We start from the raw sequence: 57,671 nt of genomic DNA on the forward strand, positions 1-57,671 counted from the left end.
ATTTTCGCTAATCACCAAATTTTCAAGTACTTACAATTCGTCGAACTCACGTTATCTTACCTTCCTGGATGAGTTTTTTCAACTTTTCCTCACCGCCTACTATACTAGCAGAAAAATCTTTTCCGAATATTTCCGATGAAAACACACGAAGAATATTATCAAGTAATATTTCTGCCATCTCACCTCTAATAGCTTCCATACACAAAATCATTTATGCTGTTCTAGTTACTAGAAACTGCATATTCTTAACATCAGTTTTTGTTTTCCATACCATCCCTTCAGCTTTTTCTTTGTAAAGCCGGGCGTTCAATGTATTAGTTACAGACGGTTTTTGAATGATGGGAAACACTTCCACTGCACCAATATCCATATTCCGTAATACATCAATGACATTACGTCTTTCTATTTCCTTTTCCATACTGATTAGTTTTAAAATAAAAGTTCCCCCAAACCAATTCGATCGGCAGCATCACGCTTTATCCGGAGGATTTACTTAACTTTGGGGTGAACTATAAAAATTAAGTAATATGGATAAGCTATTTTATGAACTATGCTCTATAGTGATAAAGGAACTCAATACAAAAAAGACTTTAGATGAAGATGATATTGATAACATCACCTCAAATCCAGAATTAACAGAATCAATAATGAATCAATTAGTTAAGTTAGAATTTTGCACAAGAACAGGATATGGACCTATCGAAAAATGTGCAAATACAATTCCTAATATATATCATTTTGACAATCTCATTCTCCAAGAACAAGAATCAAAATACCAAAATGACATTATTAATAAAGCCAATGAATCGTCAATTGATTATAACCAAAAATCACTAATATTATCAAAGAGAGCTATTAATCTATCACTAATAGCCATTATCGTATCTATATTATCCGCAATATTATCGCTATTACATTAATAACCAAAGCTAATACGCCAATAGTTAAAGCTATGTTATTATTTCTGGTAATAATCTTATAGCAGTACTCATTATATTCACTTAATGATATCTTATTATTCCGAAAATCATCAGTAATCTTCTCGAAAGACTTTGAAAGAAATATCTTATTCATTATCTCTCTTTTTATCTCGATTAAACCCAACTTTACAATCTACATAATCCTGAAATGCTTTCTGTATCATGGCAGGAAGCTTTTCGGCTACTATTTTAGCTGATTTTATCGGCATATTCTCTACTCTCAATGAGAATGTGGCATCTTCCAAATTCTCATTCCTATCGTTTTTAATTGTTACTTGAATCATATGATTATTAATTAGTTAATAGTTTCCCCCGCCCCAAGATTATTCGCTAATAAAAAAGGGACGGGGGATTTTCTTATTTTTGAAGTGTCTAACCCAAAAAACAAGAAAATATGAATAATGAAGAAAAAGTAGTTTCATACTACAAAGAAACTTTAGAGAAAAAAATCGAATGGACTTTCAGACTCCAAAGCACTCTGTTGACTGTTGCATCCGCTACTTTTGCTGTACTTGTTTCTTTAAGCAATCTTTCAACCAACAACGCTTGCAGTCGAATTTTACTATTGGTGGTAATATGTTCAAACGCACTATCCATCCTTTTTTCGTGTATAACCATATACGAGAATCGAGCAATGAGCAACGTGATGATACGCAACGCTCAAAAACGGGTAGAAGAATATATCCTCTATAGCTTATACAATTCCAAAATGACCGTAACGCCAGCCGTACCACGCAATAAATTCTTCGCAATTTGTGAGTCAATTTCCTACATTTCATTTCTATTTTTTATTATTAGTTTAACAGCCTATGCAATTTATAAGATACACACGCAGTTGTAACGTCAATTAAACATTGAAGTGATGAACGGATTCGAACCGCTGACATCATGCAAAGCATGCGCTCTACCAACTGAACTACATCACTCTTATATGTTATTTCATTAATTATATCTATATACTTACCGAAACCCTCTGCTATTCGGTTGCAGGGCATTTTTTGAACCTCGCCTTTATCGCTAACCACGGTTCTACTCCGATGTACCAAACCACCGTCTTACTACAGCCCACTACCTACTCTCACGAGCTTCGTATTCCTGCTACGTAAGCCATATATGTTTTCACAATTTCAAAGAACTCTTCTCTGTTGTTCCCAGTCTCCTTTCAAAGGCAGGCTCAAAGACCGGACTGGGTACCGGATAACCGGCGGTTTGGTTTGACTTAGTGAGGGCTATTTAGTAGCTTCGTTTGTTATTGCACGAAGAACAACAGAAGCAGCATCCAGAGATTCTTTAACCCTTGCAAGTTTATTGGATTCACTTTGCCACCATTCTTTGTACATGTTAGTCGATTCTCTCTGTACTTTTACTTCATTCTTTAATGATTCATTCTCTACACGTAGTTCACCAACAATTTTTTCATTCTCAAAAACTTTCGCTTTTAAATCGTCTTCATTAGCGATACTTCTATCAAGATTCGTAGACAGTTTTTCTATCCTCTCGATAAGCTGTTCCTTAGAAAAATTCTGTAGTTCCATAATTGTAATATTTATAAGTTATTAATCTCCGACATAATGTGCACCATATTGAGTGCTGTTAGGGTTGTAGTAAGCAGAAGAAGGAATATTAAGATTATTGTATTCCTTACTTGGAGTAGCTTTAGCCGCTTTACTTATTGCCTCGTTTCTTTCTGATACGAATTTATCCGTTCTTACTTTAACCGCTTCCGGTGAACAATATTCTTGAAGTTTAGCGAAGCTCCATGCTGATTTTAAGCACTCTGAAAATGTTTTTCCACCCTTCTTATAATTGCGGTGTGCCGACTTCATGATTTGTGATAAATTGTAGCTCATAATTCTCTGTTTTTAAATTGTTTTATCAATCACTTTTTGTATGTTTGTATGATTGATTGATTTATAATGCAAATATATCCACAAATGAGGATATATTAAAATTTAAAACTTATTTTATATCCCTATTTGTGGATATTTAACTTTTGATTGATTATGATAAACAGAATTAAAGAAGTAATAGCCTATTCAGGACTATCAGAAAGAGCATTTGCACTAAAATGTGGACTAAAGCCTACAACTATTAATAATCAATTAATAGGAAAAAGAGAAATTAGTCTTGCGACAATAATTGCAATTTCATCCTCATTTGAGGAAATATCATCAATTTGGTTACTCCACGGAAAAGGTTCAATGCTTATACAAAAAGAAGAAACAGAGCCAGGATATGAAAAACTGAAAAGCATAGTATATACAATAGCCAATTTGCAGGATGAGATTAACGAAAAGACAGTGCTTACTCAACGACTTTTGGAAGAAAACAAAAAATTAAAGGGTGAATTAGCGATGTTAAAGAATGAACGAAATATAGGATAAAAACAAGCAAACACGATGAAAACAATTATTTTACTTGTATTAACGCTATTCACAATCAAGACATATGCACAAGAAAGTGTATTAGATTTAATCAAGATATCCAAAAGTCAAAAATTACAAGTAAACTATCCACCACAAAGTAATATAGAGAACGCTGGATTTTATTTGCAAAAATCAGCAAAACTACAATATGCAGCAATCGGAGTTAGCATTGTTTCCATAGGTACAATTGTCAGTTCAACTCTGATCAATGATAAATATGAGATAAATACACATACAGGGGTAGTAGAAAAGAAAAACAGTACGGTTAAAACAAGTTTATTAATTGTTGGAGCGACTACATTTGTAGCTGCTGTTTGTTGCGAACTTGTTTCCATCAACTATAAACTGAGAGCTGGTAGGTATTTACAAATGCGAGCAAAAGGAACAGAAGGTAGCATAGCACTAATTTTCTAAAACAATCAAATCTATGACGCAGCATACAGTAAGTAGAATAATGAGAAATACTCTTTTTATACTACCATTTTTATTAGTTCTTATATTTAGTTCATGTTCTGATGACAATATTAACTTAGCAGGAACAACATGGACTTCTGCAAAAGATTGGTACGGCAAAACTCGATTGTCTTTTGAAGAAGGAACTCCTTATTTAAGACCCTTTTTTGCCATTTCCTTTAAATTGAAATCTTTCACAATCTATAATGTTTCAGATGATAATGAAGATTTAGAATATGAATGGAAAAAAACGATATCAGGTACATACACTATAAATGACAATATCGTGAATTTAGTAATAGAGAAAGATAATCAAACAATCCCCTGCGAGATGGAAGGAGATATTATGTATTACAGTGATAGTAAAATGAAATTATACAGACAATAGAGTAATAATCAACTTAAAAATTAAAGGGTGAATTAGCTATGCAAAAGAATGAACGAAATATAGGATAATCCAATAACACATAAATGAAAAAAATACTATTACTAATTTTGGCTACAATGCCATTGATTTGCTTTGCTCAAAAAGTAGACACAAGAGTAGACGATTTTACAGGTGAGAAAGTGGTTACAACATCATGGGAAAAGATTTACTCGGGTGGTGCAACAGGTAAGAATCAAACACGAATAAGATTAAGACATGAAGGCTGTGTAGATTTGATAGAGTTTCGCGTCTTTACAGACTGTGTTACCTCGTGTAGTAAAGGGCAAGAAATGCTCCTCAAAACGAACGAGGGAATTATCAAAGTAAAAAACGTAGAATATACGCTAGCAAAACCAGGGGATTGGAATCCAAATGGTATTAATAGCAAACTAGGAATTTATATTGTATGCTTAGGGAGTGATTTAGAAAAGCTCTCAAACGAAACAGTAACCAAAATGCGGCTAACATTTAGTGATGGATATAGAGACCTTACACTAAAAGATAAAGATTCATCCAAATTAAAAGAATTGTATAACGCTTTTAGCAAAGTTAAATAATGAAAAAGATATTTTATAACAGTACTTAAAATCACACTTCCGTTTTATTGTCGGACACTTTTTAATAAACTCGGTATATAACTATGCCTCAAACAATTGCACTACAAATGATAGGGAAATCCCTATTTTCATTTTTTTTAGCAAGATATACGTCAACTACCGGTACAAAACCCGAATAAACCTGATACTCCATACCCTGTTTTATCGTATCTTTGTACATTATTTACCAGAATAAAAACAATTATGAAGTATTTTGAGTTCACGTTCCACACCGCCCCATGTACCGAAACCGTCAATGACATATTGGCCGCCGTGTTGGGTGAGGTCGGATTTGAAAGCTTTGTCGAATGCGAAAACGGACTGATTGCATATATCCAACAAGTATTATGTGACGAAAACACAATCCGGACTGCAATAAGCGAGTTCCCCTTACCCGATACTGAAATCACCTACACATATACCGAAGCCGAAGATAAAGACTGGAATGAAGAATGGGAGAAAAATTTCTTCCAGCCGATTATTATCGAAAACCGATGTGTGATTCACAGTACTTTCCACCAAAATGTTCCGGAAGCAGAATACGATATCGTTATCAATCCGCAAATGGCTTTCGGAACAGGCCATCATGAAACCACGAGCCTCATCATCGAAGAACTGCTGGACAGCGAATTAAAAGACAAATCCCTGCTTGACATGGGATGCGGAACCTCAATCCTTGCCATCCTGGCACGCATGCGCGGCGCACACCCCTGTACCGCTATTGATATTGACGAATGGTGCGTACGGAATTCAATTGAAAATATCGAATTAAACCATGTTGACAACATCAGCGTTTCGCAAGGAGACGCCTCATCCCTTCACGGAAAAGGCCCCTTCGATGTAATTATAGCTAACATCAATCGGAACATATTGCTGAATGATATGAAACAGTATGTCGCCTGTATGCATCCGGGGTCTGAACTATATATGAGCGGATTTTATGTAGATGATATTGCCGTTATCCGTAAGGAAGCCGAACAGAATGGACTGACTTTCGTGCATTACAAAGAAAAGAACCGCTGGGCAGAAGTAAAATTCATCTACCGCGCATAACCCCACGCTTTCTAACAAACACCTCCATTTTATTACAGTGTGTCAAAACCCAATTTTAGAGGAAATGAGCTTTTCATCTGAAACTTGACACCTTTCACCGGTAATAAAAGACCGTATCAACTCTATTTTTGAATAATGATACGGCTATTTTATGTTTATCAGTCAGAATCTGTAACTGTACCGAATGTCCATCTTAGTTTTGACACACTACACTTTCTAATCGGCTATTTATTGGAAAATCAATGCTTTATCAGCCGGAATAATCCGATAAAACCATCCATTACTTGATTGTCAATCCTTGAAGTTCCTCCAATGTACCGTTAAACACATTCAAATCCACATCCTCCTCAATGCCGGGAACATTTCCCACATCCGTATGTTGCCAAAAATCCCATTTTCCCCGATATTTTACGGAATCAACATAATAATGAGCAATCCAATAAGGATATGCATTGAAAACCGAATCATCCAGATAACGGGTTTTAAACTTATAGGAAGTATAAAGAATCGGCTTTACTCCATAATGAGACTCTATCCGGTCGAGCCAACGTTTAATGCCAGTCTGCAACTCCCGTTTGTCTTTCCTTCCGGTCACTTCCACATCAAGGACAGGAGGCAAGTCACCGGCATCCAGCTTTACCGTACGAATAAAAAAGTCAGCCTGTTTCAGGGCGTCCGTACCTGGAATATAAAAATGATAAGCCCCCCTGATAAATCCGTGACTACGGGCATTGGCAAAATTTACCGAAAAAGCAGTATCGTTATGGTCTCCTCCCTCCGTTGCCTTTATAAAAACAAAATGCAAAGGAATGACTGTTTCCCTACTCCGTTGAAGCCTCTGCCAATCAATTTCACCCTGATAATGAGAAATGTCAATTCCATGAATATCATACCCTGCCGGGATACAAACCCCATATTCCTTTAATCCGTGACAAGGCCGCCAACGATAAGCATAAGGACGGACAAAGAAATAATAGAAAATAACGGAAAAACAACCTGCAATCACCACTGCCAGAACATTGCGAAACCAAACAGGCATAACACAGCCTATTTTCTTTTGTGCTTTCTTGGGCACACGGGAAGACTTGGAAGAAAAAGCCGTTCCTTTTCTCCGGGGAGTAGAATTTGTTTTTTTCTTTTGAACAGCAGATAACGGATTGTTATGTAGCGGCATCACTTAAATCAGTAAACAGTGAATGATGGACAACAGACGGTAAAATAAAACGGTGAACAGCAACCATGCAGATTTTCCGCATGATATCCACCGTTCACCGTAATTGTTTATCACTTATTATTTAGCTTGTTCCAACTGTAACGTTTTAGTCGGCTGGTCACAAACTTCCGTAGGACCAAAATATTGAATCGGTCCCGGATATACATAATCCGTTTCGACAGCCCAACGTTCGCGTTGTGCGGCAAAAGCCTTGAAAGGAGCACCATCCAGTTTTACCAATGCTTTCTGGATAACCGGTTTCATTTCACCGTGACGGCGTTCCATATTCATCATCATGGTGATAGGTACGCCGCCTGCAATCCATTCGGCGGCAGGAGCAGTCGTATTACGAACAGAAGACATATAACCGGTCTTACCGTCGGCAATCAACATAGAAGCCGTATAACCCAAAGAATAACAGTAGTCAGCGTCAAAGTTTGACGGAGCAGCACAACGTCCTTCGTAACCGAAGAAATGATGCTGGGCAGCAAATTTACCAACATACTTGCCCTCTTCTTTCCAAGCAGCCAATTTGGTAGCCACCATTTCAGACAATAACTTCTCTGTTTCAATCAGAGACACCTGGACATTTCCGTGCGGGTCACGGTCCAAAGTCAACTGACGGGCAACCCCTTCCGGTAAACTTGCATAAATGGCAGAATTTTCCGGAGTCAGCTTGCTGATAATATAATCACGCTGGTGAGACTTCTTGATATGAGAGAATTCCTCCGCATTGGCAGCCAGGAAATCATTCAACTCGGCAATCAAGCGCTTCATAGCCGGAATAAACTCAACCAACCCTTCAGGAATCAATACAGTCCCGAAGTTGTGTCCCTGTGCGGCACGGTCTGCCACAACTTTGGCAATATATGTCACGACATCATCCAATGACATATCTTTCGCTTCCACTTCTTCTGAAACGATGCAAACGTTAGGTTGTACCTGCAAAGCACATTCCAACGCAATGTGGGACGCCGAACGTCCCATCAATTTGATAAAATGCCAATACTTACGCGCGGAATTACAGTCACGCTGGATATTTCCGATTACTTCCGCATAAGTCTTGCAAGCAGTATCGAAACCGAAAGAAGTTTCAATCATATCATTCTTCAAGTCGCCGTCAATAGTCTTCGGACAACCGATTACCTGTACGCCATAGTTTTTAGCGGCGTAATATTCCGCCAATACGCAAGCATTCGTATTAGAATCATCGCCTCCGATAATAACCAGTGCTTTGATACCCAATTCCTTGATAATCTCATACCCCTTCTCGAACTGTTCTTCCTTTTCAAGTTTAGTACGTCCGGAACCGATAATATCAAAACCGCCCGTATTACGGTACTCGTCAATAATATCGGCAGTCAGTTCCATATAGTTATGGTCTACCAATCCGCCGGGTCCCAAAATAAATCCGTACAGTTTACTCTCCGGATTCAACTTCTTAATGCCATCGAACAATCCGGAAATAACATTGTGTCCGCCCGGAGCCTGACCACCGGAAAGGATTACACCTACATTCATGGCGGGAAGGCTGACAGACTCACCTGCCTCGAATGTAATCAACGGCATTCCATAAGTGTTAGGGAACAACGCTTTGATAGCTTCCTGATCGGCTACAGACTGAGTAGCTGCACCTGTTACGGCTTTAACAGCTCCTGATGCCAATGCTTTCGGAAGTTTGGGCTGATAAGCAGCCCTTGCGATTTGCAATGCACTTTTAGTCATTTTCTTTATTTTTTATTTAAAGGTGTTAGTAAGTTTCCTGTCAAACTTGAAAAGCGTTGCAAATTTCGCATTTTTCCGTGAATTATAAAAGAGAAGACCGTTTTTATTTTTCGCCTTCATTACAAAGAAGGCAGAGGAAACAGAGCGTTTACAAACAGACAATATCATCCGGCATATCAAAGATTTCCGTAAATATTCAGTATCCGTAACCCCTGCATCCTCTGTGGTAAAACCGGAAAAAAAGGATTATTGTTTCCAGCCGCCTCCGAGCGCCTTATAAAGCTGTACGACAGCAATCAGTTCATCCCTCATAGCATTACTCAGACTAATCTGGGCGTCAAAATACTCACGCTGCGCATCCAACACATCCAGATAATTAATAACTCCGTTGATGTATTGAAGCTGTGCCAAATCCATATAACTTTTAGCCGAACGCTCCAGGTTATTGCGCAATTCGTACACCTCCTTTATCTTGTTAAAATTCACAATCGAATTATGCACCTCCTTAAACGCCGTCAATACGGACTTTTCATAATTATGTACCTCGGCTTCATAAGCCGCCTTCTTCGCCTTCAACGCTGCCCGATTCTTTCCCCAGCCAAAAATAGGAGTCAGCAGAGCCCCCTCCATAATCGCATAAGGAGACTTCAACAGTTCGGACAGATAAGTACTCTCCGTTCCAAAACCACCGGTCAGCGCAATACGCGGGAACATATTCGTATAAGCCACCCCCACTTTCGCATTGGCGGCAATCAACTTCTGTTCCGCCTGGCGAATGTCCGGACGGCGTTCCAACAAAGTAGAAGGCAGGCCTACCGGAAGAGTCTCCGGGAAGTTAAACTCCTGGAGCAAACGAGAACGGGCAATACGGTTGGGATACTCTCCGGCAAGAAAAGCAATGTCATTTTCCTTCAAAGAAATTTTTCGTTCCAAATCCGGAACCAAAGTAGCTGTACGTGCCAATTCCACCTGCGCCTGACGATAAGAAGTCTCCGAGGTCAACCCTCCGGCAAAACGGATACGTGCCAGACGAACCCCCTCCTCACGGGCTTTCAATGTCTGCTTAACAATATCCAGCTCCGTATCCAGGGCCACCAATTCGTAATACGCTTGCGCCACTTCCGCCACGATAGTCATCCGGAGTGCACGCTGTGCTTCAATCGACTGCAAATATTCAGCGATACTCGCCGCTCTCCCCCATCGCAAATTCCCCCAAAGGTCAAGTTCCCACGAAACAAGGAACTGCGCTTCGAAAGTATCCTCTCTCTTGAAGTCGTCCCCCCCATGATTTATCAACTCGCGTTCCGCTGATATTTTCCCACTAATATCGGGAAGCAACGCAGCGGTAGAAATCCGTTTCTGTGCCGCCATTTCTTTCACGCGGGCTGCGGCAATCAACATATCCTTGTTATGTTCCAAAGCACGTTCAATAAGGCTGCGGAGAGTAGAATCCGTATAAATATCTTTCCAATCCTGCTCTCCGAAACTGGCAGAATCCTGCCGGCTCGCCAAGCTGTCGGGCAGATGAAGTTCAGGACGGACATACCCCTTCCCCACTTTACAAGAAGTGAATATTCCTGCAAACAGCAGGAGAACAATATATATTTTTTTTCGTTTCATCAGTTCCTATGTTTTAAAATTTTCGACTTTGTCTTATACACCATCACAAAGAAGAAAGGCACGAGGATAATACCGAATACAATGGCAAATATCATTCCGAAGAACACTCCCGTACCGATTGCCTGGCGGCTTGCCGACCCCGGACCGCTTGCCAATACCATCGGAAGCATGCCGAGCACGAATGCAAGAGACGTCATCAAAATCGGCCGGAAACGTAATCTTGCCGCATAAATGGCAGACTGAATCAGGTCTTCCCCTTTATCCACCTGAATTTTGGCAAACTCCACAATCAGGATAGCATTCTTTGCCGCCAGCCCGACCAGCATCACCAATCCAATCTGGAAATACACATCATTTTCCAGTCCGCACACCCAGACACCCAGGTAAGCCCCCAATGCCGCCACCGGCAAAGAAAGCAATACGGCAATAGGAACTGTCCAGCTTTCATATTGTGCGGCAAGGAAAAGGAATACAAACAAGAATACCAGTGCCAGCACCATACCGGTCTGGCCTCCCGCCTGTTTTTCCTGATAGGAAAGCCCGCTCCACTCCAGTCCGATGTTATCGGGAAGATGCTCCCTCGCAATCTGTTCCATGATTTCCATCGCTTGTCCCGAACTGTATCCCTGTGCAGCAGCTCCGCGAATCACGGCGGTAGTAAACATATTAAAACGCTTGATACTTCCCGGCCCCGTAGTATATGATGCGTTCCCTAAAGACGTCAGCGGAACCATCGCCCCATTGGAAGCCTTTACGAAAAACAAGTTGATGTTATCTTTATGTTCGCGATAAGGAGCCTCCGCCTGGATATATACTTTATATATACGGTTAAACATATTGAAATCATTCACATACACCGAACCCGTATAAGCCTTCATCGTAGAGAACACATCCGCCAAAGGAACCCCCAGCATTTTCACCTTATCCCGATCCACATCAAAATAAAGCTGCGGAATTTCCGATTGCAAAGACGAAGACAATCCGGTCAGTTCCTTACGTTTGGAAGCATAATACATCAATGTATCGGCCGCATCCACCAGATTGTCGAAAGTAGCCTCCCCGCGAGCCTCCAACTGCATTTCGAAACCTCCGGAACTACCCAATCCCGGTATCACCGGAGGAGTGGACAAATAAACCTTACATTCCGGATACTCCTTGAAATGTTCTTCCACCGTATCCATAATCTTCTCGATAGTAGTACTCTTCCGTTCCTCCCAAGGCTTTAAAATAACAGTCAGTTCGGAACGGGCCTGATTACTGCCGACACGCGGACTGCTTCCCGTAACATTCTGTACGTATTCAATGAAAGGATTCTTTTCCAGATAAGCTATGGCACGGTTCGTAACGGCACGGGTACGTTCCAACGTCGCCCCCTCCGGCAATTCAAGCTCAACCTTGAAATACCCCTGGTCTTCCACCGGCAGAAAGCTGGTAGGAATCATGCGATGAATCAGCAAGATAGCAATCAGTACCATCCCGAAAGCGCTCAAAACCCGGCGGGGATGCTTGATTGTACGGGTCACGGCAGCCACATACTTATTACTTCCGATACCCAGCCATTCATTAATCTTCCTGAAAACGATATTTTTCTTTTTTCCGCCATCCGGCTTCAAAATCAGCGAACACATCACAGGGCTCAAGGTTAAAGCGACCACTGTGGAAATAAGTACGGATACAACAATCGTCACCGTAAACTGACGATACAACTGTCCTGTAATCCCACTCAGGAAACTAACCGGGACAAACACCGCAGCCAACACCAGTGAAGTGGCAATCAAAGCGCTTGCCAACCCGTCCATAGCCTTCTTCGTCGCCTCGTAAGGACTCAAATGCTCCGTTTCCATAATATGCTCCACACCTTCCACGACCACAATCGCATCGTCCACAACGATACCGATGGCAAGAATCAGTCCGAGCAAAGTCAAAATATTCAAAGAAAAACCGAATATCAGCATGAATCCGAAAGTACCAATCAACGATATAGGCACCGCCACTACCGGAATCAACGTCGCACGCCAACTCTGCAAAGACAGATATACCACCAGAACCACCAGGACCAACGCTTCAAACAACGTCTTATACACCTCATGGATAGATTCGGAAATATAAGTCGTCATATCAAACGGAACCTCATAACTCAAGCCCTCCGGAAAGTTCTCGCTGATTTCGTCCATCGCCTCTTTCACCCTTTCGGCAACTTCCATCGCATTAGCACCCGGCAACATATAAATGGCAAGCACAGCGGCATTTTCACCGTTAATTCCACTCTCCGTATTATATGAAGAAGCCTCCAACGACACACGCGCCACATCTTTCAACCGGATTATGGAACCGTTGGTATTAGCGCGTACCACAATATCCTCAAACTGTCCCACCGTCGAAAGACGTCCCTGTGTAGTGATAGGAATAGTAATATCCAATCCCTCTACCGGCTGTTGCCCTAACACCCCTGCCGCCGATTCACGGTTCTGGTCCTTCAAAGCATTCTGTAAATCCTGTACGGTGAGCCCGAAATTCGCCAGCTTGTCAGGCTGTGCCCATATCTGCATGGCATAATAACGGCTGCCGACATTAGAAACACGCCCCACACCCGGAATACGGCGAATCACGTCAAGCACATTAATCGTAGCGAAATTACTCAGGTAAATCTCGTCAAATTTCGGGTCAGTAGAAGTCAGACAGATTGTCATCAACTGGCTGGGCGCCTGTTTTTCCACAGAAATACCGTTCTGAATCACTTCCGCCGGAAGACGGGACTCCGCCAGTTTCACACGATTCTGAATCTCAACCGCAGCCAAGTCCGGGTCAGCCGACACATCAAAGGTAACCGTCGCCGAGAAACCTCCGGAATTGGAACTGTTCGATTCCATATAAAGCATCCCCGGCGTACCGTTGATTTCCTGTTCAATAGGAGTAGCTACCGCCTGAGATACGGTCAGCGCACTGGCACCCGGATAAGAAGCGCTGATTTTTACCACCGGAGGGGTAATTTGCGGATATTGGTCTATCGGAAGCATCGTCAGACCGATAATTCCGATAATCACGATTACGATAGAGATAACAGCCGAGAAAACCGGCCTGTCTATAAAAAAAGTCACTTTCATCGCTTATTCTCCTTTCGCGTTATCTTTCATTACCAGCTGCAGCATCTTCCTCCTCTTCCGGTTTGACGGCACGTATCTTCATACCCGGCGTCAGTTTATGGAAGCCTTCCACGACAACCTTCTCGCCCCATGCCAATCCTCTTTCCACCACGACATTATTGCCTACCTCCGGTCCCAGCTCGATAAACCGTTTCTCTACCGTACTGTCCCTGCGCATGGCGTAAATATACGCCCCGCCTTTTTCAATCGTGACAGCCTTCATCGGAACAACCAGTGCGCCTTCGCGGACATCCAGCAACAGTTTCACTTTTGTAAACTGTCCCGGCAATAACACCTGCTTGGGATTAGGCATCTCCGCACGCACGGAAAAAGTACCCGTCTGCGGGTCCACCTGCGGTTCGGCGAAGTCCACATAACCCTTATGGGGATAAACAGTATTGTCCGCCAATGTAATCGTAATGTTCGGCTGCCAAGAACGGGTAGAATCCTGCTGGCCCAGATTGATATTCCTTTCCTTACTTTTCAGATAATCGAGTGCCGTCATGTTGAAATCGACCAATACCGTGTCACTCTTCACGATAGTGGCAAGCAGGGATTTTCCTCCGGGACCCACCAAAGTACCCAAATCCACATTTCGTTCACTGATGTGCCCCGACAAAGGAGAACGGACAATGGTATAGCCCAATTCAAGTTCAGCCTGCGCCAAATCCGCCTCACTCATAGCCACTGTCGCTACGGCGCTCTCATAAGCAGCCTCAGCATTGTCCAAATCCAACTGGCTTGCAGCATTCTGCTCAAACAGCGGACGAATACGTTTCAAGTCACGTTCCGCCTTCAACGCCTGCGCCTCGTCCTTCTTCAACTGCGCCCTGGCCTTATCGGCCTTTGCCCGATACTGGTCCTGATTGATAACAAACAACACCTGGTTTTTATTCACATACGTACCTTCGGCAAAAAGCATATTCTCCAAATAACCTTCCACCCTGGCACGCACTTCGACGAACTGCTGGGCACGAATCCGCCCTACATATTCCCCGTATATTTCCACATCGTCTTTCACTACCGGTTCTACAATAACTGTCGGCATCTCCGGGACAGGCTTCTGAGGCCGGGTCAGTATCCAATATACGCCTAAGACAATTACCATACAGATTATAGCAGCAATGGTTCTCTTTCTCCTCAGTTTCAACTCATGTTTCGAAAAGAATAATCTCATATCGAATCTTACTTAATTAATTTAACTTATGTTTGTTATACCCACGATTGTACAATTTGTATGCCAAAATTACTCATTTTTATTATTCGCTAATAATCAAAGCCTTATATTTTTTCTTTCCTCCCCATACAAACGGACAGATGGGGAACAAAGCGAAAATATGTAGAATTAATCTACATTTCCAACTTTTGGAACATTTTTTTCAATTCCCATTTCAACAACTAAACAAATTATCCCCTACATTTGTATTATAATATACAATCAACACCAGACCATGTTCCAATGAAAAAACAAATTCTCTCAACATTAGTTTTATTAACCTGCCTGTTACTGCCTTTTTCCTCATACTCACAAGAGCAGCGTAAAAAAGTCGGCGTAGTTTTAAGCGGCGGCGGCGCAAAAGGAATGGCGCACATCAAAGCGCTAAAAGTAATCGAAGAAGCCGGTATTCCTATCGATTACATAGCCGGAACCAGTATGGGGGCCATCGTCGGAGGGCTCTATGCAATAGGTTACACTCCGGAACAACTGGACAGCATGGTACGGAAGCAAGACTGGACATTTATCCTAAGCGACCGTATAAAACGGAGCGCCATGTCGCTGACAGAACGCGAACGGTCGGAACAGTTTATAGTCTCGATACCCTTTACCAAGAATCCCAAAGAAGCCGCTTCGGGAGGCATTATCAAAGGAAAGAACCTCGCCAGTCTTTTTTCAGACCTGACTATGGGCTACCATGATTCCATCAATTTCAACAAGCTGCCCATTCCTTTTGCGTGCGTAGCGGCAAATGTGGTAAACGGAGAGCCTGTCATATTCCATGACGGCGTCTTATCAACCGCTATGCGTGCCAGCATGGCTATTCCGGGCGTATTTACTCCGGTACGGCAAGACAGCATGGTCCTGGTAGACGGTGGAATTGTAAACAATTATCCGGCAGATGTAGTCAAAGCGATGGGGGCTGACGTCATCATCGGGGTAGACGTGCAGAACACCCTCAAGAAAGCGGATAAATTAAACAGCGCTCCCGATATCCTGGGACAAATCGTAGACCTCACCTGTCAAGCGAATCATGAAAAGAATGTAGATCTCACAGACACCTACATCCGTGTCAACGTGGAAGGATACTCTTCCGCGAGCTTCACCCCGGCTGCCATCGACACCCTGATGCGAAGAGGTGAAGAAGCCGCCAGAAAACAATGGGACTCCCTGCTTGCCTTAAAAAAGAAAATAGGAATATCCGAAGACTACATTCCGAAACAACACGGACCGTATTCCTCCCTGTCCAATGTACGTACCGTTTATGTGACGGACATATCATTTTCAGGCGTAGAAGCCGACGATAAAAAATGGCTAATGAAGAAATGCAACCTGAAAGAAAACAGCTACGTCACGACCCAGCAGATAGAGCAGGCATTGTACCAGCTACGGGGCAGCCAATCTTATTCCAGCGCCAGCTACACATTAACGGACACACCGGATGGATACCATCTCAACTTTCTGCTGGAAGAGAAATATGAAAAAAGAATCAACCTCGGCATCCGTTTCGATTCGGAAGAAATAGCCTCCCTGCTGATTAACGGAACGATGGAACTCAAAACCCGTATCCCTTCCCGCCTGTCTCTCACGGGACGGTTGGGAAAACGTTACGCCGCCCGTATAGACTATACGCTCGAACCCATGCAACAACGTAATTTCAACTTCTCGTACATGTTCCAATATAATGACATAAACATCTATGAAGAAGGAGGACGGGCCTATAACACCACTTATAAATACCATCTGGCAGAGTTCGGTTTCTCAGATGTATGGTATAAAAACTTCCGCTTCGGTTTCGGACTCCGTTTCGAATATTACAAATACAAAGATTTCCTGTTCAAGAAACCCGAAATATCCGACCTGAAAGTAGAATCGGAACATTTTTTAAGCTATTTCGCCCAAGTACAGTACAATACGTATGACAAAGGACGCTTCCCTTCCAAAGGAAGCGATTTCAGAGCCGCCTATTCACTCTATACGGACAACATGGCGCAATACAACGAACACGCCCCATTCTCGGCCCTGAACGCCTCATGGGCAAGCGTCATTCCCGTGACCCGCCGTTTTTCCGTCATCCCCTCCATTTACGGACGTATCCTGATTGGAAAAGATTTTCCCTACCCGTTGCAGAATGCCGTCGGCGGCGAAGTCCCCGGTTTCTACATTCCGCAGCAACTTCCTTTTGCCGGAATTACCAATCTGGAACTGATGGATAATACCCTCATGATTGCATCCCTGAAATTCAGACAACGCATGGGAGCTATCCATTATCTCACGCTGACGGGCAACTACGGGCTGACAGACAGCAGTTTTTTCAACATACTGAAAGGAAAGCAATTATTCGGTGTCAGTGTCGGTTACGGCATGGACAGCATCTTCGGTCCGTTGGAAATATCACTGGGATACTCCAGCCAGACAGACAAAGGAAGTTGCTTTGTGAACTTAGGGTACTATTTCTGACACCGGGATATCATAAGCCACACTCCATATCATACAAACTTTTCCCGTTTTTGCAGGTTCAGCAAACCTAGCATCGTCCAAATCAGGCTGGCGGAAAAAAGGAATATGCGGTTTTTGACAAGTATTCCTTCCCAAATCATCGGATGGAAATTGTCAGGGACACGGAAAGGATTCAACAGGACATTCCAAAAAGAACGGCTGATGCTATCCATGTTGCTGAAAAACATCAATGCAATACCGATGACAATCACCAGTACCGCCGTTCCGTTCCCGCTCCGGGTAATAGTAGAAAACATAAAAGTCATACTCCCGAAAAAAAGGACCGGAAACATTAACTGCAAAGACATTTCAAAAGGATTAACCGGATACAGCAGCAAGATGGCTATGTACGAAAATACGATTAAAATAACGAAAATAGCCACATAAATCATCAGCAACCGCACTCCCCATACTTTATACCGGTAATCGGGAATACCGAAAAGAATCTCCAATATCCGGCTGTCCTCGTCATTCTGGATGCCAAAGACAGCCGGATAAAATATCAACAGCAAACATGGAAACATCAGTATATTATAAATAAGCCCTTCATTAATCTCCGCCCGGTTCCACGCACTCTGGAACATAAAAAAGGCGAAGAATCCAAATGCCGCCAATAAAAACCAAAAGAACTTCCCGGCAAAAATAATCTTCAGATTATATTTCACCACTTTAGGCAACAGCTTTATCAATTGATTAAATGTCATACCCTTCCTTTCTTTTAATTCATATTCTTCAACAAGCAGAGATAAGCGTCTTCCAGGTTCGCTTCCACCTTTTCGGCCCCTTCATAAGGCTGTTCAACGGAAAGATAGCGGACACGGATAGTATCCCCTTGCTGGATATGATGTATTACCAACGACTTATCCAACACTTTTTCAAATTCCGCCTTATCTATATTGAACTGCCATACTTTTCCATTAGCCATTTCCACCATATCCGCAGGGTCGCCGAAATACTTCAATTCACCCCTGTTTATCACCACCACCTGGTTGCAGGAACTGGATATATCCTCGATGATGTGAGTAGAAAAAATGACGACGCGCTCTTTACTCAACTCCACCAACAAATTGCGGAAACGAATGCGCTCGCGGGGGTCGAGCCCTGCCGTAGGTTCGTCAACCACCAGAATACGCGGCAAATGGAGCAAAATCAACGCGATACCGATTCTCTGTTTCATTCCTCCCGAAAAAGAACCGATATTTTCGTCTTTCCGTTCATACATGTGCACCGCTTTCAAGACATACTCCAAACGTTCCTTCCGTACGCCCTCATCCACAATTCCTTTCAGTATAGCCTGGTAATCAAGGAATTCCCACGACGTCATATTCTCGTAAGTGCCGAACTCCTGCGGCAGGAATCCTATCAGGCTCTGCAGTTCCTCCCTATAAACGCGGGTATCCATGCCGTTAATCCAAATACTGCCGTAACTTTGCTCGAATATGCCGCATATTATACGCATCAAAGTAGATTTCCCGGCTCCGTTAGGCCCCAAAAGCCCGAACATACCCGTCTGAATCTCAAACGATACCCCACGCAACGCTTTGAAAGGTTTACGCCGTTTTCCGAGCAAAGGTATGCTTTTCACCATACGGAAATAAGAACGGCGAAGCCCGGCAAACCGTCCGGTGACACGTTCAATGTTTATATTACGGTCATATAAATACTGGGAGGTGACATAAACGGCAATCCCCATCAGCCACAACCCTCCAATCATGACAACCAAACCGTTATTATCCATCTTCCTGAACAGTTCGAACAAGATGACAGGAGGAAGCCCCCAGAATATCAAGCGGTTTGCAATCTTCACTCCCCTGCTGTTCTCATAACGCTCGTATAAATAAGAACGTATCTTTCTCCACAGATACAACGCCGAAGCGTAAATAGCGAACGAGAACAAGAATATCCAAAGCCTGTGCTGAATAAAGAAATAAGTGAAATAAATGCCGAATACCAATATGCCGAATTGCCACAACACATTGGTAAAATCTTTCAGGGAACGATACTCGCCGGTCAATCCCAACCGTTTACGTATCTGCAAGCCGCTGTGCCACTGACGGCTGAAACGGCCCGGCCAATCATATATCTTAACCAAGTTCCTGACAGATATACGTATCTCTTCACCCGGAGCTATCACTTCCGATTTCGCCCTTCTGAGACTAGTCTGCGCAAAATAAGTCATGCCCGGTATGCCTGCAACCAATACGACAAAATAGACCGACTGCCAAAGCGCCCCTTCCGCATACAACCAGATACCGGCGACGCCGAGTACAAAAAGAATAAAGTGGAAAAGCCACATCTTACGGGATAACGAACGATACCATTGAAGCACATTCTCCAACCCCATACAAACAGTAGGAATTAAAATCAGCGTTAATAAAGCCGAGAAAAGAAGTCCGCCGATTACCGTGATGGCAAAAGGAGCCCCAATGGCTCCGGCATACTCCGTGTCTCCCATAGCCAACGGAAGCATGGCGGCAATCGTCGTGATTGAAGTAATCAGAATCGGACGGATACGCGACATGCCCGCAACCATTAACGCCCGGTTCCGGCGATATCCCCTTTTACGCAAAATATTGGCATAATCTATCAGAATAATCCCGTTATTGACAACTACCCCCAACAGAATCAGAAATCCGGTCAGCGTATTCGCGTTCATCAAACTATTGCTTGAAAGCAACAACGCCAATAAAGAACCGATAGCAGCCAACGGAATCGTAAAGAGCAAAACAAAAGGAGTCACCACGGATTCGAACACAGAAGCAAGTATCATGAAAATCAGAAGAAAAGCCGCCAGAATGAGAAATTTGAAATCCCCGAACTGGTCTTCCTCATGAAACACCTGCAAAGCGACGCCGGACGGAAGATTATAACCGGCAATCAACTGGTCCACATCAGACCGGTAAGTCTCCAGCAACTCTTTCGAAGACTGCACATTCTTTGAAAAATTATAATACACCTCGAGTTGCTTGTCCTGGTTGACACGTATAATCCGCGAACGCCCGCGGCCATAATTCATAGACGCTATATCTTCCAGATTATGCATTCCTCCCTTTTCATTTTCAATCCGGACCGCCCGCAAGTCATCCACCGTCTTCGTCCTCTGGACTTTCTCCCGTCCTTCTTCCGTCTCCTCTTCCCGAATCTCGTCGCGGATGATGATATCATACTTATCCTCTCCCACTTTAAAAGCCACCTCCGAAGAGAGCTCATTATTAAGTGCCGTCAATCCGGAAGTTATATCAGTACGGTTGATTTCATAAGCAGTCAGCAGAATCGGGTCAAAATTCAGGTTGATTTCCGCCTGGCGAGGAGTGTACGAAACATGGGTATGCTGCACAAACTCCTGCTCATCCAGTAAATAGCGTATCTCCTCAGCCACCATCTGCATCATTTCAAAATCGGAACCTCTCACCACCACCCGTTCACTGTTATCACCGATACCCAGCAAACGCATAAATCCGCCGAGACTGCTCAAAGCAGAATTCTCCTGTCCCCCTCCCATAGCATCGGAGACATAGATTTCCGCTCCGTTGATGTTCGATACCTTAGACTGGACATCCGACTTGATATCCGTTATTTTCCGCTTGCCTATCTTTTGATAATCTTTCTGCAAAACGAGAGTAATAGTCGCCTCTTTCTCCCGGACACGACAAATCAAGTCTTTTTTCTCCGGGAAATCCGCCAGACGCTCTTCCAGTACCCTGACGATTTTGTCCGTGTTGTCAAGTGTGCTTCCGGTAGGCATCACGACACTTATGTTAAAACGGTCCGAATCAATTTCCTTCATCTGCTGCACATTCAAAGTCAGCGACAAAATCAAAGTGGCAAAAAGCAAAATCACGGCTCCGAATATGGTAATTCCTGGATTACGCATACAAGTTTTCAACAAAACCAGATAAACCTGCATCGGTCGCTGGACAACCGAAACCTTCTCATAAACGAGACTCCGCCCTTTTTTCCTTTTCAGGATAACATAAGTAACCATCGGAATGAAAAGCAGAGCCACAAACAACGAGACAGTCAGCGTGGATATGATAGACACCCCGATATGATGCCCAATCAGTTTTATCAGGAAATTATCGGAAAAAACGAACGGCAAGAATACGGTGACCGTAGTCAACGTGGCTGCCACAATAGAACGCCACACCTCTTTGGTCCCCTGAGTAACCGAACGTTCGGGCGTACAACCGCTTCCGGACAAACGGTAAATATTCTCAAGCACCACGACGCTATTATCCAGCAACATCCCGATAGCGAGCGCCATTCCGACCAAAGTAAGGCTATTGAGCGTAATGCCGGAAGCATAAAAAAAGTTGAAAGCCGTATAGACTGAAATCGGGATGGAAAGCGCTATGAAGAACACCAACCGTATGTTTTTCAGAAAAAGCCAGAGGATTAAAACAGCCAGCAATCCGCCCACTAGCGCCAGATTAATAATCTGATTGATATTATCCTCCATAATTTCAGCCTTATTCTCCTGGACCACAATTTCCAAATCGAGCGGAACCAACTTCTCGTTCAATTTGCCAATCACATCGGAAACGCGATGAGAAAGCTCAATCAGGTTGACTTGCGAATCATTGAGCAGCGTCACGGAAACAGCCTCCTTTCCATTGACACGGCTATAAGTGGTTTCATCTTTCAAATCGAAAAACACGGTCGCCACATCTTTCAACAGAACAGGTCCGGGAGCCACCACAATATTTTCCAGCTCGGAGACCTCCGTGTACATCGCATTGACATGGACAAAATTCTTACTGTCCGGTTCATTGGCAAAACCGACAAACGTTTTTTCCTGCGTATTCTGCGAAAGCAGAGTGCTGATTTTAGCCGGAGTAAGGTTCAACGCTTTGCATGCCTCCGGATTGAGACGGATTTCAATCGCCTTTTGCCGTCCTCCATAGATATTGACAGATACCACACCGTCTATGTTCTCCAGGTCGGGAAGAATATTATCTTCCACCAAATTCCGGACACGGTCCGCCCCTCCCATGCCGCGCACCTGAAGCACCATAAAATTATTGTTCATCTGAGCAATGTCCACTTTCTGCACCTGCACGGTAAAACCGCTGGGAAAAGAAGCCGCCACCTCGTTCACCTTCTCCTGCAATTTAAGAGAAGTCATCTTAAAATTGACATTCTTCTTAAAATCGACCTGTATGCTCGACTGCCGCCTGTCTATATAAGATTGCAGCTTGTCCACCCCGCCTATCGTACTGACCGCACCTTCAAGCGGAATAACCACCTCCGACTCCACATACGAAGGGTCCATATCCTGTTGCGACGACACCTGGATAAACAGCACCGGAAGTTCCGCGTCAGGCAACAACTCCACCGGAAGCTGCTTATAAGACACATACCCCAAAAGGCTAAGCGCAATGAACAGCATGCAAATCGTAATTCTCCTATGTAATAAAAAGCTCATCTTCAATTCTTTTTAGTTCGGTGATTGACACGCCTTTTTATTTTTTCAAGGACATAATAAACACATGGGATAACCATCAGGCTCATCAAAGTCGAAGTTATCAGCCCTCCTATGACGGCAATCGCCATCGGCGAACGAAGGGAAGCACCTTCCCCGAAACCGAACGTCATCGGAAGCATCGCCAGAATCGTAGTCAGCGTAGTCATGATGATGGGGCGAATACGCTGTTGCCCCGCCTCCACGATAGCATCCGCCAGTTCCATGCCCGCCTGCCCGAGCTGGTTGATACGGTCTACCAGAATGATGGAGTTATTGACGGCAATACCGCCCAGCATCACGATGCCGATGACTCCCATCATATTAATGGTTGTTCCGGTAATAAAGAAAAGCAAGACAGCCCCCACCACTGCCAACGGAATAGTCAGCAGAATCGTAAAAGGATGCAATAACGATTCGAATTGCGACGCCATCACCATATAAACAAGCACAACGGAAAGCAACAAGGCAAACAGCAAGCTGTGCATAGACTCCTGCCGTTTTTCCTCCTCCCCGGTCACCGTGATATTATAATTGGCAGGCAAATCAATATCCTTAACCGCCAGACGGACTTCTTCCGCCACTTTGTCAAGCGACTTCCCCGCCTCCATATTAGCCATTATCCTGCTAATGCGGCTCTGGTTACGGCGCAAAATTTCCTTCGGCGCCTGTCCGTAAGCAATCGTAGCAACCTCATGCAACAGAAATTCTTGCGTGCCGTTTCTGATAACAAGCGTTCCGAGAGCACCCAGCGATATATCCGGCACTTTAATCACAATATCGCGCATCTCCCCGCGATATTCCATTTTGCCCACCTCCTTACCGCTCAATTGTTGCTTTAACTGTTCGATTACCGTAGCGACACTCAAATTATTTATACCGGCAACAGTACGGTCTACCGAAATCACCACTTCCGGCGCACCGTCCTCAACGGAAGTCACCACATCATACAACCCCTCTACTCCAAGCATCCGTTCCTTCACCTCCCCGGTAATCCGCGCTATCTCATCCAGTTCCTCTCCTTTCACTTCCACCACGATAGGCGCCCCTTCGCTGCCCAAAAGCGAACTCAAAGAATTTTCCTCCTGGCGGATAGACAACTCCAGCCCGTCGGGATTCCTTGCCTCCTCAACGAACCGGGCAGTTATCTGTTCCGGTGAAAAGACACACTCCGGCGAGAGAATAACCTTCATTATCGCCGTATTCTCTCCTTCGAATATGGCATTTTCCGAACCGCTTCCTTCTCCTACATGGCTATATACCGTACACAAAGAGTCTCCCCCGACAATGGCATACAACACCTCTTCAAGATTACCCACGGCAGCGGCAGTACGTTCCATAGGCGTTCCTTCGGGCATTTTCACAACAGCAGTAAAAACCTTACTTTCCGTCCGAGGCATAAACTCCGTCCCGATAAACGGAGTCAACAAACCTGTGGCGACAAGCAATAACACCGCCGTCCCAATCACCCACCAACGGCGTTGAATCAACCGGCGGAGCATCCTGCCATATCCTGTAATACGGATAGACTTCACTTCCTCCATCTTTATTTTCTTACCGGAGAGCTGGACATATAGCATCGGAATCACCAGAATAGCGACAAACAGGGAAGACACGAGCGAGAAAGTAACCGTCCACGCCTGGTCTTTGAACAACTCCCCCGAAGCCCCATGAAGATAGACAATGGGAAGAAACACTACAATAGTCGTCAACGTAGAAGCGATGACCGCATTCGCCACCTCCGCGGTTCCGGTGATGACAGCCTCTTTGATACCCTTCCCCTTTTCCTGGTTCCGGAAAATGCTTTCTATGACAACAATGGCATTATCCACCAGCATGCCCGCCCCAAGAGCCAGGCCGCCCAAAGTCATTATATTCAATGTAAGCCCGTTGAAAAACATCAGATTGAAAGTCGCCACAATCGAAATCGGGATAGAAAGGCTGACAATCAGCGTTGTCCCCATTCGACGGAGAAACACGAACAAGACGATGACAGCAAGGATGATACCCGATACCGCACTGCTTTTCACTTCCCCGATAGCACTTTTTATAAACGTCCCCTGATTGGAGATTACCTGAAAATGATAACCGGGCAGAGCATCCTCTATCACAGCCAGCCGCTTGCTCACCTCATCGACCACTTTCACCGTGTTAAAACGCATTTCCTTATAAATGGACAAACCGATGCTGCGCTTCCCGTTGATACGTACGATGTTCTCCGGACGGGCGTTCATGAACTGTACAGTCGCTATTTCTTTCAAGAAAACAGGAGCCTTGTCCGCATCCGTCACAGTTTCCGAAGAATTGTCCTCCGAAGTTTCCTGTTGCCGTACCGGCTTATACCCGACAATCAGATTCTCAAAATCGGCCTCCGTAGAAAACAGGCTCGAACTTTTCACCAGATATTGCAAACCCAGTTCACTCACCTGCCCTCCGGATATACTCTGGTTATTGGACTCGATACGCGAGGCGATATCCTCCATCTTCAATTGGAAAGCATCCAACTTATAAGGGTCGGTCCGGATGGTAAGCGTAGTCACCTCCTCCCCCGAAAGAGTCACGTCGGCAACCCCTTCCAGACGAATCAGCTCATTGCGGATGTAACTGTCCGCAATCTTCCGCAACTCCGCCATATCCGTAATATTCTGATGAGACATGCCCACCAGGACAACCGGCGACAGATTCGCGTCATGCTGTGTAATTTTCAGTTCGGTAATCTCCTTGTCCTGCGCAAACGGGTTCATGGCTTTCTGCAAATCGAGAAAAGCCTCATCCATATCCTTCGTCCAGGCATATTCCACGGTAATCCGCGCCGTCCCTGCCTTAATCACGGAAGAAACCTGCGTAACGTCACTCTGCCGGATAGCCATGGACTCCATATTCTTCACAAATTGTTTTTCAATCTCTTCAGGAGGACGTTCCCCTGCCTTCAATTCGATAAACAGGCGGGGATTATTCAGGTCAGGCAACAAGTCCACGCTCAACTGGTCGTATGACACCTTTCCCAATAATAAAAGGGCCAATACAACCATACAAATCGTAACCGGATTGCCTACTGCAAATTTGATAATATTCTTCATAAGTATTTCCTGTTTTCAAAAGGTGCGTTCATTCCTTAATACGGACAGCTTACTTTTGAATTTTTACTTTAGCGTTTTCCTTCAATGTTTCAAAGCCTTTCACCACCAAGTTGTCATTCACATTGAGCCCGGATAATATTTCAATGTTATATTCATCTTCCAGCCCCGTCTCCAGATTACGCACCTTTGCAGTATTCTTTTCAACGACATATACATATTTACGACGACGGTTCGACAAAATCACCTCTTTAGGAATAATAATGGAACTGTCGGCCCTGTCCACCACAATATCCGCCTTGACAAACATGCCCGGACGTAATTTCAACCGCTGGTTGTCCACCAGTACTTTCCCTTTGAAAGTACGTGTCTCCGAACTGACAGCAGGAGACAATTCACTGATTTTCCCTTTCAAAGTATCACCGGGTATGGTATAATGAGTGATATACACCGGTTGCGCCTCCTTGACATAACGGATACTGCTTTCCGGCAGGTTGATATCCATATACATCCTGTCATATGCCATCAGGCTTACTACCGGTTTGCCCTGTTCCACTCTTATGCCAGCCGTATAATGCGGCAAATCGACAATCACGCCGTCAAACGGAGCCTTAATCTTCATCTTCTCCAGACTGAGCTGCGCATTTTCATAATCATAGCGGGCATTCGTCACTTTGACTTCCGTATTCCGCATTTCACTCATCGTCACCCCGCCCTTCTCGTAAAGCGCTTTTTGTTTCGATTGTTCCTGTTCGGCTATTTCGAGGCTAAGCCGTTTGGCATCAATCGCAATGCCATTCTCATATTCCTTGTCTTCCAGTCGGACAATCAGCGTCCCCTTGCTCACCTTGTCGCCCATCTTGAAAGGCTTTCCCGTCTTCGGATTGGTCTGAAGCTTATAAAAACCGCTCATTTCAGAATTCAGAGACACCCCGTAAGTGGGCTGCACCGTTCCTGTCGTATTAATTAATTTGCTAATCGACCCTTTTTTCAATTCGATGACAGATACCGGAGTCGCAATGTTATTGGGTGCATTCTGTGGCCTTCCGCCACAACCCGCCAATGCTATAGTCGCTAACAAAGAAGATGCAATTAAAATGTGATGTTGTTTCATGGCCTGCTTATTTTTTATCGATTATATCTTTCATCGGGACAATGGGAACATTCTTGTCGAAGTCATACAATGAAAGGATTTTAAGATTAAGTAATTCTATTCTGTAATTGATTAACGCCTGCGTATAAGTTATCTTTTTATTCGATAGCTGCGTCTGGAACTGACTCATCTCCATACCCGTGATATCCCCCTCCCGATAACGGGTCTGGTTCAAATCATAAGTCAACTGGGCATTCTGCACATTCTGTTCGGCAATCTTTATCTGTGTCCTCAGATTCTCAAGGTTACGCCACACCTGGCGGATATTCAGTTCTATATCCACCTTCTCCTCGTAAAATTCGAGTTCATTAATCCGTTGCGCCATCTTTTGCGCCTTGATTCGCGCCCGCTTTTCCCCCCAATCGAAAATCGGGACGGTAAAACTGATTGAGACACGCGGATTCTGTGTCGGATTATCAAACATCCGGTTCAAATGGCGATTATCCCCTATCAACCCGAAAGACAAAGACACATCCCCTTTAAACTCATTCAACGCTTTCGTCTTAATCATTTCGAATTCCAGTTCCTTACTTTCTATTTCCCGCTGGCGAAGTTCCAGACGTGAGCCTAGCCCATGCGTGATAGCCTGTTCCAAATCAACCTGAATCGGCTTTATATCGACTTCGGCAAGCACCATGATATCCTCCTTCAACCCCATCCCCAACGTCTGTTTCAGCTTGTCTTTCGCATTTTCCATGCTCACCTGGTTCTCGTCTACCGACGAACGCGCCGTCGCAAGATTCAGCTCCGCCTGGAAAAGCTCATCCTTAGCAGCCAAATCCGCCTCCACCTTATTCTTTATGATATCATAACTTTGCTGGGCATTAAGCAACTCCTCACGGCTGATTTCCAAATTACTCTGCGCCATGTAAACCGCATAAAACTGTTCCGTTATGCTTTTTTCCGTATTCAACCGCTGCAAGGCATAACTGATATGGGCGTTTTCGTAATCATATTCTATTTGTTTCAGTTCCATCTTCCGCTTGTTGTAAGTGAAAATAGGCTGCGTCAATTGCAGATAAAGGTCGTTGCTGAATGCCCGGTCACTGGTCTTGTTACCTTCCAGGACAGAATTATTGTCCTGCCATCCGAATTTGTTGATTAAGGAAATCGTACCGTCCGTCCATAAAATAGGCTGTTCTATTTGAAAAGTACCGCTGCTGTTGAGCGTTTCATTGGTGTACCACTGCGACAGACGATTGTCGAAACGCCTGTTCTTGCTGTAATCCAACGGATTCAGGTTCAGCGAAAACCGTGATTTCAACGAAGCCTTCTGCGCAACCAGATTCTGCCGGTATTTCTCCAGATTCATATAAGAACGGCGCAAAGAAGGACTGTTCTCCTGCGCAATCTCCATCGCCTTGTCAATCGTCAAAGGGATTTGCCCTTGCGAAGCCAAGGCGGTTCCCATGAAAACAACCATTGTCAGTAGCATTCTTTTCAATAGTAGTAAGTCAAATTGCATATAGTTTGCTGTTTTTAATTAATATCGTTTCACAATCTTCACCGCATCGGCCGTAACGGAACGCAACTTGCATTCATCAGTCAGCACCACCCGGACCGTATCGGAACCAAAGTAATAACTGCCCAGTTGTTCCCAACCTTCATTCGCCTTTCTCAAATCAACGTAAGCCTCCTCCTCCCCGCCGTCGTACCGTACCTTAAAACGATATTCTCCTTGAAGATGGCGGTTCCATCTGAACTCCTCATCCTTAAATACATAATAATACAAATCATACTGCCCGGCCTCCGGCACAGGTATCTTCCATGTAGCCGTCTGGCTGCCGTCTCCGCTCTTTATCACAAAAGCCGAACGGATATACTTCCCGTAATATTTTTCGTTGGTAGTAGCTGTCCATTGCAAAGGAGGACGCCACCAGAATATGCCCGAATATTTAAAAGGCGTCTCCTCCACCTCATCCAGCCATTTAGGCAGAAGCCCCACAACGGGAGGAGCGGAAAGGACGAAAAGAGTGGAATCTTCATTATCCACAATGATTTCTCCCGGCAAGTCGAATGACGATTCCGGCAATATATAAACACTGTCTTTGACTATTCTATTCCGCTCCACCTTGACATTGCCGATATTTTGATTTATCACATTAGGAAGATTGCCGGAAATCATCGTGTTGATTTCAATATTACGAATCTGATCTTCCCAGACAGATACCAGCTTTTTCGTCGTATGGGCAGGCATTTCTATTTTCATTCTAGCCCTGGGGTCCTCTATGGGCTCACTCCACCAGCCGTCCTTGCGGACATTTATATGGATAATTCCCTCATAATCCGAATTATTGCTTACCAGCATATTCAGGACAAAGAGCTCCTCCCCGCCCCTGTTGACGATTTTAGTCAATGTCGGTTCCCCCAGCGAATAGAAAGGAAGAGGCGTCGGTCTCTCCCATTCCCCCAACAGGGAGCGGATATCCGTGCGGCTTATCCTTCCCAACGTATCAAGCATGTTTTCGAATTTTATATTCAGGAAAGTATTGCGTCTCAACATCGAATACAGAGAATCCCTGAAAGCCTCCACCCCCATATTCATCTCCGACCGGGCAAAAAGACGGCTCGCCTCCTGGCCGACAATGTTATTCTGCAAATTGCGCAATTCCACATCGGCCAGCAACTCTTTAAATGTGCGTTTCTCCAACAATAGGATAGCCTTCTCGTTATTGCTGATTCCATTTACCTGGCGTTCCCATCCCCCGTCTTCCGACTTCTTCTGCAGATACAGCTCAATCACCCGGTTGGCTACAGACCATTCCGACGAGAAAATATTATAACGGAAATTATAAATCTGCGGAAAAAGGAAATAAGGGTTCGATTCTGACGAAAGATTGCCTTTCCCCCTGCTGCCCGATGAAAAATTATAATTCCCTTCCGATTGCTGGAACATCCATATAAAATTGTTGAACGTGCGCATCTGCGCCTCCTTTACGCCTATCTCATTATTATTCCCGTACTTCGACCAGCGTATATGGTTCTTGACCTGTTGCTCCACATTCAGGTTATCAAACAACGCCCCCTTTTCAGGAAACAAAATCATTTCCGGCTGCACCGTTTCCTGCGCTTGCGACCAGGCACGCTCATAGCCGGTAAACTGTATCGGCACTTCTATCAAAGACAACCGCTTGAAAGGATAATCCAGCTTATACTCCCGCGCCAGTTGTTCCTTGACATTACGTATAAGCGAAGGAATCGTATCATGGATAGAATCGAACGCCGCCGTGAAGTAATCATGTCCTTCCAGATGCCAGATGCTATACAACACACTGTCCGAAACGATACTCTTCTGCCGGAAATTCCCGATAACCAGCGATACGGTCTGGGAAGGGAAATCCCCCTTAAACGTATAAACCCCGTGCGCGTCACTTTCACTTTCGCCCTGAGAAAGAGGAATCAACCCGTCGAGAGGTTTCACCTTCAAACGGTAATTACTGAAATACGTCTGTTGCCAATCCGGATTTTCATCGCTGTAACCCGTTCCCGCACGGGGATACCAGTAGGTTTCGGGAGTAAGCAGCAGATAGTCCTTTGTCTGGAAACTATACTGTTTATCAATATTGAATAAAGACTCCTTCCTGGAAGCCCGCAACACTTCGGGAGGAATGTCCAGATAACAAAACGAGTTGTCAATCCGCCCGTCATACTTGAATGTCACCAGGGCGGTGTCGCCTTTCGCCAGATTCGTGCCGAAATCCACCAGCACGATTTGCCTGTCACGTTTAAATTGAAGAGACCGCCCGCCCGAACCAACGGAACGTACGGCCAATCCCGGATTCAGGCAGAATGTAAATACGGCGGACGAATCCAGAGCCACCCCCTCCATAGTCACTTCGGATACAAAATCGTCAGGACGCTGTTCTATCGAAAAGTCGTATTGATGGACAAACATCTTCGGAGTATCCACATACCGGTTATTGACATGTGTATATACAGCCCGTATATCGCCCTGGTACAGAATAGAATGTACATGCCGGTATCCGCAGGCAAAGCTCAACAGAAGAGTACAGACAGAAAGAAACATCCACGGATAATTACTGCGTGACGAATGCGGCAAACGCCGGAACAGGGAAATGGTGAAAAAGACAAATGCCAGCCCGGCAAGGAAATAAACGGCACGGTGGTTCAAAATCACCTCCCCGTTGGAAAAGCCCACAATAGTAGACTTTACCAACGGGAGACTATAAGCCATATAATCGAAAAGGTAATAAAACTTATCCTCAATATAAAAAACAGTCAGTCCGATATACCCTAATAAAATGACGAAAGTAAGCGCCTGATTCTTCAACACCAACATCAGAAAGATAGACAAACCGATGATGAAAAGCAAGGTAGGTACGCTAATCAGCAAGAAATAAACCGGATAAGCCATCCAGTCCACCTCCGTCGAGGTCAGATTAAATGCCACCGTGATACCCATGATAATAAGATTGAGCAACAGGAAGACACGCAAGTTGCCCCAGATTTTTCCGATAACGTATTCGGCATTGCTCAACGGACGGACATAAAAGACCTCCGACGTATCCAGCTTCTTGTCCCTTTTCAGGAAGTCGGAAGCCAGGAAGATGGCGATGACAGCCTGCCCCGTATTTAACAGCAACAATATCAAGTAAGGAATATTCGACGGAATGGACGTAGCAATCCAAAATCCGAAAGAATCTTCCGATACGAATAAAAGGAAATTGAAAAAGACGGCGACACCTATGGCGAGTACTGTAAACACTCTGAAGAACCAACTCCTCATTAACAGCTTGCTTTCATATTTCGCTACCGATTGAATATTAGATAAAAAGTTCATATCAGCATATCACGTTTAGTCGTTCGTCCAAAGATTTAATTGATTCTCCATATAATACACATAAGCATGTTCAAGATTGGGAGGAAACGGTTCCGCCTCGTAGCCCTCCACGCTGTCGGCAACGACCTGCACCTCCCAGGCTGCCCCCGACGGGATAGTAGATATGACCGGATATTTTTTATCAATCTCATGCAACTGGTCGCCACCCGCCCTGATTCGCCAGACCTTCCCCTCCGCCTGCCTCAACATATCCTGCGGAGAACCGTAGAAAGAGACTTCCCCCCGGTTCATCAACGCCATATTGTTGCAAGTACTGGAAATATCCCCGACAATATGGGTGGATAAGATGATAGTCACGTCATTCTCGCTGACTTCGGAAAGAAGGTTACGGAAACGGATGCGTTCTTCCGGGTCAAGCCCGGTCGTCGGTTCATCCACAATGATTACCTTCGGGTGATGTATCAATGCCTGCGCAATGCCCAACCGACGTTTCATACCTCCCGACAATTTGTTGGCATATCGTTCCCGGACATCAAACAACCCCACATTTTCAAGCATCTCATCCACCGCCTGCTTTCTTTGCCTGCTCTGGGTCATTCCCGACAAGCGGGCTGCATAATCCAAAAATTCATAGGTTTTATATTTGGCGAAAAAACGGAAGTCCTGAGGAAGATATCCCAAAATGCCGCGAATCTCCTTCCGTTGTTTCATCAAATCGTATCCGCAGATTTCGACCTGCCCGGAAGTCGGTTCCATCAACGCAACCAGAATGCGCATTAAAGTAGATTTGCCGGCGCCATTGGGCCCCAATAAGCCAAACATCCCGGTCGGAATTTCCAGATTGACATTTTTCAATGCGTGATTCCCATTCGGATATATCTTATTGAGGTTTCTAATAGTTATGCTCATGACATTTTATTAGTGTTATGTTGTTATGGCTGATAAAGATAAGCCTTATTTACATTATAAAAGAGACAATTGTACACATTAACTTAAATTAGTAGTCAAATGTCTCCCTAATATCCCCGATACCTCCGGCCGCCACTTAACTTCAAGGTAAAATCCATCCTTGTCATATTCCAGGCAAGATGTTTCAAAATACGGAAAAAGACAACAACGCCCAGCCTTCACGTACCCTGAAAAAGAAGGTAAAAGAAAAGCTCTCACTCACCGGCGGAAGCCCCTCTTTTACCTTGCCATAACTTAACAGACAAACTTAATAATTAACCTTCGAATCAAATGCCTCGGATACGTCCCGTAAAGGAACCGACATACCGCCTCCTTTCTCAAATCCTGAACGGCGTCATTTTCAGATATACCCGGTAATCCTTAATCATCCCCGTCTTGCCGGCTTCCGCCCTCGGTAAATAGGAGAACCCCGTGACAACCTTATCCTCGCCGAGATTAATCACAATCTGATGCGGGAACTTATGCTTAGCCACCGAAGAATAACCGGTATGCCAGAAAGTGGATTCCTGCAAATCGAACACATTCGTCGCAATATTATTCGCCTCCTCAGTCTCTTCACTGTCGGCATAGACCACTTTCCAATGCTGGCGGGACAACGGTTTGCCGTCAGCCCCCAACAACTCCAGCTCTGCGATGGCGGCGAAATCCTTCCCGTCATGGGCATTCAATGCCTCCAGGCAGAAGAAACGAGTCTCCACCTCCTTGCCGAATTTCACGTGTTGCCAACCGTTTCCGGGTTTGAAAGAACCCTCATAAACAGGTGTTTCCCCCGTCAAATCCAAGTTCTCACCAACCTTGCGATGTGCATACGCGGCGCCGTGTACCCGCAGGTTATCGAGAATAGGCTGCCGTAACCCTTCCGTTTCCGGGCGTACAGGTCCGGCCATATCCAATACAATCACCTCATTCTCCCCTTTCTTCAACCAGCATCCCGGCACATATAAGGTCTGTTGCGGTCCGATTTCCCAATACCGCCCGATAGCGTAACCATTCACCCACACCATCCCCTTACTCCAGCCAGTCATATCCAGGAAGGTATCACCGGTTTTATCAAGGGTAAACGTTCCGCGGTAATAAGCGGGATATTTCCGGGGATTATCCTGCTTCACAAACTTCTTATCCCGCGCGAAAGCATAATCAACCGGAATATTATAGACTTTCCAGTTCTTTAATGAAACGGCATCGCCGCCTTCCGATTGGACTTCCACCTTTTCAGTAATGCCTTTCCAATCATAAATACCCTTGCCGAAATTCATGCGTCCCATCGCTTCCACCAGAATATCCAATTGCGCCCCTTCCTTCACAGGCGGAAGAACAACAGTACCTTCCCCTTTCAAACGGCTCAATGTCGCCAGCTTCTTACCATCCAGGAACACCTGCGCCCAGTCATGAGCCTCCGTGATTGTCAAAACCTGTTCCTTTTCAGATGCCGGAAGCACAGTCCGGTACAGGATGCTTCCCCATCCCTGGTCAAACGCCTCCATTGACTGAATCTCTTCACTGACTTTCGGTTCCGGCAAATTATCAAACAATATCGCCACTTCATCCAGGTTGAACGGCGGAATGGAAATAGTCGGAATAGAATCCGGAATCTCCGGTAACGATTCGCCTGCCGGCAGATAACCGCCCAGCAATTTACGCACCTCGAAATATTTGGGAGTCACCCTCCCCGATTCACTGATAGGCGCATCATAGTCATAAGACGTGCAAGTCGGCGAGAAATTCGGGAAATTCGCTCCCCCCCAATGTCCGAAGCTAGTCCCTCCGTGAGTCATATACAAACTGAACGAAATATTGCGGTCGAGCATTTCTTTCATACCTTTCACCAGTTCCTCCGCACTGCGTGTCTCGTGTTTCGCGCCCCAATGGTCGAACCATCCGGACCAGAACTCGCTGCACATCAGCGGAGTATCGGGACGGAGTTCTTTCAGCCGTTCAAATTGCTGGTCGATATTGGCTCCCGTACCAAAATTGACGGTCCAGAGCAAATCATCCAGCGCATTGTTTTCAAAATTAGAATTCCAGTCGCACTGGAACAAAGGAACCCCTGTAAATCCCGCCTGCCTCACAATATCGCGGATAGCGGAAATATAAGGCTTGTCGATGCCGAACGAACCATATTCATTCTCCACCTGCACCATAATAATATTTCCGCCTTCGTTAATCTGAAGACCGGCCAATTGTTTCCCCACTTCGTTCATGAACAGTTTCACACGTTCCATATAATAAGGGTCCTGTTCCCGCAGCTTTATGTCTTTCTTCTTGAGCAACCACCAGGGCAGTCCTCCCATCTCCCATTCCGCACAAACATAAGGACCGGGACGCACAATGACGTACATGCCATTCTCCTGTGCAAGACGGCAGAATGCCGCAATATCCTTTTGACCGGTAAAATCATATTTTCCCTCTTCCGGTTCATGGAAATTCCAGAAGACATAAAGGCAAATGGTATTCATGCCCAAAGCCTTAGCCATTTTAATACGATGTTCCCAATACTCTTTAGGAATACGGGGATAATGAATCTCCGCCGCTTTTACTACAAACGGTTCCCCATTGAGCAGGAAAGTCTTATTCCCCACCTCAAACGTTCCTTTTGAAGACTGGGAACAGGAAACACTGAATACAGCTACCAACCCAATAAGCAAATACGATAAAGGTCTTTTCATCTTCAATCTATTCTATTGTTTTCATGATACATTAAAATTCCAAAGAAATTCACTACCGGCCAATGCCTCTATTCAGACCGATAGTGAATTTAAAAACCAATCCTACTCGATTACCCTGAAAATCCAAACCATTACCTATTGAAAACCGATGCAAAGATGGAATATTCTTCTTATACAAAGGTCTTCAAATCGGTCAAAATAGAGCAATATTCATTCAAGATTATCAAAAGCCGGCCTTTTAATAGCAATTTTTATTCATTATAAAAAAATCCCGTCAATATGTTGTTAATACTATCGACGGGATTGACATCTATAATAAAGGTCAGTTAGTGCGACTTACAACAAAAAAATTCTCCTTCACATCCATCAAAGGCAATCTCCTGAACCGAAAGTCCGGCTATCTACACAATCTTTTATTCCTTCCGCACTATCAGTAATGTATGGCATGGTCTTTCGGAAACTCCCTGCCACTCCACGCTTTCCTGGAAGTCCAGTCTTGGGAGGCCGATGTCCAGAACGAATGACCGGCGGGAAGTCCTAAAGGAAGAAACACTTCGGATGTGATATACATGCTTCCGTTATTACTATACCAATCAGCCAATCCGGTCTGATGTCCTGCAAAACCCAACTGTAAAAACCCCTTCTCATTGAAATTCCCGTCGACAGAAAACAAACGCTTCATGACACAAGTCAACGCATTGCGAACCTGTCCCTCCGGAAGCTCCTCAGGCAGCATTTCTTTCCAGCAAAGCATGGACAAAGGTTGGAAAACTCCCAGACGATAGGTCATGGAACGTCCGAACACGGGAAATGAAGCCTCCGGAGAAATAAAACGTTCCAAAATCATACCGAAACGTTGCATGCGTTTCTTTGCCAATTCCTCCGTCTTCTTTTGCATTTCCAGACTACGGTCATGCAAAACCACCTTATGCTTATTCACCGTCTGCATCACCTGTACGAACATAGGCTGAATCACGTAACTGTTATAATAGTCGAACGCAAAAGTCTCCCCGTCCGAATACCAGCCGTCCCCCACATACCATTCTTCCGCCTTACGGACAGCCGTATGAATGCGGAACAAATCATATTGCGCACCGGCCTCCATCAAAAAAGACTCTATCATAGCAGAAAACAACAGCCAGTTGGTATAAGGAGGGTCAATACGGCGCAATAGCTGGAACTCCTTGATATACCGCTGTTTGGTCACCTCATCCAGTGGTTCCCACAGTTGCTCTTTCGCACGCAGGAAACTACTCGCGATATATGCGGCATCCACCAAAGGCTGTCCTTCATTTCTCCATAAAAGATAATCGGGACTATCCGGGTCAACCGCATGCACATAACTCTTCAACGCCCATTCGCGAAGTTGTTTGCGCATCTTGCCCTCTTCCGTATCGTCGTCAGGCAAAGCCAGCCACGGAGCAATCCCGGACATCAAACGCCCAAAACACTCCATATAAGTAACGTCTTTGCTCCGTCCGTCCCAGGTAGGACTAATTTCCACCTGCATATTCTTTTTCAGTTCTCCCTTACTCATATTGCTCAATACGGGAGCCGCTATTTTATACGCCATCCGTACCCAATACTCCCGGTCACCGACCTCCTTTGCCTCCTTCACCCTCTCGGCATAAATACTTGAAGAAAAAACAAAGAGAAAAATGAATCCCCAAATCAGCTTGTTTTTCATGTTATCTTGAGTTATTTATCATTCAAATATTTCACCATTTCAGAAGCAGCCAGCAAGAAAGCGCCTACCCCGAAATCGGCCGTCGTTTCCGGTCCTACATTCTTATGTTGGTCCGCCCTTTCGCCAATCGGCTGTACATAACCGATTTTACCGTCAGGCTGCAAAGCTATTTCCGTAAGATATTTCCATCCCCTGCCAATCACCGGTTCATAAGTCGCTTTATCCAGAAAACCGTTATTCACCCCCCAAAGATATCCGTAAATAAAAAATGCAGTACCGCTTGTCTCGCGTCCGGGTGCCTGTTGAGGGTCCAGCAAACTTCTAGTCCAATACCCTTCATCCTGCTGTGCGGCAGCCAACGACTCAGCCATCGACCGGTAGATTCCAATATACTCGGCACGATTCGCATTATCCTCCGGCAAGTCCTGCAGAACTTTAGCCAGACCGGCAAACACCCAGCCGTTGCCTCTCGCCCAGAAATCTTTCAATCCCTGATTTGTCTTATGCTTCGGGTAGATATATTTTCCATCCCGATAAAACAGGGCGCTTTCTTCATCATACATAAGATTTTTAGCATAAGTAAAGTATTCATAGAGCTTATCCAGATATTGCAGATTCCCCGTAACCTTATAAAGCTTAGTCATTACCGGCATCACCATATACAATCCGTCCGCCCACCACCAATAATCATTATTGGGAGTCGACATTTCATATTCCATGACTTCTTTGGCGCGTGCTATCTTATATTCCTCAGGTTCCCTGTCCATATTATACAAATCGATATAAGTCTGGAAGCAAATCTGCCAGTCTCCGAACAACACATGTTCCATTGTTTCCCCGTAATTGTATTTCCATTTGGATTTGTCGTCCGAAGTAGCCCCTTTCCACTGATTCTTTTCAGCCCATGCTTCCGAATACTTTTTGTAAGCCTCATTGCCGGTCACCTCATAAGCAGCGATATTCCCGGTATGATAAGCCGCCGGATGCCAGAAAGCAAAAGCCGGTTCGGGATTTTCCGACTGCCAATAGTCGTTCACCTTTTTAATCGTTTCGATAACTTCGGACTTAGACCACACACTATCGTTAGCAGCCTCACCCTGATTGTTAGCCTTACCTGATTTACATCCTGCCATGCCTGCACTGACAGCACAGCCCAATACCCATAAAGAAAATTTTCTAAGATTCATTGATTACACTGTTTTTCGTGGTTATTATTCGAGCCACAAAGATGCACGGATTTATGAAGAAAAAGGTCCTAATATGAATCAAAACCGTACAATTATCATTCAAAACACCTAAAAAATAATCCTAAACCGCCTTTTCAGTCCTTTTTAAATAAAAAATACCGCCGGTACTTATCAATAAAAATACCGGCAGGATTAACATTCACGGAGAGAACCGGTCAACGCTTGTTTTTCAATTGCCGCAACTCTCTTTTGATATACATATACTTATAAAGCAAATAAACTATCGAAAAAATTCCCGATAAAATAAGAAATGTCAATACCTCTATCATTTTGTTTATTAAATATCTTATTTATTACAAAACAACATCCATAACCGCTAAATATTCCACTCCAAGACTTCCGGTAAACATAAGAATCCAAGTAATGGTCCTGAGTTGGGAAAATCAGAACTACTGTCTTATGCTCCAATCAAATTCACTAAAAGAAAGTTATGGAAGGTGCATAAAACCTTCACATAACTTCTACCAATAATCAATCTTTAAACAATCTTCTTACCTATAAAAACTAATCTAATATTATCTCATAACTACCGCTTTTCAACGATGGAAGAATTATATTATCATTTTCCAGCTTCACATCAACAGATTTACTATTAATCTTCACCCTATTCTTCTTCTTTTTCGGAAGAATAATTACAGCCTCCGTATTACCTGGTATATTGACTTCCATCATAAATGTACGCGCACCTTGACGATAATTTACAATAACCGGTCCTTTAATGGTCGGCACTTTTGCTTTTACCCATTCAAGCCCTCCTAACTGTGGTTTGATTTGAAATCTATTCCAACCCGGTTCTATCGGTTTTACTCCAACCAAATCACGCATAATTACATTGCCGGGAGCTGCTCCCCATATATGACTCCAATCCTGATTGCCTTTATAATCATTTCCCCATGCTTCCATCGTAATGGTACTACCTTCACGAATCATATTATACCAACTCTTTTCATCTGTCGAATTCATTAACGAACGCCCATATTTTCCGTCTCCCCCTGCATAGACAGCCTCCAATAAGAATTGAGCGCCAAAAACGCTGCACGCCATTCCCTTACTGCGGATATAATCCATCACAGATGCTTTATTATCCTCATCAATCAATCCAAAAGCCATTGGAAACATATTAGCATGCAAAGAAGCGTGATTTGTTTTATCACTGTCACGATAACGTTTATTCTTTTTATCCCAAAACATTTTTTGGAAACTTTCCCTTACCAGAACAGCTTTTTTACGGAAAAACTCAGCGTCTTCCTGATTATTAATAGCATCTGCAATATACGACATCAATACTAAAACACGGTAATAATACGCATTAATAACAGATTTATAAGTACCTCCCACATATCCGTCACGCGATGGCCAATCTATAATATCCGAAATACCTCCTTTACGATAAATCTTAGCCATTATAGCCGAATCCTTGCGTAACTCAGTTCCGGATACAGAAATCAAGTGTTTCTCTGTTTCAAAGTCCATCAGGCATTTAGCTTTTAAATCTTCATAATAATAACGAATAGAACGTAAGTCACCCGTATAAAGATAATCATTCCATGCAGTCATTACAGATATCAAAATCCATTCAGTAGGCCAAGTAGCCTTACGCATTGTATATTCATGCGAATAACGCGGTAAATTATATTCCGAATCGACACAATAAGCTGTAAGTTGCCCTATATAATTATCACCCTCATAAGGTTTCCGCTCTCTATCACCGTCAATGAACTGTCCTGTAAATGAAGTAGCTTTCACACTATACTTACATAATTCCCAAACCTTATTTAAGATGCTATCCGGGCTTTCAAAATAAGAAGCCTTCTCATCATAAGGATAATAAGCTGCATTTCTTATTAATAAAATATCATTTGCATCACCCGAATAATTTTCTAACTCTACATAACGGAAAGGAATGACTTGCCCGATATATCCAGGGACTTTGATACTGCCTCCCCCCCGGCGGAAATCAACCTGATAGGTATGTTTTCCTTTACGCAAAGGGAGAGAGTAATCATAATACCGAATCTTACATCTCGGGTCCTTATTCACATATCCGTCAGAAGTCACCGCTTCACCCAAATGCAGCACTATCGTATCACATTCGTATTCAGAGGTCAAATTCAAATATAATTGTCCGCAAAAAGCAGCCTTTCCAAAATCAGCCACAATCCTATTATCTCCCATATTACATATATTGACAGGCATTTCCTGTTCTTTCTGAATAGGATATCGGGCAGTGGCATGTTCCTGTAATTCTCTATCTGTTAAAAAAGTCGCTATTCGAGAATAACCGCTTTCCATTTCCTCCTCATCCCAGATTTTGACTTTCCAATAATATAACTTATTCCCGATAAGAGGCTTGCCGGCATATACAATCCCGGAAGACTGCGCACTCATCACCTTCCCAGAGTCCCATAAATCACCTGTATTTTTATTCAAGTTATTTTCACTGCTGGCTACCAAAATCTGATATGCCGTCTGAGTAACTCCTGATTTTCCATGCGATATGTTCCAACCAAACGCCGGGAATTTAGACAAAATCTTCACACTTTCATTTTTACCGGACATAACGGACTTCCATTCTACCGGAACGATAAATCCTTTTGAAGACTGGTAATCTGTTTGTAATAACAAGTCACATCGCAACTGCTCCGGAACATTCAACTGAGCCCGTGCCGGTAACGCGCCCGATAATAAACAAGAAAAAACGTTCAAAATCAAATAACCCCATTTCATACTTTTTTCGATTTTCATTTTCAGTCCATGTGAAACACTTCTTTCAAAGAAACCGTAACAGGTGAATTATCGGGATTCACCTCCATAATATCTGCCATATAGTCCCACCATCTCTGTACAATAGGTTCAATTCCCATCTCTTGGGAAGACTGTCCTCCCTTCGTTTTCTGAAATGCAAATAAATAGTTACTCTCTTTATCCCAATAAATAGAATAATCAAACACCCCGTTGTCAGCCAACATTTTTTTTAGTTCCGGCCAAATCTCATTATGGCGTTTTTCATACTCAGCCTCACACCCTTGTTTTAAAAACATTTTAAAAGCTTCTCTTTTCATACTAATTAAAATTTAGTTCCTAACAATCCATCAAAACGAAACAATCCGCTCTCGGACACCTCACTAATGACTTTTGTTCAAATATCCTGATAATTTCGGGAAAGAAATCCGATTCACTTATCCTGAGGAATAATCAAAAAACTGAACCCGCACGGGCCGCCTCCACCGTTTTCCAACCGCACCAAGACCTTGTTCCACCCTTGCCGGAACTGAAAAGGAGCGATATGTTCATCAATATTATACCAACTGGTCCCGTAATCGCGCCACACATCCTTACCGTTAATCCAGACCCGGCCGCTGTCATCCGTACCGATAGCCACCAGCATCGTAGTAGCCTCGTCAAAATAAAGCTCCGTATAAGCATAATAAGTAGAATGCCCGGTAGTCACAGGCGGAACATTATGCATAGATTCACTCTGCATAAATTTCCAACGAAGCGTTCCGTCAAGCTGTACCTCATCCCCGATAACCTTCAACGGGTCGGAATCCGTTTCCGCAATCCCTGTCCCTACCTGCCCGTCGGTATAAACAGCATCGAAGTCAATTGAAATTTCAGGCGGATGAACAATGGAGAAATCCTCCCGTCCAAAGCTCTCCCACGGTCCAATCATATACCACGTATTGATATAAAGCCATCCCTTGCGTTCCGCATTTCTGGAGAAACGCCGTCCGGGCAACGCTTGCGCCTTCACCATCTCTTTACTCAACTTCGAACCGGAATAAGCGCTGAACGTCCCCTTTCCGCCTCCGGGAGCTGTCACTTCTCCGGAACCTCCCATCCCCGTACCGGTTCCGTTTCCATTGCCTCCGGGACCTCCATTACCAGGTCTGCCGTCTCCCTGTCCCATACCCGCTCCGGGTTTTCCAGCCTGCCGGACCGCTCCGAATAAACCCTCCAAACGAGATTGCGCCAATCCTGCCTGCCGGGTAGCCTGTCCCAGCAACCCGCGATAATTATTCAAATCGGCAGTACTCTTTATCTGCAATCCCCCGCTGGCATTACTGCCCGCCGAGGTAGCCCATTCTTCTCCCCTCAACTGCATTCTTATCAATTCGTCAAAGCTCGGCATCCGTGAATTACCCGCCTTCAAAGAACTGTACACCTCAGGAAACGACTGCCCCTTAGACAATGACTGCTTGGCAGCGCTCACAGCCAAATGATTCTGCTGAATCTCAGCCTCATAATCACGCAACGCAGCATAAAGTTCCTCTACGGAAGCATTGGCGGGCGGGTTGCCGGCTTTGGGAACCGCCCTTGCTTTCGACGTATCATTCGCATCAGCAGGCGCCCCCCACGGCAATTTCCTTTTTTCCACCTTCGTCAACATATCATCCTTCCGCCGTCTCATTGTCTCGGCCATAGTCCGGAACTTCCTCACCTGCTCTTCCAAATTTTTCTTCACCAGGATTTCCGACTGCTTCACCAACTGCCTGGCATAATCGGCAGGCAATGTCCGTTGTGCCTGTTCCTGTTTCACCTTCTCCATCAAACTCTTCCGGGACTTCTGATTTTTCTGCTGCTTTATCTGCAATTCCACCGTTTCCTGATTTGGAGACGGCATCATCCAAATATAAAGAGCACCTCCCGCAAAACAAACCAGTGATATCACCCATGATAGGATAACCGTCAGACGGCTACTCCCTGTTGTAGTTCTCGTCATACGTCCTGATTCCTATATTAGTTAAGTTATAAAACTGGCAAGCATCCATCACCTCCACAAAACGCCCGAACGGAGTATGCCTGTCCATATCGATACGGATACGCTTTCCCGGATCGGTGATACACGTCTGCCGCAATTGTTCCATCATAAAATTGGTAGAGCAAGGTTGCCCGTCCCAATAAAAGTTACCGTCAGCATCCAATCCCACAATAGCCTGTTTGTCGTCCGGTTTCAATTTTACGGCCGATTGCGAGGTAGGCAAGTCCACAGGAATATCCCTGTTCTTCACTTTCGTCATGGTAGACACCAAAAAGAAAATGAGCAGCAAAAACACGCAGTCTATCAAAGGAGACATCGAGACTTCCGGCTCGTCTTCGTTATTAAATAATGACAATCTCATAGGCTCAATAAGGTTTGCTTCCAAGGCGTACCCGCGTATGCGTGAACCCCTGTATTTGACATTGGTCGAATATCTCTATCACCGTGCTTACCGGCACAGTGCGATAAGCCGTCACATCAATATGAGTTTCCACTCCCCGGCTGTTACGCAAATCGGAAAGAAACGCACTCAAATCTTTCACAGGCAAGTAAGCACTTTCTCCCGAATAGGCGTCATGTCCTACCACCTGATACACATTCTTCTCCTCATCCACTGCGATAATCACTGCCTCTTCGCCCGCCCGCGTAGTGGAAAGGCTCGAAGTCATCGTAGGAAGAGTCAGCGGAATCTGCATCTCCCATTTTTTCATCATCGTAGTCACCAGGAAAAAAATAAGCAACAAAAACACACAGTCTATCAAAGGAGACATCTGTACCTCCACCTTATCTTCTTCATCATAATTCAGTCTCATGCTTTTCCTCCCCGTTGTCCAAATACAATTTGGTAATCACCTCTTCCACCTCTACCTCAACCAATGAAGCCATACGCATAATACGGTTCTTGATGATAAAATACAAAGCAATGGCGGGAGCAGCTATAATCAAACCGGCAGCAGTCGTAATCAATGCCTTGGAGATAGAATCGGACAAAATAGACGCACCGCCTTCATCACCATACAAAGCGACCAGGCCGAACGCTTCAATCATACCGACAACAGTTCCCAGCAGACCAATCAACGGCGCCAGCGAAGCAATGACGGAAAGAGGATAAATACGCGCCAGATGCGTACGTATGTCACGGGCAGCCATATCACCCGCCGTTTGGCTGACAGCTTCACGTCCTGACTTCACATGTTCGAATATGAAACGCAACGAATTAGCCAACGTAGAAGGATACTTGTCACAAGCGGCAAGGGCCCCCTTCAAATCATCATTTGCCAAACACTCCTTGACGCTCTTACACAAAGGTTTGGGAGCCAGACGGCTTTGACGGGAAGTAATCAAGCGTTGGATGGCAATCACAAGAGCAATCAATCCCAACAAATACAGAGGATACATCATCGAACCGCCGGCTTTAATCTGTGCCCCCCAGTCTATCTGTACCCCTTGAGCAGCCGCGATGCTATCTGCAGCAACCTCGTCATATGTCAAGGCGTCATCACTCTCCTCCGCAGGCACAGCAGTAGCGATTTCACTAGGAAGCACCTTGGGAGCATTTTTTATATCATCCTGCGTCTTTGCCAGGAAAATCTCGTCAAACCCCGCATCACGCCTCTCCGGACAGATAAATGACATTCCGGTTAAAGTGACATTACCGAAATCTTTCCAAAGGTCGCGTGTCATCACCATCCAATGTCCCGGCTTATCACCCAGGTTCAGACCGGTCAGCCGGTTAATCAAATCTTTCGGTTCTCCGGCAATATAGGTAAAATCATATTTCTTTCCTTTCTGGTTAGCGGATTTTTCAGAAACATGGAATTTCAGCCCAATCTGTTCTCCTCCCCATTTCACCCACGCAAAAGTGATGTAACGGTATTCACCCGGTCCGGGATTCTCCCGAATGGGAATAGACAGCCCGGTTAGTTCGGCAGGGCTTTTGGAAGCGCTTACATATATATAATTTTCTGTTTTCTTGGAATATCCCCCGTCACGGACATATTTATTATCTTTTATCCATTGAGTTCCACCCGGTAATTTAGTACTGAATAATTCGTACAATCCTTTACCAGACTTTCCGTTTTCCTGTGCTGAAAGCGTATTAGCAAGCAACAGCGTCACTCCCAGGATACACACACCTAATATCCCCTTTTTCAAATCAAATTTCATTTTTGTGTAATTCATGTCTATTCTTCTTTTTTATTATTAATTCTTATAATTACATCCTGCAAATCATCTCGATAATTCACAGTGACAAAGTTCATAAAAATAATAAATAAACGGGTACTCTAATCATTCAAAAAGTTCCAAATCTCTAATATACGACTTTATATAAAGTTCGACAATCATTCAAAAAGGTTCAAAAATAAATCACACCTGAACCTCCCTTTACCAGACAATTATCTATATATCATTATATTCCAGGCATTCACCATATTACTCCGCATGTAATTTTCTCACAGATATCCGATTCCTCTCATTTCGCCTTTTTCACATTTCAGTAGCTACAATGCACGTCCATCCATCCTGATTTTTAAACCGGCATACAGCTTCACTAGATTTTCAACCGACATCAATACGACATAAACAACATCTGCCGTAGCTATAGTTATAGTATTCTCCCATTACCTTGCTTATTTCTGCCGGACGAGCAGGTGATGAATCAGCTTATACTTACGAACAAAATAAAAAACGAAGTCTTTTATACCTTTTTGAATGATTCTTGTACTTTCCTTCTTCGACAAACATATTCTATTCATATTTGAACCTTTTTGAACGAATTACAGACCTTACTTAAGCAAAAGAAGCCTACTTTTGTCAGCACAATTCAGTTATAGAACATTTTCATTTCCAATTTTATATTAATTAAACGCACAAATATGACTAATTCGTTTCTTATTATATTAAAAAATATGATGAAAAACTTTTCATTTCTTACTTTCGTTGTTGTAATCTCCTGTACCTTAACCGGGTGGACGTTCCGGAGCAATGTCAAATATCCTGCCGAAGTAGAAACTGCATTAAACAAGGCAGGCGTTAACCGTGCAGAATTAGAAAAAGCTCTCCGCTACTTTATAGAAAAAGATGACCAACAAATGCTGCAAGCCCTGTATTTCCTTATAAGTAATATGGACATTCATTACACCGAAACTTACGTACTGAAAGACACGCTAGGCAATAACATCCCCTTCCGTGAATTTGATTATCCTGACATTGCTTCGGCTGTAGCAGCTATAGACTCGATGCGTGCTTTTTATGGCGGATTGGTATTTAAGGATACAATTATAGAAGACCTAAAATCTTTGAAGGGAGAATACCTTATTGATAATGTCAATCAGGCTTTCGAGGCGTGGCGTAGCTCCCAGTTCAAAGAAATTCCTTTTGAAGACTTCTGCGAATACATCCTGCCCTATCGTGTCACGGTAGAACCCTTGGAAGCCTGGCGCGAAACGTACCGGCAGAAATACCGATGGATGACCGACAGCTTACAGAATAAGCCATTGGAGCGTGTACTTGAGTATGCCGGCATGGACTACCATTTGTGGTTCACCTCTTCTTACGGACGAAAACCACTGATTGAGGATGAACCGCTTTCCCGCCTTTCTGCCCTGCAACTGCTCTTCCGTAAACGGGGAGCATGCGAAGATATTGCTGCTCTGCAAGTATTCAGTCTCCGTTCACAAGGTATCCCTGCGGCATACGATGTAGTCCCGTGGTGGGCCACTTCGATGGGATCCCATTTTGTCAACACTGTATTCGACAAACGGATGCAGCCTGTCAGACTGGATGTAACAAACAATACCGTTGTCAATCGTAACATGAACCGTGAACCGGCGAAGGTGCTTCGTACCACTTATTCCAAGCAGCCGGATGTCCTCGCGGCCAAAGTGGGCTGGCAAGATATTCCTCCTTGTCATTTGCGTACACTCAATTATAAAGATGTTACTCCCCAATGGTGGGAATCCTCCGATGTAACTGTCGGACTGTCTCCCGATGTACCCAAAGCGGATATTGCTTATGCATACGTCTTCAATTGGGGCAGATGGCGTCCCGCATGGTGGGGCGAAGTAAGAGGCGATTCAGTCACTTTTTCCAATATGCCGAAAGGAATCGTCATTTTGCCTGTCTATTACAAACATGGGCGAGTGGTTCAAGCGGGATATCCACAAGTGCATGCCTACAACCACGAATTGCAATTGACTCCCGACACCGTTCATCGGCGTACGGTAGAAATCAAGCAACAAGACGGATACCTTATCTTCCGCCCCGGCAAGGAGTATGAACTTTTTTACTGGGACAAAGTCTGGAAATCATTAGGAACACAGATTGCTGAAGAGGGCAAAACATCCATCTTCTTCGAAAATGCTCCCGGCAATGTCCTGTTCCGGTTGATTCCGGAGTATTCCGTAGATAAGGAACGACCGTTCATCATTATGCAAGACGGGACACGGTACTGGTGGTAATTAGAATAGATTAAATTAGACAATATAATCCTATTATTAATCAATAAAAAATTTAGAAATGAAGAACTGTTATTTTTTAATTATGTTATTTCTGTTTGTTGGAATGTATTCATGTTCACAAGACGATTTTATGGACAATAGCCTTATTACCGATACATCTAGCACTTGGAAAAAACAATTAGACTACATTGTTGCAGGAGAAGGAAGTAAACTGCTAGTTTTACAAAATTTGGAATTATTGTACTATGATGTACTCACATCCCCACCTGTAAAGAACGATTATGACATTATGAATGATGATTGCTTCCCATTGTATAACGATTCAAATGATATAAATCATTTTCAATTAATGACATACCAAAATATCAAAGAGAAATATAATGAAATATCAAATATTCTTATTGATAAGAAAAAGAAAATATTAAAACGCTTCTCTCAATTGTCGGTTATTGAATTGCATTGGTCAGTTCAGGAAAGACTATTTACTACTCGATGCATTGTATGCGATACATGTGTTGTATATGATGATATTTTGTCAAACTTTAGATATGTAACAGTAAATGATAATAGAGAGCAAATGACTTATTTTCCCAGAACAAAGTCACTTGAAGAAGGTAGTTGGAGTGGTGGAGGTTCTGGTGATTCTAGTGAGTCCAAGAGCGAATGGTTTCAATATGAATATGATAGTGGAGAATATACAGCAACAGATTGGCTAGGCCAAATAAGAGCTAGGGCATCTTGCGTAGTCCGTGTAAAAGGTGAAAAGAAAGATGGGAAAATTAGTATAAAGACAAAAGATGAAAAATGTTATTTTAATGCTAAGGATGGCTTTTCTGCAACGTCAGAAGTTAAATATCTGTCTTTTGAAACTGGAGAAAATGGACATTGTGATTATAAATTTGGAGTTTTGGTCGGAAATTCCGTCGATTTGACTTTATCTTGGAATGGAAGTGGATTTACAATACCAGGTGGTGCACGTGGTAAAACTGGAGGGAAATACGTTATTCCTGAACATTTAACTATACCAATAGAAAAACCATGAATAGAAATATCAAATTATTTAAAACAAAAAAATATATATGGATTATTTTTCTAATTTCATGTATAAATAATGTTCAAGGACAAGCCTCATCTAAGCAGTTTACTACTTTATATACATACGGAGACGTCCCGGTATCCACTAAAATGTGCTTAGAAAATTTATTTTCAAATTTCACCTATTTGTTTGATAATGTTGACTGGATACAGTTGAAGTCTTACAAATATATTGGAATCGTCAAAAAAAACAAGCATTGTAAAAGAATGCTTATTCATAATTTATTAGATCTACCTAAATGGATAATATACGCAGAAGTTCCTTCGGAAAACAGTATGAAGAAGGGCAAGATATCTTTAAATATAGACAAGAAATACTGTTTAGACATAAGTTGTGCTAAGGAAATGGCTTCTTATGCAGTAAATACTCATATAGGAGATGAAATTTATGAGATAGTTTGTACAGTAAACCTTGTGCCATATACGTGCTATATCTTTATCAATCCTAAAACTCTAAAAGTATTTGATATAACTAATATGTGGGGATTTAAAATTCCATTGTCATGTATTGAACCTCAAAATCAAAGAATAAAAAATGAATAAAAAATTAAAGTATATATTGGGGTTTAGTATTTTCCAATTCATTTCCATAGTTGCAATGGGGCAAGTCAGCAAATCTGCAATAAACCACTTTCCTGTACACATCGTGCAACGAATCCACGAGGTCATTTCCATTACACCTGTCAGTGAAGTAACCCAAATGAAACTGGGCACGCACTTTATGCAGCAAGACAGTTTGGCTGCATTAGCCCTGCATCAAACAGGATTGTCCGACACACTCGGCGTCTATTTCCGCACATCAGTTGAAGAATTGCGTAGTATTCTTTCATCCCTGGAATTCAATGCCTACAAATTGAAAATGATGCCACGAAGTTCTTCACGCCTGCGAAAGGTCGTACTTCAAAAAGATGCCTTGCATCTGACTCCTAAACAAGTAGATCATTTATTGAAAGAAAGTGACTGCTTGGAACGTATGAAAGAACAAAAGAAAGAAGACATCCGCGCCATTGAACAACGTAAAGCCGACAGCATTTTGACTCATGCCAAATACCTGACTTATTATGAACTGGAGAATCAGGAAAAAACATCAAAAACTGTAAAGAAATGGCTCACAGACTTGAAAAGAAACTACTTGATGCGTGCGGATATGGACAGCGCAAAACTCTATCAGCCATTATTCCGGTTTGAAAGCGAACAACAGGCTATCATCAGCTATTGGAAAGACTATGGAGATAAGGAAAAAATAAAAGAAGCACAAGCTCATTACGAGGCTCTGAAACCTCGAGATGTGCAAAGGGTGGAAATTTATAAGCAGCTCCCGTCATGGTCCATGATTCGCGAAGTCATCCTGAAACGGGATACGCTAAGTCTGAATTTGGACGAGAACACATTGGATACATTGCTGGCAACATACAACACTTACCTGCAAGTCCGTCAACAAAAGAAGGCGAAGAAAGAAAAGTTTTCTGACAGGGGGCTGGAATGCAAGTTGATCGTCCCCATTCTTACAATGGAACGCATTGACAAATTGTTGGTTGCTAAACGAAGGATACAGGCGGAGAAAAACGCATTGAAACGAATACCGGTATTGGAAAAATATGAATTGGTCAACAATTCAAATCGGAAGGACATATTGAAAGAGTTAACCGATTATGAGTTGAAACTCGGAGTAGCACAAGAATGGGTGAACATTGAACGATCGCAAGAAAACCTATTCAAACTGTGCGATGTGAAGGATCATAAACCTGCAGTTTTGCAGGAGTTGGATAAAAAGGGAAAAGAAGGGAAAAAAGAAAACAGAGAAAACATTTTTTGAATAATAGTCTTTTGATTTTAAAGACGCGTTGTAACATTTAATTAATTATAATACATTTAAAATATGAAATTACAAAAACTTATTTGGGCAGTGGCTTTTTTTACATTATTAATAGGGCTTGGTAGTTGTAGCGAGGAGGAATATATTGAGTCTACATCTTTTACAAACGATGCTATCGGTGATATTACAGTAAAAGTTATTTCAAGTACAGATATCCCCAAAGGGATACGTCCATTAATCCTTAAAGATAAAACAGAACTGGATGAATTTATAAAAGAGATAAACAGTATAAAATTTAATGACTCCCCTTCCATCAAAGGAAATATTATAAGAATAAAAACTAGGACCGAAGGTGGTAGTAGCACTGGAGGAGGTAGTACTGGCGGCGATACTGACGATAGCGATAACACCGATGATACAGATAAAGGGCAAGCTGGATCAAAATCTTTCACTGCTGAATTGGACGCTAATGGAGAATATCAAATAATTATTGATCTTACCTACGCCCAAAAAGGTAAAGGAGATATTTCTGTTTCCAGCAAAAATTATGACACTTGGTATTTTTCTTCTTGGACTCAAGATAGTGCAGCAGCAAGTTGGTTAGGGTCTTCAAGCATCTCCTATGCAATAACAGGAACTATTAAATGGTATGCTATTTTAGAATTGCAGTGGATTGAGTTGACTCGACAATCTTTTACTATAAATGGAACTGAACAAGTATAAATTTATGAAAAATGATTTAGGCTTCATACTAGAAAATTGGGATGCTATTTCTTGCATAATATATACTTTCTCACTAATAGCAGTAGGTTTTGCAATAACTGATAAAGTCAATGTATGGAATAAGATATTGAATATCTTTATAATTCTTTCTTTCCCTATTATTGGCTGTGTTTTTTATATAATTATTAAATCATATAAAAGACGTAAAGCCAAATAGTGAATGATGAAAGTATAAATTTGGGAATATGAATATCAGTAATCCTCCCTTTCTAAGGAATTATCGAGGGCAAGCCGATGACTATTCGTTCTGACAAATGACAAGCGAAAGGTGGCGATTACGGATATTCATTAAACAGCTAAATGGATAAGTAATGATATCGGGGTCATACCCAAATATTGGAATTCGATTTTTGTTTCTTACGAATTACAAGCATTGAATAAAAATTTATAGTAAACTAAAATTCAAAAAGCAATGAAACGTCTTACATATAGCTTATTATGTGTACTCCCCATTATTAATTATTTATGGAGTATCATTTTAGATATGATGCCCAATTTGCCTTTTGATTATATTGCTCAGCAAATTAAGGAGGAACCACCCATTTACGCCACGGCGCATATAATAGGAAGTATATTACTTATTATACTCTTGTATTCGTATCTATTGGTTTGCTACATACGAATACGTCATGGAAAACCAATTAAATTAGTAACCATTTCATGGATGATGATACAGACCGCTTTACATATTACCATGTATGTCTATACGTCTTTCATAGACTACAATGACCATAGAGAATATGCTCTATATATCAATGCTTTTTGGTTTTTCCATTCTTTATTATATTTCATCCCTTTCTATTTGTTGGCATTTTATTTATTCAAGAAAATAGAATTAGTAAGCAAGAAACAGAATAAAGGTGCAATTCAATGAGTAAAACACTTATATATAAGACCCTATGGCGACTCTTGCCAATTTTGAATTATCTATTCTGTATATTTATAGATTGGATTGAATCTCTTAATAATGTAAATAGTGCTAAGCATCCACCCTTATATTGGAATGTATATGTAATTGGCAATTTATTGCTTATTATATGGCTATATCTTTATCTATGGATATGCAGTTCCCGTGATTTTACCAAACAGGCAGTTTTAATAATTACAATTGTATCAGCTTTTCTCCAAACTCTGATACATTTTGGTGTCATTGCATTTGTAACAACCACTACGTATGACCTGTATATATGTAATAACAATGCGTTTCCTATAGGTGAATTTATTTATTCAATGCTTTACTTCATGCCGTTCTATATCGTAGCGTTTGTATTGCGTGGAAAATTATTTCAGATAAAATTAAAATAAACAATATGGTACAAATAATCCCTATTATCCTAGTCCTTGCTATATATATAGTGATTCCAATAACATTGGGCTGGTATTTATTTCTTAAGAATAAAGCATCTATTCCTGAAAAGTGGATATGGATGAATTATCATTCTGATTACAAATTATATAGGTGTATTGGGATACTATATTTATGTTAGCAATAAGAAGAAATAATGAATTATCTATTGATAGCTTCGTTTTGTATATTGTGCGCGGGTACTTTATTCGTAAATACATCTGCCTTTACTGACAATCAAATTCTTCCTAAATGGCTTTTCGCATTTATAGGATTAGGAATAATAGGGCTTGTTTTTTCAGTTATGCTATTGGCTGGGAAAAAATATGCCTGCAATATGAAAGTTCTAAATGCGATGATTATCATTTTATGCGTTCTTCAGGCTGGATATGGAATCTTGCAATTTTGCAATATCTTACCTCCTTCCTCTGACACATATAAAGTGACCGGTAGTTTCGATAATCCCGCCGGATTTGCAGGATGTTTGTGTGCAGGACTACCTTTCACGGTCTATTTCTTACTTGACACAAATACTAAAAGTATACGATGGAGCAGTTGGTTTGCGATGCTTATTATCTCCATCGGTATTTTGATGTCTGAATCCCGCACAGGATTACTTTGTATTGCTATTGTCTCAATTGTTCATTTCGTTTATTACAATGTGAAAAAGCTTCATGGAAGAAAAGCTATTATAGGATTTTGTTTCAGTCTGATGCTTTTTCTTGTCAGTGCCATTCTTCTTTTCAATGTCATCTATCAATGGAAGAAAGATTCTGCAGACGGGCGACTACTGATATGGAAGTGTACATGGGAAATGATAAAAGACAAACCTATCACGGGACATGGCATCGGAGCATTCAAAGCTCACTATATGGATTATCAGGCAAAGTATTTCGAAGAGCATCCGAACAGTCAGTTTACCATGTTAGCGGACAATGTGAAGCATCCGTTCAATGAATTTCTTTCTATCGGCGTATAGTTTGGAGTAATAGGTTGGGGATGCTTGCTGGCTTTGATGATATTCTTAGTCTATTGTTATAGGCGGCATCCATCACAGGAAGGATATGTTTCTTTGTTGGCTTTAGTATCGGTCGCTGTTTTTTCCTCATTTTCTTACCCCTTCACGTATCCTTTTCCTTGGATTATTACTGTATTGGGCATTGGCGTGTTAATAGGGAAAGGTTATGGAAATCTTCGTTTCTCACAAATGAACATGATGAAGAAAGCCATTGCGATCTGTTTGCTGGTCGCAAGTGTTTTTCTGCTTTTTACTGTCGGAAACAGAATAAAGGCTGAAATGAAATGGAAAAGAATATCACGTTTATCACTCCGTGGACAAACATACAGTATGCTTCCACATTATCAACATCTGTTGGCGACTTTAGGTAAAGAACCTTACTTCTTGTACAACTATGCCGCCGAGCTTTGCATTGCCAAGCGTTATGATGATTGTCAAAAAACGGTTTCTGCCTGCCGAAAGTATTGGGCGGATTATGATTTGGAACTGTTGCAGGCTGAAGCACTGATTGGCTTAGAACAATATGAAAAGGCCAAGCACTATCTGGAGAAAGCCGCGAAGATGTGTCCCGTACGATTCGTTCCGCTTTATAGATTGCATTATGTTTATAAAAAAATGAAAAATGAAAAGGAAGCAAGCAGACTGGCACATCTCATTATAGAGAAGCCGGTGAAGGTAGACTCGGATATTGTCAGAGCTATTAAAAGAGAAATGCGTTTGTATTGTGATAAAACGAATTAATTGAAAGAAAAGGGGGTATAGATATGAAGAAGAAATAGAATGAGCTTTATAATGCCAAATTGTAGATTTGATCATCGAATTTTAAAATAATTGTTTTAACCGTCCCGCTAATAGAGACCATAATATTTTTAAATATGAGACTATTTTTTAAATATATACTTATTACTATAATAGTAAATATATCTGTAAATACTGTAGCCCAAGAGGCAAACATACAAAAAGACTCTTTTGCACCCTTACATTCCGTACCGGAATGGATAAAAACTAAAACAACGCCAGAAGAATACCAGTTATGGATGACAATGAGCAGAATATACAAGATAAATTATTCTTTTTTGAATGAAACTATATCTAAAGAAAAACGACAGAACCTTTATGATGACATAAGGGTTATTTGCGATTCTATAGAAGCAGGAAAATATGCGAAATATAAAGGTGGATTGTTCGTTGTGCAGTTAATACCACGTACTGATACAACACTCAATTGGCGAAATGAGGAAACTATTCAGATAGATGAACATATTCGGTATTGTAAGCAAAAGGCCATAATATATCAAAGTGTACAAAAAAAGACTGTATATTTGGAATGTATAGTTTGGTACATATATAATTCACTGAACAAAGAGGTATACATCATAAAATATGAAACCTCTTCTCCTTTGGCGTTCAGCCGTTTTCTCGGTAATCTTCATTTCTCGTTCTTAAAAGAGACGAATGAACTGATAGGGAGTTGCAGCGGAACATTACAATATTGCGACGAAAGACATGAATATCATGGAGAAACTTTTACTAAAACCTTTTCTCTTAAACTCTGATATAAAATGAAGATAGATTTTAATAATATGAAAAGTAGAAATGAAAAAAGATAGGAAATGAAAAGACACTCTTTATTAGGAAAGATAGTTATCACTTCTGCATTCCTAGTATTTCTGGTTAGCTGTAAGAACAGCAAACAAATAGAAAGTGTGGCCTCTAAAAAACAATTTTTGAAGGAACTTCATGAATTAGGATTTTCCATTGTTTATGGAAAAATCTCTCTTGAACCTAAAAAAGACGAAGGGGAGGATGATATCCAAAAGTTATTGGACCTATTTGGAAAAAAGAATGATAACGATTCAAAGCAAGATAAAGATACGATATGGCATAAAGCCTATGAGAAGTCAAAAGAGATTCCTTCAAAATAAATAAACTAACAACAAAAAATAATTTGAAACAATGAGTATACATCGTATTTATTTGAAACAAGTGTCATTATTCTTGGCTGTGTTGTTCCTATTTATCCATATCAATTGCACAGGAGGTCTACGACCTGAATTGCAAAAGATGTTGGAGAATTATAAAAATCACACGCCGTTTGATAGCGTAGGCGATTTGAGTCAATTGAAATTGGTAGATTATGCTTATAAAGGAACAGCTACGTCCCCAAAAGAAAAATTGGCCCTTGTAGAAGCAATCTTTTCGGATCAATCTCCTTTCAGTTTCTCAACAACTGTGTTTGAACGAGATACTGTGGTCACGAAGACCGATACCATTATTACAGAAAATCGATATCCAAAATTTGAGATCCTCTCAATGAGCAAGTTGTTGAGCACAGGTAAGGTGACAGCGGATTCTTTGTCAACTCTGAAACAAATAGCTAAACAATCAATTCTCAATGACCGAGAACCGATTGTTTATGTAGACTTAGATTGGTGCTATAAAGGAAAAATGTACCGTTCAATAGGAATCATTTCAAAATACCAAAGGCAAGAACCATATTTGTCTGATCTTATAACCACTTTCTTAAGCACCGGAAAGACTACATGGAAAAAAAACGTTAGAGAATAGTAGACTTTCGTTTTGTTGCAATTTATATGTGTAATTAAATTATAATTATTAGTATGGTATATTGGCTAGTGAATATCACTTTATTATCGGGCGTTTGGATACTCCCGTTATTTTGGGGATTTTTTCTGTTAAGAAAAAATCGTATTCCTATAGGAATGATCATTTTATGGATGTTTTTTATTCTAGCAACCAGTTATATAGGTGTGTTAGGATGTTACATTTATCTAACTTATTTGAAAGCAAATAAATGATGAACTAAAATCTATGAAGAATATAAACAAATAATCTAAGTAAAAAAATGAAAAGCGCATTATTTTGGCTATCACCTATTATAAATATATTATTAGTCAATTTACTCGAACAAATAGGTTTTAGAAATAAATATATAGTGAATATTAAAGAAAATGATAATATTTTTATAGACCTAATATCATTTCTTTCAGCATTTACCACCTTATATTTCTATCTATATTTAGTTTTTGTTAATAAGTTCAAGACACACAATACAAACGTATTACCTTGTGTTTCTCTATATTCCAGATAATTATGCCACTGATAATTATTTCTTATTATAGAATAGATATTATTTTAATAGACTTTTTATATCCGTGGTTGTATTTTATTCCATTCTATATCATTGTATATTTGCTCAAAAGATAAATACGATGAGCCCAAAGGGATGTCCACGTTAAAAGCAATTTCAGAAGGATTGGAAGCAGCCGAAATCATTCTTTCCGGAAAATAACACATACAGATTCAGAAACAATCAAATTCTCCTTCCCCTTCACAACCCGCTACCACAAGGCGATAGCGGGTGAAGGGGGCATCCTTCACCCAAGCTGTCACTCAAGTCGTCATCCAAATCAGTTCTTTCCTACCCCATTTTTACCACCCGATATACATTTCCATACTTTGTATGCTTTCGTTCAATCCCTGCCGCTATCAATATCTGCGCCAAACTTGCTGGATTCGCTCCACGCATAGCTGCAGGATTCCTCTTCTTTAAACATTGAAATATATCAGCCGCAGAAAGAAGTTCACACTCCTCCTCTCTTTCTGCCAATCGATAACAAGCACGCAGCACATCTTCCACTGGTCCTTGACGGTAAAATGCCATATTGCCCCTTTGCAATTCCTGTTCTTCTTCTTTCGTAAACCAATAACGTTGACCGGACAAGATTGCCGCTTTCAATTGTGCATAAAGTTGTTCATATTCAATCGCTTCACAATCAATAGGACGCTCTACTTCCACGCAAATAAACCTGCGGCTACCAGTCGGGTCAGTAAGCAAATCTTTCCTGTTAGACGTACCGATAAAAGAAGCAATACGAGGCAAGGGGCGGTAGTTTTTCTGATAAGCTTTGCATAGGCTCAATGAAGACATCTGCATCAGATTCTTCAATAACGGCATT

45 protein-coding genes and 1 tRNA gene (1 of these 46 running past the window's edge) are annotated in these 57,671 nt (G+C 42.5%); 17 read left to right on the top strand and 29 right to left on the bottom strand.

Annotated elements, in window-relative coordinates; all coding sequences use genetic code 11:
- Positions 1–46 precede the first annotated feature (46 nt).
- The gene (locus Q5076_RS03360) at positions 47–199 is read right to left on the bottom strand and encodes a hypothetical protein (protein WP_303010822.1); all 153 of its coding nucleotides are present in this window, start codon (positions 197–199) and stop codon (positions 47–49) included.
- A 12-nt stretch (positions 200–211) separates the two neighbouring features.
- Complete coding sequence (locus Q5076_RS03365) at positions 212–418, bottom strand: hypothetical protein (RefSeq protein ID WP_303010823.1); 207 nt, start codon at positions 416–418, stop codon at positions 212–214.
- A gap of 109 nt (positions 419–527) precedes the next feature.
- Here Q5076_RS03365 and Q5076_RS03370 point away from each other — a divergent pair, with 109 nt between their 5' ends.
- Positions 528–920 carry a hypothetical protein gene (locus Q5076_RS03370; RefSeq protein ID WP_303010824.1) on the top strand — a complete coding sequence of 131 codons (393 nt, stop codon included), beginning with the start codon at positions 528–530 and terminating at the stop codon, positions 918–920.
- A 146-nt stretch (positions 921–1,066) separates the two neighbouring features.
- Here the strand turns inward: Q5076_RS03370 and Q5076_RS03375 are convergent, their stop codons facing one another.
- The 4 genes from Q5076_RS03375 to Q5076_RS03390 all read right to left on the bottom strand — a co-directional run bounded on the left by Q5076_RS03375 (position 1,067) and on the right by Q5076_RS03390 (position 2,830).
- Positions 1,067–1,264, bottom strand: coding sequence for a hypothetical protein (locus Q5076_RS03375; RefSeq protein WP_303010825.1), 198 nt, complete (start codon positions 1,262–1,264; stop codon positions 1,067–1,069).
- A gap of 573 nt (positions 1,265–1,837) precedes the next feature.
- Positions 1,838–1,906: transfer RNA gene (locus Q5076_RS03380), tRNA-Lys, on the bottom strand.
- Positions 1,907–2,209: 303 nt separating this feature from the next.
- Entirely contained in the window at positions 2,210–2,515 is a 306-nt protein-coding gene (locus Q5076_RS03385) for a hypothetical protein (protein WP_303010826.1), read from the bottom strand.
- 21 nt (positions 2,516–2,536) lie between these two features.
- A complete protein-coding gene (locus Q5076_RS03390; RefSeq protein WP_303010827.1) occupies positions 2,537–2,830 on the bottom strand; it encodes a hypothetical protein in 294 nt (97 codons plus the stop codon).
- A 153-nt stretch (positions 2,831–2,983) separates the two neighbouring features.
- On the opposite strand from Q5076_RS03390, the gene Q5076_RS03395 reads away from it, so the two are divergent.
- From Q5076_RS03395 to prmA, 5 genes are all read left to right on the top strand, one after another.
- Positions 2,984–3,364, top strand: coding sequence for an XRE family transcriptional regulator (locus Q5076_RS03395; protein ID WP_303010828.1), 381 nt, complete (start codon positions 2,984–2,986; stop codon positions 3,362–3,364).
- Between the two features lie 15 nt (positions 3,365–3,379).
- On the top strand, positions 3,380–3,820 hold the full coding sequence (locus Q5076_RS03400) for a hypothetical protein (RefSeq protein WP_303010830.1): 441 nt from the start codon (positions 3,380–3,382) through the stop codon (positions 3,818–3,820).
- 13 nt (positions 3,821–3,833) lie between these two features.
- A complete protein-coding gene (locus Q5076_RS03405; protein WP_303010831.1) occupies positions 3,834–4,247 on the top strand; it encodes a hypothetical protein in 414 nt (137 codons plus the stop codon).
- 83 nt (positions 4,248–4,330) lie between these two features.
- Positions 4,331–4,843 (top strand): hypothetical protein, encoded by a 513-nt coding sequence (locus Q5076_RS03410; protein ID WP_303010832.1) that lies wholly within the window; start codon positions 4,331–4,333, stop codon positions 4,841–4,843.
- A gap of 243 nt (positions 4,844–5,086) precedes the next feature.
- Entirely contained in the window at positions 5,087–5,935 is an 849-nt protein-coding gene (prmA, locus tag Q5076_RS03415) for a 50S ribosomal protein L11 methyltransferase (protein ID WP_303010833.1), read from the top strand.
- 280 nt (positions 5,936–6,215) lie between these two features.
- Here prmA and Q5076_RS03420 read toward each other — a convergent pair whose 3' ends face one another.
- From Q5076_RS03420 to Q5076_RS03440, 5 genes are all read right to left on the bottom strand, one after another.
- Entirely contained in the window at positions 6,216–7,109 is an 894-nt protein-coding gene (locus Q5076_RS03420) for a glycoside hydrolase family 25 protein (RefSeq protein WP_303010834.1), read from the bottom strand.
- A 117-nt stretch (positions 7,110–7,226) separates the two neighbouring features.
- The gene (locus Q5076_RS03425) at positions 7,227–8,873 is read right to left on the bottom strand and encodes a diphosphate--fructose-6-phosphate 1-phosphotransferase (protein ID WP_303010836.1); all 1,647 of its coding nucleotides are present in this window, start codon (positions 8,871–8,873) and stop codon (positions 7,227–7,229) included.
- Positions 8,874–9,119: 246 nt separating this feature from the next.
- Entirely contained in the window at positions 9,120–10,493 is a 1,374-nt protein-coding gene (locus tag Q5076_RS03430) for an efflux transporter outer membrane subunit (protein ID WP_303010837.1), read from the bottom strand.
- Positions 10,493–13,597: an efflux RND transporter permease subunit gene (locus Q5076_RS03435; protein ID WP_303010838.1), complete on the bottom strand. Its 3,105-nt coding sequence runs from the start codon at positions 13,595–13,597 to the stop codon at positions 10,493–10,495. Before Q5076_RS03435 ends, Q5076_RS03430 begins: the two co-directional genes overlap by 1 nt.
- A 19-nt stretch (positions 13,598–13,616) precedes the next feature.
- Positions 13,617–14,813: an efflux RND transporter periplasmic adaptor subunit gene (locus tag Q5076_RS03440; protein WP_303010840.1), complete on the bottom strand. Its 1,197-nt coding sequence runs from the start codon at positions 14,811–14,813 to the stop codon at positions 13,617–13,619.
- A gap of 282 nt (positions 14,814–15,095) precedes the next feature.
- Between Q5076_RS03440 and Q5076_RS03445 the strand changes: the two genes are divergently transcribed.
- Positions 15,096–17,312: a patatin-like phospholipase family protein gene (locus tag Q5076_RS03445; RefSeq protein ID WP_303010843.1), complete on the top strand. Its 2,217-nt coding sequence runs from the start codon at positions 15,096–15,098 to the stop codon at positions 17,310–17,312.
- A 29-nt stretch (positions 17,313–17,341) separates the two neighbouring features.
- Here the strand turns inward: Q5076_RS03445 and Q5076_RS03450 are convergent, their stop codons facing one another.
- From Q5076_RS03450 to Q5076_RS03530, 17 genes are all read right to left on the bottom strand, one after another.
- Positions 17,342–18,055 (bottom strand): hypothetical protein, encoded by a 714-nt coding sequence (locus Q5076_RS03450; protein ID WP_303010844.1) that lies wholly within the window; start codon positions 18,053–18,055, stop codon positions 17,342–17,344.
- Positions 18,056–18,069: 14 nt separating this feature from the next.
- A complete protein-coding gene (locus Q5076_RS03455) occupies positions 18,070–22,776 on the bottom strand; it encodes an efflux RND transporter permease subunit (protein ID WP_303010846.1) in 4,707 nt (1,568 codons plus the stop codon).
- 2 nt (positions 22,777–22,778) lie between these two features.
- Positions 22,779–25,892, bottom strand: a complete 3,114-nt coding sequence (locus tag Q5076_RS03460) for an efflux RND transporter permease subunit (RefSeq protein WP_303010847.1) — start codon at positions 25,890–25,892, stop codon at positions 22,779–22,781.
- Positions 25,893–25,941: 49 nt separating this feature from the next.
- Complete coding sequence (locus tag Q5076_RS03465) at positions 25,942–27,003, bottom strand: efflux RND transporter periplasmic adaptor subunit (RefSeq protein WP_303010848.1); 1,062 nt, start codon at positions 27,001–27,003, stop codon at positions 25,942–25,944.
- 7 nt (positions 27,004–27,010) lie between these two features.
- Positions 27,011–28,507 carry a TolC family protein gene (locus Q5076_RS03470; protein WP_303010850.1) on the bottom strand — a complete coding sequence of 499 codons (1,497 nt, stop codon included), beginning with the start codon at positions 28,505–28,507 and terminating at the stop codon, positions 27,011–27,013.
- 18 nt (positions 28,508–28,525) lie between these two features.
- The gene (locus tag Q5076_RS03475; RefSeq protein ID WP_303010852.1) at positions 28,526–31,843 is read right to left on the bottom strand and encodes a xanthan lyase; all 3,318 of its coding nucleotides are present in this window, start codon (positions 31,841–31,843) and stop codon (positions 28,526–28,528) included.
- A gap of 15 nt (positions 31,844–31,858) precedes the next feature.
- Positions 31,859–32,752: an ABC transporter ATP-binding protein gene (locus Q5076_RS03480; RefSeq protein ID WP_303010854.1), complete on the bottom strand. Its 894-nt coding sequence runs from the start codon at positions 32,750–32,752 to the stop codon at positions 31,859–31,861.
- 377 nt (positions 32,753–33,129) lie between these two features.
- Positions 33,130–35,478 carry a beta-galactosidase gene (locus tag Q5076_RS03485; RefSeq protein WP_303010855.1) on the bottom strand — a complete coding sequence of 783 codons (2,349 nt, stop codon included), beginning with the start codon at positions 35,476–35,478 and terminating at the stop codon, positions 33,130–33,132.
- A 430-nt stretch (positions 35,479–35,908) separates the two neighbouring features.
- On the bottom strand, positions 35,909–37,165 hold the full coding sequence (locus tag Q5076_RS03490) for a DUF2264 domain-containing protein (protein WP_303010857.1): 1,257 nt from the start codon (positions 37,163–37,165) through the stop codon (positions 35,909–35,911).
- Positions 37,166–37,176: 11 nt separating this feature from the next.
- Complete coding sequence (locus tag Q5076_RS03495; protein WP_303010859.1) at positions 37,177–38,352, bottom strand: glycoside hydrolase family 88 protein; 1,176 nt, start codon at positions 38,350–38,352, stop codon at positions 37,177–37,179.
- Positions 38,353–38,916: 564 nt separating this feature from the next.
- A complete protein-coding gene (locus tag Q5076_RS03500; RefSeq protein WP_303010861.1) occupies positions 38,917–41,139 on the bottom strand; it encodes an alpha-L-rhamnosidase C-terminal domain-containing protein in 2,223 nt (740 codons plus the stop codon).
- Positions 41,140–41,159: 20 nt separating this feature from the next.
- Positions 41,160–41,474 (bottom strand): L-rhamnose mutarotase, encoded by a 315-nt coding sequence (gene rhaM / locus Q5076_RS03505; RefSeq protein ID WP_303010863.1) that lies wholly within the window; start codon positions 41,472–41,474, stop codon positions 41,160–41,162.
- A gap of 113 nt (positions 41,475–41,587) precedes the next feature.
- Positions 41,588–43,135: an OmpH family outer membrane protein gene (locus Q5076_RS03510; RefSeq protein ID WP_303010865.1), complete on the bottom strand. Its 1,548-nt coding sequence runs from the start codon at positions 43,133–43,135 to the stop codon at positions 41,588–41,590.
- The gene (locus Q5076_RS03515) at positions 43,110–43,535 is read right to left on the bottom strand and encodes a biopolymer transporter ExbD (protein ID WP_004307631.1); all 426 of its coding nucleotides are present in this window, start codon (positions 43,533–43,535) and stop codon (positions 43,110–43,112) included. The genes Q5076_RS03510 and Q5076_RS03515 overlap by 26 nt, the downstream gene beginning before the upstream one ends.
- A 4-nt stretch (positions 43,536–43,539) precedes the next feature.
- Positions 43,540–43,986, bottom strand: a complete 447-nt coding sequence (locus tag Q5076_RS03520; RefSeq protein ID WP_303010866.1) for a biopolymer transporter ExbD — start codon at positions 43,984–43,986, stop codon at positions 43,540–43,542.
- Positions 43,970–45,355, bottom strand: a complete 1,386-nt coding sequence (locus Q5076_RS03525; protein ID WP_303010867.1) for a MotA/TolQ/ExbB proton channel family protein — start codon at positions 45,353–45,355, stop codon at positions 43,970–43,972. The genes Q5076_RS03520 and Q5076_RS03525 overlap by 17 nt, the downstream gene beginning before the upstream one ends.
- A 449-nt stretch (positions 45,356–45,804) precedes the next feature.
- Positions 45,805–45,930, bottom strand: coding sequence for a hypothetical protein (locus Q5076_RS03530; protein WP_303010869.1), 126 nt, complete (start codon positions 45,928–45,930; stop codon positions 45,805–45,807).
- Positions 45,931–46,083: 153 nt separating this feature from the next.
- Between Q5076_RS03530 and Q5076_RS03535 the strand changes: the two genes are divergently transcribed.
- The 10 genes from Q5076_RS03535 (at position 46,084) to Q5076_RS03580 (ending at position 56,259) form a co-directional block, all read left to right on the top strand.
- The gene (locus tag Q5076_RS03535) at positions 46,084–47,634 is read left to right on the top strand and encodes a transglutaminase domain-containing protein (RefSeq protein ID WP_303010870.1); all 1,551 of its coding nucleotides are present in this window, start codon (positions 46,084–46,086) and stop codon (positions 47,632–47,634) included.
- Positions 47,635–47,692: 58 nt separating this feature from the next.
- Positions 47,693–48,676, top strand: coding sequence for a hypothetical protein (locus tag Q5076_RS03540; protein ID WP_303010871.1), 984 nt, complete (start codon positions 47,693–47,695; stop codon positions 48,674–48,676).
- Positions 48,673–49,272 carry a hypothetical protein gene (locus Q5076_RS03545; protein ID WP_303010872.1) on the top strand — a complete coding sequence of 200 codons (600 nt, stop codon included), beginning with the start codon at positions 48,673–48,675 and terminating at the stop codon, positions 49,270–49,272. The genes Q5076_RS03540 and Q5076_RS03545 overlap by 4 nt, the downstream gene beginning before the upstream one ends.
- Positions 49,265–50,545, top strand: coding sequence for a hypothetical protein (locus Q5076_RS03550; RefSeq protein ID WP_303010873.1), 1,281 nt, complete (start codon positions 49,265–49,267; stop codon positions 50,543–50,545). Before Q5076_RS03545 ends, Q5076_RS03550 begins: the two co-directional genes overlap by 8 nt.
- A gap of 63 nt (positions 50,546–50,608) precedes the next feature.
- A complete protein-coding gene (locus Q5076_RS03555) occupies positions 50,609–51,268 on the top strand; it encodes a hypothetical protein (RefSeq protein ID WP_303010874.1) in 660 nt (219 codons plus the stop codon).
- A 1,742-nt stretch (positions 51,269–53,010) separates the two neighbouring features.
- On the top strand, positions 53,011–53,652 hold the full coding sequence (locus Q5076_RS03560) for an O-antigen ligase (RefSeq protein WP_303010876.1): 642 nt from the start codon (positions 53,011–53,013) through the stop codon (positions 53,650–53,652).
- Positions 53,653–53,886: 234 nt separating this feature from the next.
- Positions 53,887–54,432 carry a hypothetical protein gene (locus Q5076_RS03565; RefSeq protein ID WP_303010877.1) on the top strand — a complete coding sequence of 182 codons (546 nt, stop codon included), beginning with the start codon at positions 53,887–53,889 and terminating at the stop codon, positions 54,430–54,432.
- A 134-nt stretch (positions 54,433–54,566) separates the two neighbouring features.
- The gene (locus tag Q5076_RS03570) at positions 54,567–55,247 is read left to right on the top strand and encodes a hypothetical protein (protein ID WP_303010878.1); all 681 of its coding nucleotides are present in this window, start codon (positions 54,567–54,569) and stop codon (positions 55,245–55,247) included.
- A gap of 57 nt (positions 55,248–55,304) precedes the next feature.
- Positions 55,305–55,616, top strand: coding sequence for a hypothetical protein (locus Q5076_RS03575; RefSeq protein ID WP_303010879.1), 312 nt, complete (start codon positions 55,305–55,307; stop codon positions 55,614–55,616).
- Positions 55,617–55,647: 31 nt separating this feature from the next.
- On the top strand, positions 55,648–56,259 hold the full coding sequence (locus Q5076_RS03580; RefSeq protein WP_303010880.1) for a hypothetical protein: 612 nt from the start codon (positions 55,648–55,650) through the stop codon (positions 56,257–56,259).
- An 874-nt stretch (positions 56,260–57,133) separates the two neighbouring features.
- Here Q5076_RS03580 and Q5076_RS03585 read toward each other — a convergent pair.
- A protein-coding gene (locus Q5076_RS03585) for a VapE domain-containing protein (RefSeq protein WP_303010881.1) crosses the window boundary here: on the bottom strand, positions 57,134–57,671 show its end. The gene runs 752 nt beyond the window's last position; 538 of the gene's 1,290 nt are visible here — the last part of the coding sequence; the start codon falls outside the window, past its right edge — the gene reads right to left on this strand; the stop codon is at positions 57,134–57,136.

This window comes from uncultured Bacteroides sp. (assembly GCF_958445495.1).
Taxonomy (GTDB): Bacteria; Bacteroidota; Bacteroidia; order Bacteroidales; family Bacteroidaceae; genus Bacteroides.

Coding starts and splice junctions, on each gene's coding strand:
- Q5076_RS03485 (WP_303010855.1), bottom strand. CDS start 35,478: ATGAAAAGACCTTTATCGTATTTGCTTATTGGGTTGGTAGCTGTATTC.
- Q5076_RS03570 (WP_303010878.1), top strand. CDS start 54,567: ATGAGACTATTTTTTAAATATATACTTATTACTATAATAGTAAATATA.
- Q5076_RS03385 (WP_303010826.1), bottom strand. CDS start 2,515: ATGGAACTACAGAATTTTTCTAAGGAACAGCTTATCGAGAGGATAGAA.
- Q5076_RS03360 (WP_303010822.1), bottom strand. CDS start 199: ATGGAAGCTATTAGAGGTGAGATGGCAGAAATATTACTTGATAATATT.
- Q5076_RS03525 (WP_303010867.1), bottom strand. CDS start 45,355: ATGAATTACACAAAAATGAAATTTGATTTGAAAAAGGGGATATTAGGT.
- Q5076_RS03425 (WP_303010836.1), bottom strand. CDS start 8,873: ATGACTAAAAGTGCATTGCAAATCGCAAGGGCTGCTTATCAGCCCAAA.
- Q5076_RS03470 (WP_303010850.1), bottom strand. CDS start 28,507: ATGCAATTTGACTTACTACTATTGAAAAGAATGCTACTGACAATGGTT.
- Q5076_RS03550 (WP_303010873.1), top strand. CDS start 49,265: ATGAATAAAAAATTAAAGTATATATTGGGGTTTAGTATTTTCCAATTC.
- Q5076_RS03460 (WP_303010847.1), bottom strand. CDS start 25,892: ATGAAGAATATTATCAAATTTGCAGTAGGCAATCCGGTTACGATTTGT.
- Q5076_RS03580 (WP_303010880.1), top strand. CDS start 55,648: ATGAGTATACATCGTATTTATTTGAAACAAGTGTCATTATTCTTGGCT.
- Q5076_RS03450 (WP_303010844.1), bottom strand. CDS start 18,055: ATGACATTTAATCAATTGATAAAGCTGTTGCCTAAAGTGGTGAAATAT.
- Q5076_RS03445 (WP_303010843.1), top strand. CDS start 15,096: ATGAAAAAACAAATTCTCTCAACATTAGTTTTATTAACCTGCCTGTTA.
- Q5076_RS03490 (WP_303010857.1), bottom strand. CDS start 37,165: ATGAAAAACAAGCTGATTTGGGGATTCATTTTTCTCTTTGTTTTTTCT.
- Q5076_RS03555 (WP_303010874.1), top strand. CDS start 50,609: ATGAAATTACAAAAACTTATTTGGGCAGTGGCTTTTTTTACATTATTA.
- Q5076_RS03475 (WP_303010852.1), bottom strand. CDS start 31,843: ATGAACTTTTTATCTAATATTCAATCGGTAGCGAAATATGAAAGCAAG.
- Q5076_RS03480 (WP_303010854.1), bottom strand. CDS start 32,752: ATGAGCATAACTATTAGAAACCTCAATAAGATATATCCGAATGGGAAT.
- Q5076_RS03405 (WP_303010831.1), top strand. CDS start 3,834: ATGACGCAGCATACAGTAAGTAGAATAATGAGAAATACTCTTTTTATA.
- Q5076_RS03435 (WP_303010838.1), bottom strand. CDS start 13,597: ATGAAAGTGACTTTTTTTATAGACAGGCCGGTTTTCTCGGCTGTTATC.
- Q5076_RS03500 (WP_303010861.1), bottom strand. CDS start 41,139: ATGAAATGGGGTTATTTGATTTTGAACGTTTTTTCTTGTTTATTATCG.
- Q5076_RS03420 (WP_303010834.1), bottom strand. CDS start 7,109: ATGCCGCTACATAACAATCCGTTATCTGCTGTTCAAAAGAAAAAAACA.
- Q5076_RS03545 (WP_303010872.1), top strand. CDS start 48,673: ATGAATAGAAATATCAAATTATTTAAAACAAAAAAATATATATGGATT.
- Q5076_RS03510 (WP_303010865.1), bottom strand. CDS start 43,135: ATGACGAGAACTACAACAGGGAGTAGCCGTCTGACGGTTATCCTATCA.
- Q5076_RS03455 (WP_303010846.1), bottom strand. CDS start 22,776: ATGAGCTTTTTATTACATAGGAGAATTACGATTTGCATGCTGTTCATT.
- Q5076_RS03390 (WP_303010827.1), bottom strand. CDS start 2,830: ATGAGCTACAATTTATCACAAATCATGAAGTCGGCACACCGCAATTAT.
- Q5076_RS03520 (WP_303010866.1), bottom strand. CDS start 43,986: ATGAGACTGAATTATGATGAAGAAGATAAGGTGGAGGTACAGATGTCT.
- Q5076_RS03365 (WP_303010823.1), bottom strand. CDS start 418: ATGGAAAAGGAAATAGAAAGACGTAATGTCATTGATGTATTACGGAAT.
- Q5076_RS03535 (WP_303010870.1), top strand. CDS start 46,084: ATGATGAAAAACTTTTCATTTCTTACTTTCGTTGTTGTAATCTCCTGT.
- Q5076_RS03430 (WP_303010837.1), bottom strand. CDS start 10,493: ATGAAACGAAAAAAAATATATATTGTTCTCCTGCTGTTTGCAGGAATA.
- Q5076_RS03400 (WP_303010830.1), top strand. CDS start 3,380: ATGAAAACAATTATTTTACTTGTATTAACGCTATTCACAATCAAGACA.
- Q5076_RS03410 (WP_303010832.1), top strand. CDS start 4,331: ATGAAAAAAATACTATTACTAATTTTGGCTACAATGCCATTGATTTGC.
- prmA (WP_303010833.1), top strand. CDS start 5,087: ATGAAGTATTTTGAGTTCACGTTCCACACCGCCCCATGTACCGAAACC.
- Q5076_RS03375 (WP_303010825.1), bottom strand. CDS start 1,264: ATGATTCAAGTAACAATTAAAAACGATAGGAATGAGAATTTGGAAGAT.
- Q5076_RS03560 (WP_303010876.1), top strand. CDS start 53,011: ATGAAAGTTCTAAATGCGATGATTATCATTTTATGCGTTCTTCAGGCT.
- Q5076_RS03530 (WP_303010869.1), bottom strand. CDS start 45,930: ATGAATAGAATATGTTTGTCGAAGAAGGAAAGTACAAGAATCATTCAA.
- rhaM (WP_303010863.1), bottom strand. CDS start 41,474: ATGAAAAGAGAAGCTTTTAAAATGTTTTTAAAACAAGGGTGTGAGGCT.
- Q5076_RS03575 (WP_303010879.1), top strand. CDS start 55,305: ATGAAAAGACACTCTTTATTAGGAAAGATAGTTATCACTTCTGCATTC.
- Q5076_RS03540 (WP_303010871.1), top strand. CDS start 47,693: ATGAAGAACTGTTATTTTTTAATTATGTTATTTCTGTTTGTTGGAATG.
- Q5076_RS03465 (WP_303010848.1), bottom strand. CDS start 27,003: ATGAAACAACATCACATTTTAATTGCATCTTCTTTGTTAGCGACTATA.
- Q5076_RS03515 (WP_004307631.1), bottom strand. CDS start 43,535: ATGAGATTGTCATTATTTAATAACGAAGACGAGCCGGAAGTCTCGATG.
- Q5076_RS03395 (WP_303010828.1), top strand. CDS start 2,984: ATGATAAACAGAATTAAAGAAGTAATAGCCTATTCAGGACTATCAGAA.
- Q5076_RS03440 (WP_303010840.1), bottom strand. CDS start 14,813: ATGAGATTATTCTTTTCGAAACATGAGTTGAAACTGAGGAGAAAGAGA.
- Q5076_RS03565 (WP_303010877.1), top strand. CDS start 53,887: ATGATGAAGAAAGCCATTGCGATCTGTTTGCTGGTCGCAAGTGTTTTT.
- Q5076_RS03495 (WP_303010859.1), bottom strand. CDS start 38,352: ATGAATCTTAGAAAATTTTCTTTATGGGTATTGGGCTGTGCTGTCAGT.
- Q5076_RS03370 (WP_303010824.1), top strand. CDS start 528: ATGGATAAGCTATTTTATGAACTATGCTCTATAGTGATAAAGGAACTC.